Here is a 54,804-nt window from a genome sequence, read left to right as displayed (position 1 = left end):
CTCTCCGTTCCGCTCACCGCGAGCCTCGTGATCGTGCTGGCGGAAATCCGTATCACGCGTCCCTTTGCCGTGATGATGAGCGCCAACGGCAAGGTGTGACTTTCAAGGGCGCGCCGCCTGCCCTATACCGCGCCGATCATGCAGAACCCGCCCGATCTCCGCCCCGACATCGCCCATGCCCGTCTGAGGCAGGGAGATGCCCGTCCCGGCCAGCCGACCATCGGCATGGTCTCGCTCGGTTGTCCCAAGGCCCTGGTGGACAGCGAGCGCATCCTCACGCGTCTGCGCGCTGAGGGCTACGGCATCTCCCCCGACTATTCCGGCGCCGACGCGGTGATCGTGAACACCTGCGGTTTTCTCGACAGCGCCAAGGCGGAGAGCCTCGAAGCCATCGGTGAGGCGCTGGCGGAGAACGGCAGGGTGATCGTCACCGGATGTCTCGGCGCCGAGGAGGATTACATCACCGGCGCGCACCCCTCCGTCTTGGCCGTGACGGGGCCGCATCAATACGAGCAGGTGCTGGACGCCGTCCATACCGCCGTGCCGCCTGCGCCCGATCCCTTCATCGACCTTCTGCCCGCGCAGGAGGTCTCGCTCACGCCGCGGCACTATAGCTACCTCAAGATCTCCGAGGGCTGTAACCACAAGTGCAAGTTCTGCATCATCCCCGACATGCGCGGAAAGCTCGCCTCGCGCCCGGCGAACGCCGTGCTGCGGGAGGCGGAGCGGCTGGTCGAGGCCGGCGTGAAGGAACTCCTCGTGATCTCGCAGGATACGTCCGCCTACGGCGTCGACCTGCGCCACGCGGCGGCGCCCTGGAAGGACAGCGAAGTCCGCGCGCATATCACGGACCTTTCGCGCGAGCTCGGCCGGCTCGGGGCGTGGGTGCGGCTGCACTACGTCTACCCCTACCCGCATGTGCGCAACCTGATCCCGCTGATGGCGGAGGGGTTGGTCCTGCCCTACCTCGATATCCCGTTCCAGCATGCTCATCCCGACACCCTGCGACGCATGGCACGGCCCGCCGCTGCGGCGAAGACCCTGGACGAGATCGCGGCCTGGCGCGCGGCCTGTCCGGACATCACCCTGCGCTCCACCTTCATCGTCGGCTATCCCGGCGAGACCGAGGAGGAGTTCGAGACGCTTCTGGACTGGCTGGACGAGGCCCGGCTCGACCGGGTCGGCTGCTTTCAGTACGAGAACGTCGCCGGCGCCCGGTCGAACGAGCTGCCGGACCATGTGCCGGACGACGTCAAGCAGGAGCGATGGGACCGCTTCATGGAGAAGGCGCAGGCGATCAGCGCAGCCAAGCTCGACGCCAAGGTCGGGCAGCGGATGGACGTGATCGTGGACGCGGTGGACGCCGATGGCGCCACCTGCCGCACGAAAGGCGACGCGCCGGAAATCGACGGACACCTCTTCATCGACGAGAGGCACGAGGCCCTGACCCCCGGTGACATCGTCACGGTGACGGTGGACGAAGCCTCGGAATACGACCTTTGGGGCCGGCTGGACTGATCCGGCCCCACCGACGTTCTTCGGAGGCGGTCGGTCTCAGGCGCTCTCGGGCCGGAAGTTCAGCGCAACGCCGTTCAGGCAATGGCGCTTTCCGGTCGGCTCCGGGCCGTCGTCGAAGATATGCCCGAGATGGCCGCCGCAGCGGGAACAATGCACCTCGGTGCGCGGGATCAGAAGCTTGATGTCCCTCTTGGTCCCGACGGCGCCCGGGAGATTGTCCCAGAAGCTCGGCCAACCCGTGCCCGACTTGAACTTCGTCTCGGAGGAATAGACATCCTGATCGCAACCAGCGCAGGTGAAGATGCCGGCGCTGGTCTCGTCGTTGAGTGGGCTGGTGAAGGCGCGTTCTGTCGCCTCCTCGCGCAGCACGGCGAATTCCTCGTCCGTCAGGCGCTCGCGCCATTCGGCCTCGCTCAGCGAGATCTCGAAATCCTGCGCCGTGGCGGGCGTGCTGCGCCAGATGGCGGCGCCGCCGATCGCGGCTGCAATGGCCGCGGCAGAGCCGCCGAAAAGTACCTTGCGTCTACTGGTCATGGGACCTCCCTTGGCGTCATGGTCAACGTAAGGAACGCGCCTGACTTGCGCGAGGTTTCGCGCATCACTCTCGTGTGACGCCGGTTCGGACCCGCTGCAGCGAAGAGGATATGGCGATCCGGCGAGGGACGCCTCTGCCAGGGCGCATGAAAAAGGGCCGCCCTCCGGAGAGAGGCGGCCCTTCGACATTGGAGGGGCGGCGAAGACCTCGAGGGCCCTCGCCTGCACCGCTGGACGTTACGCCGAGCGGCCGCGAACCATCCGCCATACCCAGATCAGCAGGCATGCGCCGATGATGCCGATGATGAGCTGACCGATCCAGCCGCCGAGCGTCGAACCGATGATGGCGAAGAGAATCGCGTTGAGCACAACGGCACCGAGGATGCCGAGCACGATGTTCATCAGAAGCCCCATGTCGGACTTCATGATCTTTTCCGCGATCCACCCCGCGAGGGCGCCGACGATAATCGCGGCGAACCACCCAAGACCTGTCATTTGAACGACTCCTGTAAATTCAGATTCTGAACAGACCGTAGACGGCCCTTCGGCACGCAAACGTGAAGACTTGCTTAACGGTTCCCTCCATTCGGAAAATCCGCCTTAGCGATACTGCGCGGCAGTCTGGCGGACGATGGCGATGCGATCGGAGTTGGGCGGATGCGAGCCGAGGAAGCGATCGCCGGGATCGGGGATGCGGGTGAAGAACTCCGCCCCGTTCACGGGATCGTAACCGGCGCGGATGGCGATGATCGTGCCGAGCCGGTCGGCCTCGAGCTCGAAGTCCTTCGAATACCGCCGCGACCCCACCGTGGCACCGAGTCGGGCCGCGGTCTCGATGGAGTTTGCGCCGCTGCCCGCCACCTGTGCGAGCCCCCCGAGGATCAGCGCGCCGGCCTGCGCGGACGCCTGGCTTCGGGCGATGTGCCCTGAAATGTGGTGCGAGGCCTCATGACCGAGGACGAAGGCGAGCTCATCGGTGTTCTGCGCATCGGCGATCAGGGCAAGCGTGAAACCGATGACCGGCCGGCCGTCCTTGTCGAGCGTCTGGAAGGCGTTGGCCGGCAGGCCCGGACGATCGTCCACCACGATGAGGAAGTCGCAATCGAGCTGCGGCGCCCGTGCCCGGCATTCGCGTTCGGCGACAGGCTCCACCCGTTGAACCACGGAGACGAAGTTCCGGGCGGCCGTGTCGGGATTCACCTGGCGCGTCGGAACGCTCGGCGCGCTGACGCTGCCGGACCCCGTCGGCGGGGTCGTCACGGGAACGGCGCACGCCCCGAGAGGTATCATGAGAACGAGGGCGATCCAGCGCATCGGCAGGCTCCAGGCAAAGGACAAGGTCGGGAGGAATGCTAAGCTGATGGCGCCGATCTTCCAGTCCCGTCTCGCAACCGGGCGCCGGGTCATGCGCGGCCTGCGGAATTTACCGGCAGGCGGTTCGGGGCTGGAGAACCGGCGCGGAGGAGCGTAAACCCTACCCCCATGTTTTCTATCGAACACGACTTCGACGCGACCGTCATCACGCTGGTGGACGAGGGCGATGCCCCGCTCGGCGAGGATATCATCGTCACGTCCTTCGAGGATTGCGTCACCATCGAGCAACTCGATGCGCGCACCGACGAGGTGCAGAAGGTCACCTTCAGCCTCACGCAGCTGCGGGACCTTCGAGCGGCGCTGAACCTGCCGGAGGGCGTCTATCGCCTCAAACCCGCCGACGGCGGATGAGCGCGCTGCCGGACGCGGCGGGCGGCCCTCGCCTCGCCGTGCGCGCGGTGATCGTCCATCGCGGGCGGCTTCTCCTCGTCAATGCCTATCCGGGCGAACAGAGCGATCTGTGGTGCGCGCCCGGCGGCGGCGTGGAGCGCGGGACGGGACTGCCGGACAACCTCGCGCGGGAGATCGAGGAGGAGACGGGCCTTGCCATCGAGGTCGGCCGGCTCTGCCTCGTGAACGAGTTCCACGCCCCCGATCGCGATTTCCACCAGGTCGACCTGTTCTTCCGTGCCACGCTTGCGGGCGATGTCGCGGACGCGCAGCTGCCCGGATGGGCGGACCCCGAGGGCATCGTGAACCGTCACCTGTGGGCGACAAAGGACGAGACGGCGGGCTTGCGCATCAAGCCCGATGCCCTGCCCAGCATCGCCTTTTCCCCTGCAGGCGCCGATGCGCCCTACGATCCGCTCGAGATCCTCGTGGGCTAGCCCGCCTCCCTCGGATCGCGCAGGTAGGCCAGCACCATGTCCGCTGCCTCGTTCCCCCAGCGCTCGATCCATGCATCGTCGATCGGCACGGCGAAGACGGCGCGGAGGGTGTGCATGTTGGAGATCGGGAAGTAGCAGATCGAGGCCACGAAGATGTAGAACTCCGCCGGGTCCACCTTGCGGCGGAAGTGCCCCTGGCTCTCCCCGTGGCGCAGCACCTCCTCGAGGCGCGTGACGAAGACGGACTGGATGCCCGCCGCGTCGTGCAGGCTGCGGACCGTGTCCCCGCCGAGGAGGTTCTCGTTGTTCAGCATCCGGATGAACCATGGCTTGCGCCAGTAATGGTCGATGGTGAACCGCACCAGTTCCCGCACAGCGCGTTCGGGCTGGTCGGGATCGAGATCGAGATCGGCCTCGCCTCGCCGGATCTGGATGTAGGCTTCGCGCAGGGAGGCGGCGTAGATCGCGTCCTTGTCACCGAAGTAATCGTAGATCATCGGCTTGGAGATGCCGGCCCGCGCGGCGATACGGTCCACCCGGGCTCCCGAATGGCCCATGTTGGAGAACTCTTCCAGGGCGGCCTGGAGGATGTCGGCGCGGGTCTGTTCGGCGTCGCGCTTGCGGCGAGGTGCCGCTGACGTGGCCTTGGCCATACGGTCGATCCTTCGAGTGGGGCCTCGAGATTAGCGCCGGGGCCGCCGGATCGCCACCCGGATCCGCGCCGCCGGCGGCGCGGGGAACGCAACGTTGCCCCCCGCACGCGCCGTCTCGACCTACCCTGCTAGCAGACGCTCCGCCCGCGCTCGACAATCGTGGCGAGAACCTCGTCCGGGTCCCTCTTCCACCAGTCGAGTGCGGAGAATATCTCCACCTCGTTCAGCCCGTCGAAGCCCTGGGCTTCGACGAGACCGCGGATGCCGGGGATGTCGATCACGCCGTCGCCCATCATGCCGCGGTCGGTCAGCATGTCCCGCGTCGGCACGAGCCAGTCGCAGATGTGGAAGGCCATGATCCGCTCCTTGCCGGCACGGGCAAGCTGGGTCTCGAGCTCCGGATCCCACCAGACGTGGTAGACATCCACGGCGCAGCCGATGCCGTCCCCGAGCCGGTCGCAGATGTCGAGCGCGTGACCCATCGTGTTCACGCAGGCCCGATCGGCGGCGTACATCGGATGCAGCGGCTCGATGGCGATTTTGACGCCGGCCTTGCGGGCGTAATCCAGCGTCTCCGCCAGCCCCTCCTCGACGAGAGACCATGCGGCGGGCAGGTCCTTGCTGCCCTTCGGCAGACCGCCCACAACCATCACGAGGCACTCGGCTCCGAGCGCGGCCGCCTCGTCCACGGCCCGGCGATTGTCGTTCCTGACCTCGGCGTCGATGGCGCCCCGTTCGGTAAACCAGCCGCCCCGGCAGAGACCGGACACGCCGAGCCCGGCATCGCGGATCGCCTTCGCCGCCGCGTCGACGCCCATCTCGTGCAGCTTGTCCCGCCAGGGGGAGATGCCGCCGATCCCGTATCGCGCGCAGCCCTCGATGGCCTCGGCCAGACCCCATTGCTCCCGCACGGTCGCGGTGTTGAGGGAGAGGCGCCCCGGCTCGAGCCCGCTCATGCCTCCACCCCCCGCGCCGCGAAGACCGGTCGGGCGCGTGCCGCGGCCAGGTCCGGATCGGTGAAGAGGCGGGCGTCGTTCGCCATGCGAACGATATCGGCGAGGTGCCGCGTGGAGCGTGTGCTCTCCTGCCCGCCGATCATGGTGAAGTGATCCTGGTGCCCCGTGAGGTAGGCGAGAAAGACGACGCCCGTCTTGTAGAAGCGGGTCGGCGCCTTGAAGATGTGCCGCGCGAGCGGAACGGTCGGTGTGAAGGCGGCGTGGTAGGCCTCCCGGTCGCCCTTCGCGAGGTTCGACAGCGCACGGCAGGCGGCGCCGGCGATGGGGTCGAAGATGCCGAGGAGGGCGTGGGAATGCCCCTTCTCGTCCCCCTCGATCAGATCGGGATAGTTGAAATCATCCCCGGTATACATCAGCACGCCCTCGGGCAGCCGGCGGCGCATGGAGATTTCCTTCTCCGCCGACAGAAGGCTGATCTTGATGCCGTCCACCTTCGCCGCGTTGTCGGCGATGACGGAGAGCGCGGTGTCCATCGCCGCCATGTGGTCCAAGCTGCCCCAATAGCCTTCGAGCGCCGGATCGAACATCTCGCCGAGCCAATGCAGGATCGCCGGCTTCCGGAGGCCGGAAAGAACGCGGGAATAGACGCGCTGGTAATCCTCGGGGCCGGTCGCGGCGCGCGCCAGGGCGCGGCTCGCCATCAGGATCACGCGGCTGCCGGTTGCCTCCACCGCCTCGCACTGTTCCTCGTAGGCTGCGATGACATCCTCGACGGTGACGTCGGGACCCGGGGCGAGATGATCGGTCCCCGCTCCGCTTGCGATGAGGTGCCCGGCGGGGCCGGCGATCTCCATGGAGCGGCGGATCAGCTCCAGCGAGGTCGGCCAGTCGAGCCCCATGCCGCGCTGTGCGGTGTCCATGCTTTCGGCAACGCCGAGTCCGAGCGACCAGAGATGCTCCCGGAAGGCCAGCGTGCGATCCCAGTCGATCGGCGCGTCGAGCCAGGGATCGGCCTCCGCCATCGGATCGGCGACGACATGGGCGGCGGCGTAGGCGGTGCGGGACCATTCGCCGGTGGCCTCGGGGATCGGCCCCGCCACCAGAGTCACGTCCCCGCCCGGCAATCTCAGGCGCGCGCTCACAGCCCCAGATCCTCCAGATCGACCCAGCGACGCTCCTTCGAGGAGAGGTATCCCGCCTCGGCGAGCTGCACGCCCTTCGCGCCCTCGGCCAACGTGTAGGACCACGGCGCGTCTTCGGCGACATGGCGCAGGAACTGCTCCCACTGCACCTTGAAGCCGTTGTCGTAGACCGTGTTGTCCGGCACCTCTTCCCAGTCCTCGTAGAAGTCCATCGCCTGCGGCTGATCGGGGTTCCAGACCGGCTTCGGCGTGTTCACGCGGTGCTGGCTGACGCATTTGTGCAGGCCGGCGACGGCGGAGCCGTGGGTGCCGTCCACCTGGAAGGTCACGAGATCATCGCGCCGCACGCGGGTGCACCAGCTCGAGTTGATATGCGCGACGATCTCCCCGTCCGGCCCGTCGAGGAGGAAGGTCGCATAGGCGGCATCGTCCGCCGTGGCCTTGAAGCGCTCGCCTGCCTCGTCGAGGCGGCTGTCGATATGGGTGAAGCCGAGGCAGCTCACGGACTTGACCGGGGCGATGACGTTGTCGAGCACGTAGCGCCAGTGGCAGAGCATGTCGGAGATCATCCCGCCGCCATCCTCGGCGCGGTAGTTCCAGGAGGGCCGCTGGGGCGTCAGGTCATCGCCCGTGAACACCCAGTAGCCGAACTCGCCCTTCACGCTCAGCATCTTGCCGAAGAACCCGAGATCCCGCAGGCGGCGCAGCTTCAGAAGGCCGGGCAGGTCCAGCTTGTCATGCACGATGCCGTTCTTGACGCCGGCCTTCTTGGCATGCTTCGCGAGGTCGATCGCTGCCTCGAGACCCTCGCTGACCGGCTTCTCGGAATAGACGTGCTTGCCGGCGTCGATCGCCTTGCGCAGGAGCGCCGGACGCATCTGCGTCGAAGCCGCATCGAAGAAGATCGTGTCGTCCGGGTTCGCCAGGGCGGCATCGAGATCGGTCGTGAACCGCGTCACCCCGTGCGCCTTCGCGAGGGCTTCGATCTTGCTTTCGTTGCGCCCGACGATGATCGGATCGGGGACGAGACGCGTCCCGTCAGAGAGGACCACGCCCCCCTGGTCCCGGATCGCGAGCACCGACCGGATGAGATGCTGGTTCATCCCCATTCGGCCCGTGACCCCGTGCATGATGATGCCGATGCGTTCCTGTTTCACCTTGCTGGTCCTCCTGAATTCCTTGCCGAAAGCTTAACCTACCGTTCGGTAGCTTCCAACAGAAAGCTGTGCTGTTTTCTCAGATTCCGCCGAATCCGGGGCAGTCGAGCGAGCCGATCGCGACCTCTCCCGCCTCGATCCGAAGACCGGGACGGCCGCCCTTGGACACGTAGATGTCCGGGTGGGCGGCGAGCCGGGCGGCAACTTCCTCTTCGGGTGCGCCCTGCATGCCGCCGGCGAAGTGATGGCCATTGCGCTCGACGTCGCGCACGCCGCAGGCGGCCGCCATCGCGGTGTCCTGCTGCCAGGCGAGGCCGGGCTGGCAGGTCAGATCCTCGCCGGACAGAAGCGCGCCCGCCGCCTCCGCCCGCGCCTTGTTCAGGAGCGCGCGAAGCACGCCCTTGCCGCTCTTGATCGAGGTTCCGGACCAGTCGAGCGCCAGCGCGTCCGCGAACGCGTCCCGCCGATCGTCACTTTCGTCGATGACGAGAGGCACACCGATGTCTTCGGGCACCGGAGCGGACAGCGCCTCCGCCCGGTCGAAGGGCTGCTCGACGAAGCGAAGCGCGTCCCGAAGCGGGGCAAGTCCGGCGTCCTCGCGGAACCCCCGGAGGAAATCGGCGAATTCCGCGGCGCCGTATTGTTCGTTCGCATCGAGGGTGACGGCGAGGCCCGCGCAGCGGTCGACGACGGCCCGGACGGCGCCGAGGCGCGCAAGGTCAGCCTCCGGCTCCCCCTTCAGCTTGATCTTGAAGGCGGACACGCCGTGCCGTTCGATGACCTCCTCGAGGGAGACCGGCAGGCCGTCCTGCGGGGCATCCGGCCCGACTTCGTCCCGCGTCAGGGGGGAATCGTAGCCCACGGTATGGCGCAGGCGAAGACGCGCCGGAGCCTTGATCCCTCCCAGCGACCCTTCGAGGTCCGCCTTACCGAGATCGGCCGGGAGGTGCCCCGCGAGGCCGAACAGATCCGCCGTTGCCGCTTTCCAGAACGGCAGCCCGGCCGCCCGGCAGATCGCATCGATCAGGGCCATTTCGACCAGCGCCGGCCCGTATTCGGCCGCGAGGCCGGGCGTGCCCTCCAGCATCCGGGCGCGCACCTCGGAGCGCAGATCCTCGGTGATCGCCGCGGCGGGCCCCTCGAGCCCCGGCGCGGCGGCGCAGGCGGTGCGGACGCTCTCCCGAAGTTCCTCGACGGTCTCGGGACCGGTCAGCTCCTCTCGCTTGTCGAACCAGCGCGGCACCATGAGCTGCGCCGAGCGGCCCTCCGCCTCCGTTCCGTTCACCACGATCCGGAGCCGGCAGTGCGCCTCCCCGGTTTCGCGGAGCGTGATCGCGCCGAAGCGGAAGGGCAGACGTGTGACGACGGCCCGCTCGCTCCACTCCGCCTCCTCGATTCTCACCCTCATCATGCACATGCCCTTTCGCAGGCGCGCAACGTGGCGATGGCCGTGGTTGCCGTGATGCGCGCGTCAATCAGTGTCCGGAAGGGCTCGACGCCCAGAGGATGCGGCCAGCCCGTTTCGACGAGGGCGCGGACGATGTCGCAAAACGGATCGTCGCCCATTCCCGGCGCGCCCCGATTGCTGTCATTTGCATGGATATGCCCGAGCTTTCCCGTCGGCGCCCAGGCGCGGATCAGGTCCGCCACCGGCGGCTCCGTCTGACCCGCTGCGCTGCAATCGATCATGGTGAGAAAGGCGGGATGGCCCACCGCGTCCACGAGCGCCGCGCCCTCGGCAACGGTGTGGATCGTCTCGCTCTCCGCCAGGGGTTCGATGCAATAGGTGAGGCCCAGATCGCCGCAGCGCTCCGCGATGGGGGCGAAGAACGCCGCGAGCCGGGCGATCAGGGCCTCCTCCGGTATCCCGTTCGGCCGGACGCGGCTCGGCGGCGATCCATGGACCAGCACCCGCCCTCCGAGGGCGGCGCAGAGTTCGGCGAGGCCGATCAGGATCTCTTGCGCCGTCTCCTGACGCTCGGGATCGATGATCGAGACGTCCGGAACATGGGTCAGAAGCCAGTGCAGGCCCGTGACCTGCACGCCCTCCGCCTCGATCTCGGCCCTGATCTTCGCCGCGTCGTCCGACCCGATCAGGTCCGGATCGGGGCCCAGCGTGAACGGCGCCACCTCGAGCCCGGCATAGCCCAGGTCCCGCGCGAGCGCCGCCTGCTCCCGGAGGTTCAGGCCATCCTCTGAAAGAAGCTCGTTGCAGATCGCCAGATCAAGCATCCCGCTCCTCCTTCTTGCGCCGCAGGAGGCCCGAGACCTTCCGGCGCACGAAGCTGAAATTGGCGAGGATCGAAACCGCGATGAGCACCACGAAGGCAAGCGAGACAGGCCGCGTGAAGAACGGCGTCAGATCTCCGTCGCTCAGTGTCAGCCCGCGGCGGAGCGACTTGTCCAGAAGATCGCCGAGGATGATGCCGAGGACGAGCGGTGCCATCGGATACTTCATCTGCCGCAGGACGAAGCCCACCAGCCCGAAGGCGATCATCACCCAGATGTCGAAGATCCGCTGGCTGAGCGCGTAGGTGCCGATGACGCAGAGCACGAACACGACCGGCATCAGGTAGGCGTAGGGCACGCGGAGGACCTGCACGAAGGCGCGGGTCAGGGTCAGGCCGTAGAATCCCATGAACAGGGTCGCGAGGATCAGCATCGCGGCGACGGAGCTGATGAATTGCGGCTGCTCGATCATGATCAGCGGGCCCGGCCGGATGCCGTGGATGAAGAGCGCGGCGATGAGAACGGCGGAGCTGGCCGAGCCGGGCACCGCCAGCGTGATCGCCGGGATGAGCGAGCCGGGGACGACCGCGGAGTTTCCGGTCTCCGCCGCCGTCAGCCCTTCGTGGCTGCCCTTGCCGAAGCGATCCGCCTCCTTCGATGTCCGCCGCGCCGCGACGTAGCTCGCCCAGGCGCCGATATCCTCGCCGACGCCGGGAATGATCCCGACGAGGGTGCCGATGACGCCGGAGCGCACGATGGTGACCTTGTAGCGCCAGAGGTCGATCAGTTCGGGGATGATGCGGTCGCTCTTGTCCTTGGCGGTCGCGAGGATGCCCGCCCTGCCCCACATCGCGTTCAGCACCTCGGCGAAGCCGAAGGCGCCCACCATGGCGGGGATGAGGCCGATCCCGGCATTCATGTCGGAGAGGCCGAAATTGAAGCGGACATGGGCGTGGATGCCCTCGGAGCCGACCATCGCGACCATGAGCCCGAGGATGCCGGCGATATAGCCTTTCACCGGCGTCGAATCCGCGGTCAGCTGACCCGAGATGACGACGCCGAAAACCGCCAGCCAGAAGAACTCGAAACTGCCGAAGTTGAGCGCGGCTTCGGCGAGCGGCGGCGCGATCATCACCAGAAGCACGATGCCGACGAGGGTGCCGAGCATGGACCCCGCCGTCGCAAGACCCATCGCGTAGCCCGCCCGCCCCTCCTTGGCGAGAGGGTAGCCGTCGAGCGAGGTGGCGGCGCTGGCCGGAGTGCCGGGAATGTTCAGCAGGATCGCGCTGCGCGAGCCGCCGTAGATCGCGCCGACATACATGCAGATCAGGACGAGGATCGCGGCGGTGCTGTCGAGCGAGTAGGTCAGCGTCGTCATCAGCGCGACGCCCATGGTCGCGGTCAGCCCCGGCAGCGACCCGATCACGATACCGAGGAGCGTCGCCCAGGCGGCATGGAAGATCATGCCGGGGGTCATCAGTCCGACGAGGGCGGCGAAGAGATCTGTCAGGGCACTCACGGCAACCTCACCAGAAAGACGTCACGGAAGAGGAGGCTGGTGCCCCATCCGGTCGCGACGGCGAGCAGCAGAGCGCCCCCGATGGCCTTGGCCTGTGCGCCCCGACCGGCGCCCTCCGGCCAGCTGAAGATCGTGGCGAAGGAAAAGACGAAGATCCCGGTGGACCAGATGAACGGAAGCCAGCCGACGAGGACGATGGCGTAGATCAGCGTGGCCGCGGCGGTGAGACCGAGGCGCGTCCACGAGCCGTCAGTGAAGATGGCCGCGTCCCCGGCATTGGCGGCACGCGCCTCGCGCCAGAGCACGATTGCGCAGATCACGAGAAGGACTCCCAGGATCATCGGAACGAGCCCCGGAATGGAGGCCGGGTGGATGCGCCGGATCTCGAGCCGGTCCATCGTGTAGCCGCCGACGGCCATGGCGAGGCCGAGTGCGGCAAAGGCGATCGCGGTCAGACGATCGGCCAGCGTCATATTCATGGGATTGCTCCGCGAAGGACGGAAGGAGCGGGGCGGCAGCGCTTGAGGCCGCCGCCCCTGATGGGCGAAGATGAGCGGGATCAGCCCTCTTCGGGGCAGTCGATCCCGATCTCGGACGGATCGAGGACCGCTTCGCCGCGCGTCACCCGGGCGCAGGCCTCGGAGATCACAACGGGCATCGCCCTCTCCAGCGCCGCATCGCCATAGCTCGGCAGGAAGACGGCGCCGCGGTCGGTGGCATAGGTCTTGAGCGCCTCCGAGTTCATGACGTGATCTTCCCAGACCTGGTCCATGGTATCATAGACCTCCTGCGGCGCGCCGACGGGGATGAACACGCCGAAATAGTCGGCGGCGACCTCGAAGTCGGGAATGAAGTCGGTGATCGGCGGCACCGGGTCGATGCCTTCGACTTCGAGCGCCTCGTCGGACAGCACGGTCAGCGCGCGCAACCGGCCGGCACGGATCATCTCGGTCTGCTCCACGGCGAGCTGCGTCGTCGCGACCACCTCGCCCGACGCCGCGGCGATCACGGCGGGGTTGCCGCCGTCATAGGTGATCATCCGCGCGCCTTCGAGTTCGGTGCCGGACCCCTCCCGGATCGCGGCAAGGGCCATGCCGCCCGAGCTGTTCACGCCGGCAGTACCGACGGTCACGCTGCCGGTCTCCATCGCCTCCAGCAAGGCATTGAAGTCCTGGTATTCGCTGTCGGCATTGACCGAGACGAGGGGCACGTTCGCGACGTGCAGGTAGATGTGGTAATCATCGATCGTCGTGTCCTCGACGAGGCCCGTCACCGCGTAGGTCGCATTGTTGGCGATCGCGTTGGCGGTCCAGGTATAGCCGTCGCGGGGGGCGTCGAGCGCCGCGGCCGTACCGGTCGAGCCGGAGGCGCCGGGCTGGTTCACCACGACCACCTCGGTCCCGAGGGCCTCCTCGATGATCGGCGCGACGACCCGCGTGACCTGGTCGGTCGATCCGCCTGCGGACCACGGAACGATGATGTTGATCGGTCGGTCTGGCGTCCAGCTGTACTCCTGCGCCGCTGCGGGCAGCGCGGTCATGCAAGTCGCGGCCAGAAGCCCGAGAGTCGTGCGGTCGAACATGGTTTCCTCCCTTTTCTACCGATTGGTAGGTTACAGCGAGGCCATGACCTGTCAAGCGTCGTGATGGGCCGCCCACCTGGCCCGAACATTTCCGGACGGGACACGGGGAGGGAGATGAGGGGCGGCGGCCCCCCGGCCCTTTGTCAGAAGGGCGCCGCAGCCGACCTGCACACGTTTTGATGACGCCGGCGAGGTTCTGCCGGGATCGCGCGCCCGGTGCGGAGAGCCGCGGTCTCCGCCTACGGGCGTGCGCCCGGCAGGGTCGTTCCGAGCGGCAGTTCCCTCAACCGCAGCGACAGCAGGCACGCCAGGATGGCAAGCACCGCGCCCGCGAAGAAGATCGGGTGGAGCGCGTTGCTGAAGCCCTCCAGAACCGTCACGCGGTCCGCCGCGGGGAGACTGGCCACCATCTCGGCGCTGACCGACCGCACGCCGCCAGAAAGATCGCCGGAAATGTGGCCCGCGATATTCGCCGAAAGACCGCTGGCGAAGATCGCACCGAAGGCCGCCGTGCCGATGGAGCCGCCGATCAGCCGGAACATGTTGGCGCTCGCCGTCCCGACCCCCAGCATCTGCGGCGGCACCGCGTTCTGGATCGCCGCGACGCCGACGGAGAAGACCGGCCCGAGGCCGAGGCCGATCCCCAGCATGCCCGCCGCGATCACCCAGAGCGGCGTCTCGGACGACAGGACGGTCATGGTCAGGAGCGAAACCGCGAGGATCGCGGTCGAGATGATCGGCAACAGCTTGTAGCGCCCCGTCCGGGACATCAGTTGCCCCGCCGCCGTGGAGGCGGCGATGAGCCCGCCCATCATCGGCAGCAGGAACAGCCCCGAAACGGTCGGCGTCACCCCCTGAACCACCTGCAGGTAGAGCGGCATGAAGGTGATGGTGCCGAACATCGCGACGCCGACGAAGAAGCCCACGCCGTTCACCACGAGGAACGTGTTGTTTCCGAAGAGCTCCAGCGGAAGGATCGGCTGGGACGCACGCCGCTCCGCCGCCACGAAGCCGACGAGTGCGCCCACGGCAATGGCAAGGAGGAGCGCCATCGTCCCGCTCACCCACGGCACGGCGCTGCCGCCCATGTTCGCGATCAGCACGATCGCCGAGAGGAATGCCGCGAGGCTGGCCGCGCCGGCGTAATCGATCCGCGGGCGAATGCCGGGGGCCGGCGTCTCGAGCGCAGCGGCGATGACGACGAAGGCCAGCGCGCCGACCGGCATGTTGACGAAGAAGATCCAGTGCCAGCTCAGCGCTTCGACGAGAAACCCGCCGATCAGCGGTCCGAGCACGGTGGAGACGCCGAAGACGGCCCCGAGGATGCCCTGCGCCTTGCCCCTGTCCCGCGGCGGAAGGACGTCGCCCACGACGGCCATGGACACCACGATCAGGCTGCCGCCCCCGAGCCCCTGCACCGCGCGGCCGGCGATGAGGACCCCCATGCTCGGCGCAAGCCCCGCGATCACGGCGCCGACGACGAAGATGGCGATGGCGCCCTGCATCACCGCCTTGCGGCCGAAGAGGTCGCCGAGCTTGCCAGAGACCGGCGCCGCGACGGTGGAGGCGAGAAGGTAGGCCGTGATGAGCCATGTCAGGTTGTCGATCCCGCCCAGATCGGCTGCGATGATCGGCAGCGCGGTGGACACGATGGTCTGCCCGAGCGACGCGAAGAGCAGCGAGAGGGCGACGGCAGCAAGGACGATCTTGACCGACGCGCCCCCCCGGCGCCTCCTCCGCCATGGGCTGCGAGGGGGATTCGAATGCTGTCTGTGACATGGTAGAACGGCTTTCGGAGATATACGGGCAGGGCCGCCTCTCCCCCGACATGGGGCAGGACGGCGCAATCGGGGTTGCTCTGGATATGTGACGACAGCATATACATGTCAACTGCACGTATTATCTGGACCTGAAACGGAGCCCTCGCGTGGCCGACGACAGCGACGACCGACAGCCCACCGACCTTGCCGCCATGGGGATCGATCCGCGCCTGACCCGCGCGGCGCGGGATGTCGACACGGTCCTTCAGAACTGGCGCCGGCGGGTCAACCGCCGGGAACTCGGACACCATGCGCTGCGCGACCTCGGCCTTCCGCTGGAGCTTGCTCAACTCGACGCGATGGCCGTGATCTGTCCCCCCGGCGATGCGGCGGGGCAGGACGATGCGGGGGAGATCATGGTCGCCACCGTCGCCCAGCGCCTCGGCATCGATCCCTCCCGCGCGTCCCGCATTGCCGGCGAGCTGATCCGCCTCGGCCTCGCCAAACGGGCCGTGAGCCAGGAGGATGCCCGCCGCACCGTCCTTCGGGCGACGCCGGACGGCTCACGCGTGGTGGAGGCCGTGTACGCCTACAAGCTTCTCGTACTCGGTGATTTCCTGAAAAGCTGGACCGCGGAGGAGATCGCGACCTTTCTTCCCCTCCTCGACCGCTTCAGTACCTGGGCCGACAACAGTGGCAAGATGGCGGCCGAGCGGGATACCGAGGTTGCCGGCCTCCGCGCCGGCCTGCCGCGGATCGGCGGCGAGGAAGGGTGACCCCTTCCGATCACGGCGGCGCGAAAGCGGGCGCCCTGCCCTGTCGCCGGAGAAACGCGCGCCTATCTGCCCTGAGATGACGCTGTCCTCCCCCGATCACCCCGAGAACCCTGGGCTGCCACAGGTCTTCCGCGACTGGTTCGCCGCGCGCGGCTGGCAGGTTCACCCGCATCAGCGAGCCATGCTCGAGCGGACGCACGACCCCGCCACCCTTCTCATCGCGCCGACGGGCGGCGGCAAGACGCTCGCCGGCTTCCTGCCCACCCTGGCGGAGCTCGCGGACGGCACGCATCAGGGCCTCCACACGATCTACGTCTCGCCGCTGAAGGCGCTGGCCGCGGACATCCGCCGGAACCTCACCACCCCGATCACCGAGATGGACCTTCCGATCCGCGTCGAGGACCGCACCGGAGACACGAGCTATTCCGTCCGCCAGCGCCAGCGGGCCGATCCGCCGCATATCCTGCTGACGACGCCGGAAAGCCTTGCCCTGATGACCTCCTACGAGGATGCGCCGCGGATCTTCGCCGGCCTCAGGCGCATCGTGGTGGACGAGATCCACGCCCTGGCCGAGAGCAAGCGGGGGGACCAGCTCGTCCTCGCCCTCTCCCGCCTCGGCACGCTCCGCCCCGGCCTCCGCCGCGTCGGCCTCTCCGCCACCGTCGAGGACCCGGACGCCATCGGACGCCTGCTCGCCGAAGCGCCCCACACCGCATCCATCGTCCACGCCGATCCCGGACCGCCGGCGGACATCTCCATGCTGACCACCGAAGAGGCGCCGCCCTGGGCCGGCGGCGGCGCGGCCTATGCGATCCCGGCGGTGCTGGAGGAAGTGCGGCGCCATCGCACCACGCTGATCTTCCACAACACCCGCGCGCAGGCGGAGATCTTCTTCCACAACCTCTGGCTTGCGAACGAAGAGGCGCTGCCGATCGGCATCCACCACGGCTCCCTCTCCCGTGAGCAACGCGCCAGGGTGGAGGCGGCGATGGTGGCGGGGCAGCTCCGCGCGATCGTCTGTACAGGCTCCCTCGATCTCGGCATCGACTGGGGCGACGTGGACCTCGTGATCCAGGTCGGCGCGCCGAAGAACGTCAAGCGCCTCGTCCAGCGGATCGGCCGGGCCAATCACCGCTACAATGCCCCCTCGAAGGCGCTCCTCGTTCCGGCGAACCGGTTCGAGGTGGTCGAATGCGTCGCGGCCCTCAAGGCGGTGGCCGAGGGCAGGCTCGACGGCGAGGCCCGCGGGCCCGGCCCCCGCGACGTGCTCTGCCAGCACATCCTCCTCACCGCCTGTGCGGGTCCCTACGACGCGGACGCGCTCTTCGCCGAGGTCAGGACGGCCGGCCCCTATGCCGCCCTGACGCGCGCCGCCTTCGACGACTGCCTCCAGTTCTGCGCCACCGGCGGCTATGCGCTCCGGGCCTACGATCGCTGGCAGCGGATCCGGCAGCGCGCCGACGGGCTGTGGGAGCTTCGCGACCCCCGGACCTCCCGCCGCATCCGGATGAACATGGGCACGATCATGGACACCGACACGCTGAAGGTGCGGCTCCGCGGGCGCGGCGGAATGCCCCTCGGTGAGGTCGAGGAGGGGTTCGCGGCGACCCTCACCCCCGGCGACACCTTCCTCATCGGCGGCGAGGTCGTGCGCTACGAGGGTCTGCGCGAGATGACGGTGGAGGTCACGCGGCGCCCGACCCAGCCGCCTCGCATCGCCACGTTCATGGGCACGAAGTTCGCCACCTCCACTCAGCTCTCCGACCGCATCCTGCAGATGTTCCGGCAGGAGGACTGGCCGGAACTGCCGCGGCACACCGCCGACTGGCTCCGTCTCCAGCGCGAGGTCAGCCACCTGCCGGAGCGGGACCGCCTGCTCATCGAATCCTTCCCCCATGACGGTCGCAACCATGTCTGCGCCTACGGCTTCGCCGGCCGCAACGCGCAGCAGACCCTCGGCCTTCTGATGACCGCCCGCATGGAGGAGCAGGGCCTGAACCCGCTCGGCTTCGTCGCCACCGATTACGCGACCCTGGTCTGGGGGCTGGATGAGGTGACCGATCCCGCCCCCCTCTTCTCCCGCGAGAACCTCTTCGAGGGTCTCGAGACGTGGCTTGCCGGCAATGCGGTGATGAAGCGGACCTTCAAGACCTCCGCCACCATCGCCGGGCTGATCGAGCGCAACACGCCCGGCAAGCGCAAGTCCGGCAAGCAGGCGACCTTCTCCTCCGACATCCTCTACGACACGCTTCTGAAATACGACCCGGACCATCTGCTGATGCAGATCACCCGGGAGGAGGCGACCCGCGGTCTCGTCGATTTCGGCCGTATCGAGCAGATGCTGGACCGGATCGAGGGACGGATCGACCACGCGATCCTCACCCGCGTCTCCCCCCTCGCCGCGCCGATGTTCCTCGAAATGGGCCGCGTGCCGATCAAGGGCCGGGCGGAAGCGCGCCTCGTGGAGGAGGAGGCCGAGCGGCTGATGGAAGCGGCCGGCCTCGCCTGAGACGGACCCCGCCGGATAGCTTGCGCGTTACCGGGGGGACCGACCTCAAGGAGCCGCGACATGGCCGAGATGACCCTGCCCGACATCGCCGAACGCATGAAGGCGATCGACTTCACCATGCTGTCCACTCATTGCGAGAACGGCAGCATTGCCGCCCGCCCGATGAGCAACAACCGCGATGTGACCTTCGACGGCACCTCGCGCTACTTCACGTTCGACGAGAGCCAGACCGTGACCGATATCGAGCGGGACCCCAAGGTCGGCCTCTCCCTTGTCGGGAAGGACATGACGTTCCTGTCGATCGAAGGCACCGCCACGCTGCACCGCGACCGCGCCACGATGGAGCCGCACTGGGTCCCGGACCTCGAGGAGTGGTTCAAGGACGGGCTCGACACGCCAGGGCTCGTGATGATCGAGGTCGCCGCGTCGCGCGTCCACTGGTGGGCGGATTACGAGGACGGCGAGATCAAGCTCTGATCCCCTTATCGTCCTGAAGCCCCCCCGCCGGAGGCCGCCGTCCGGCGGGGTGTCGCCTGCCCGGATCCAGCCCGCGGCCCCGGTCCCGCCCTTGCCCGCCCTGCCCTTGCCGGGTAGGAACGCAGCATGAACGCGCACGGGATAGATTTCGCGGGCTCCGCCCTGACGCTGCTGTCCTCCGGCCTTCTGTGGTGGGAGGCCGAGCGGACGCTCTGCGCTTCGGATCTGCACCTCGGCAAGTCGGAACGTCATGCGCGGCGGGGCGGATCGCTTCTGCCTCCCTACGAAACCGGCGACACGCTGCAGCGCCTCGACGCCGCGATCACCGCCCTCGGCCCAGCCCGCGTGATCTGCCTCGGCGACAGTTTCGACGATGCCGCCGCCCTGGGCGGCCTGGCGGAGGAGGAGCGGCTCTGGCTCCTGCGCCTCATGGCCGGGCGGGATTGGGTCTGGATCGAGGGCAACCACGATCCGGGGCCCCTGGACGTCGACGGGCGCCACCTCGCCGAACTCACCCTTGGGCCCCTCACCTTCCGCCATATCGCCGAAGATGGCGCGTCGCCCGGGGAGATCTCGGGGCACTGGCACCCAAAGATTGCGGTCAATGCGCGCGGCAGCCGCGTTGCGCGGCCCTGCTTCGTCACCGACGGATCGCGCCTGATCATGCCGGCGTTCGGCACCTATACAGGCGGCCTCTTCGCCGATGCGCCGCCCGTGGGGCGCCTCATGGAGCGCTCCCGCACGCTGGCGATCCTGACGGGCGAGCCGATGGCCCGCCTGCCGGTCTTTTCCATGCCGAAGGGAAAGAGGCCGGGCGCCATGCGCGCGCCACCCCGGCTGCGCCGCAGGGCCTGACGCCTCAGACGGTCAGCTCGTCCGGCTCCGGAAGTCCGTTGATGCGCGCCGCGGCGACGACGGTATTGGCCAGAAGGCAAGCAATCGTCATCGGTCCGACGCCGCCCGGCACCGGCGTGATCGCACCGGCGACCTCCTTGGCCGCGGCAAAGTCCACATCTCCGACAAGGCGGTCCTTGCCGCCCTCGGTCTCGGACGGAAGGCGGTTGATGCCGACGTCGATCACCGTCGCGCCGGGCTTGATCCAGTCGCCCTCGATCATCCCCGGCCGGCCGACCGCCGCCACGAGGATGTCCGCCTGACGGCAGAGCCCGGCCAGATCGGCCGTCCGCGAATGGGCGATGCTCACCGTCGCATTCGCACCCAGAAGAAGGCTCGCCATCGGCTTGCCGACGATGTTGGACCGGCCGACCACGACGGCATGCTTGCCCGAGAGATCGCCGATCCGATCCTTCAGGAGCAGAAGGCATCCAAGCGGCGTGCAGGGCACCATCGAGGTCTGCCCCGTCGCGAGGCGCCCCGCATTCGAGATGTGGAACCCGTCCACGTCCTTGTTGGGATCGATGGCGTTGATCACCAAAGCCGAATCGAGATGCGGCGGCAGGGGAAGCTGCACGAGGATGCCGTGCACCTCGGGATCGGCGTTCAGATTGTCGATCAGTCCCAGGAGCTCGCGCTCCGTCGTCTCCTCGGCAAGGCGATGCTCGAAGGAAGCCATCCCGGCCGCCGTCGCCATCCTCTCCTTAGACCGGGTGTAGACCTGGCTTGCCGGATCCTCGCCCACGAGCACCACGGCGAGGCCGGGCGTCAGGCCGAATTCCTCTTTCAGGTTGCCCGTGGCCGCGGCCACGCGGTCGCGAATGGAGGCCGCGAAGGCCTTTCCGTCGATGATGTCTGCGCTCATTCGTCCGCTCCCTTGATCCCGCTGTGCTGCATGGCCATCTCCTCGCGCGCGATCGACCATCCGATGAGCCGCCGCCAGACATCCTCGGCGAGATCCGCGTCGAGCCCCGCCCCGTTTGCGGCGGCACGTACGTTGTTCACGACCTCCTCGACCCGGCTGTCGATATGCGCCGGCAGTCCCGCGGCGGGTTTCAGCTCGGCGGCACGGTCGATATGGGCGGCGCGCTCGACGAGAAGCGCGATCAACTCGCGGTCTATCTCGTCGATCTGGAGGCGCAGCGCGCCCATGTCGCCGCACGCGGAAGCCGGGGGCCGGGTCATGTCTCTACCTCGCGAAGGTCCGTTTTCGTGGCGCGGCTTATCCCGCGCCTGCCGGACCGGCAAGCCGGGCGCCGGCATGGCAGGGTCCTCCAGCGTCATCGCGGCGCACCGAGGTCCCGCGCCCGGGAACACGGAAACGATCCGCTGCGTTGCCATGCCGATGAATCCCGAATCCATTCACGCACGGATGCCAATTTTAGCATGACGTACCCTTCCCTCGCCGCCACGGCCTTGTGCCTTTTCGCTCTTGCGCCGGTTCAATCCCTCGCCCAGTCGGCCGCGCCGCAAGGGGCCACGCCGCCCGTTCCGACCAGCGTCGAGCTCCCGGATGTCTGCCGCATGGGATACGTGGCCATCGAGAGCGTCGAGGACGCCGTCTCGGCCGACGCCGTCCGCGAGGCGGCCCGCGCCCATTTCGCGGCGATGGACCAAGACGACAGCGGCACCGTCGGCCGCGAGGAAGCCGTGGCGTGCCTGACCGCGACGGCCGCGGCCCGCCCCGCCCCCGCCGACCGCAGCGACATGAACGTGTCGAACGCCGATCTGGACGGCGATGGCGCCATCACCCGCGCCGAGTACTTCGAGGCGGCCCGCACGGCCTTCGAGGCCGCACGGGGCTCCGATCTGGCCTCGCAGGAAGTCGTGGTGCTCCGCAGGTTCATCTTCGATCCCACCGGCCGCTCCATCGCCAATCCCGCCGAACTTGCCCCTGATGACGCGATGGCCTCCGCCGCGCGGATGTTCGACGCTCTGGATGCGGATGGCGACGGGGTCGTCTCCACCGGTGAGTGGGCCGGACAGGCCCCGCAGCGGGACGTCGAGGCCGTCGTCACCGCCCATTTCGATGAGCTGGACGCGGATGGCTCCGGTGATCTGAGCGAAGGCGAGATCGAGGACGCCGCCGTCGCCGCGCTCGAGCGCGCCCGCCGCATGGCCGCCGAAGACGGCGTCGGCAGCCAGACCGAAGATCCGCCGATCGTCTATTACCGCTACGCCAGCGGGTTCTGAGGACGCACCCTCATCGCCGGGTAACATGCCCCGGTGCGGGCGTGCCGGTGGGCGCATGACGTCGCGCCTGCCTCGGTCCCGTGAAACGACGTCGGCGCAGCGTCTCAGATCCCGGCGCCCTGCCACTTGCGCTGGCCCGGAATGTGCAGGCGGACCTCGTCCCCCACGCGCAGGACGCCTTCCCGCTCGACCCATGCGGTCACGCCCCGCCGCCCCTCGGCCGCCCGCTTGAAGGCGCGGCCGGCGCCGGGGCGATCCTCGTCGATGACCTTCGCCGGCAGGTGGCAGGGCTGGTTCTCCATATCCACCGTCAGCGTCGCGCCGGAGATGGACTGAAGCCGCGAGGAGGGTGGCAGGTGGGTGAAATCGGGGATCCCGCCGATCACCATGCTCGCGCCGAGCCAGGCCGGATCGACCCGTTCCAGCCCCATCTCCGCCCCGATCTCCGCCAGCTCCTCGGCCGAGACGATGCTGAGCTGGCGAACGTTCCGGATCTCGGTCCCCTTGGGATACTGGGTCGACACGCGGGAGCAGGAGGGACGCGTCAGCCCCCCATGGCTCTCGCCTTCGATGCCGGAAAAGGACGCGCGCACCTCCTCCAGCGCCTCGGCGCGCAGCGTGGCCTCCCGGTCCGGCACGCGGCCGAGCCAGACGATCGTGCCGGTGATCCTGGTGGCGAGAAGTGCGGGCATGGGTGTCGGTTCCTCAAAGCGGTCGGGTGGGATGTGGTGCGTCCCGATTGCCCCCTTCCGCCGCGCAAGGCAAGCGAAGCGGCGGGGGCCGGGTTGACCTTCCCCGCCCGCGCGGCGCATTCAGGCTCGGCAATTTACCCGCAACCGGGCGTTTTCGTAGGCGCCGAACCGACGAGGAGCCGTTCATGGCCGATATCACCCTCACCCTTCCCGATGGCGCAAGCCGCTCCTACCCGGCCGGCATCACCGCCGGCGAGGTCGCCGCGGACATATCCACCTCGCTTGCCAAAAAGGCGGTCAGCGCGAGCTATGACGGCGCGCACTGGGACCTCGCATGGCCCATCGAGGCGGATGGCGCGCTCGCCATCAACACGATGAAGGATGACGGCCCGGCCCTCGAGCTGATCCGCCACGACCTCGCGCACATCATGGCCCGCGCCGTGCAGTCGATCTGGCCCGACGTGAAGGTCACCATCGGCCCCGTCATCGAAAACGGCTGGTACTACGATTTCGACCGCGCGGAGCCTTTCACGCCGGACGATCTGGGCGCCATCGAGGCGAAGATGAAGGAGATCATCAACGCCCGCGACCCCGTGCGCACCGAGGTCTGGGACCGCCCCCGCGCCATCGCGCATTACGAGGAGCTGGGCGAGCCGTACAAGGTCGAGCTGATCGAGGCCATTCCGGGGGACGAGCCCTTGCGGATGTACTGGCACGGCGACTGGCAGGACCTTTGCCGCGGGCCGCACCTACAGCATACCGGGCAGGTCCCGGCGGATGCCTTCAAGCTGATGCGCGTTTCGGGCGCGTACTGGCGCGGCGACAGCTCCCGCCAGATGCTCCAGCGGATCTACGGCGTCGCCTTCCGCAACCGCGACGATCTGAAGAAGCACCTGACCTTCCTCGAGGAGGCCGAGAAGCGCGATCACCGCCGCCTGGGGCGCGAGATGGACCTCTTCCACATGCAGGAAGAGGCACCGGGCCAGGTGTTCTGGCACCCGAACGGCTGGACGATCTACACCGCGCTCCAGGACTACATGCGCCGCAAGCAGCGCGCCGGCGGCTATCGCGAGATCAACACCCCGCAGGTGGTGGACCGCAAGCTCTGGGAGGCCTCCGGTCACTGGGAGAAGTACCAGCACCACATGTTCATCGTGGAGGTGGACGAGAGCCGCGACGGCGAGAACGACGATGCGAGCGCGAAGAACCGCGCCGAGACCCGCATCAATGCGCTCAAGCCGATGAACTGCCCCTGCCACGTGCAGGTCTACAACCAGGGCCTGAAGTCCTACCGGGATCTGCCGCTTCGGCTGGCCGAGTTCGGCTCCTGCGCGCGCTACGAGCCGTCGGGCGCGCTTCACGGCATCATGCGGGTCCGCGGCTTCACCCAGGACGACGCCCACATCTTCTGCACCGAGGAGCAGATCGAGGAGGAATGCGCCCGCTTCATCGAGTTCCTCGCGGCTGTCTACGAGGACCTCGGCTTCCCGACCTTCGAGATCAAGTTCGCCACGCGGCCCGAGAAGCGCGTGGGGACGGAGGAATCGTGGGACTACGTCGAGAACGCGCTGGAGGAGGCGATCCGCAAGACCGGCCGCACCTACACGCTGGAGCCCGGCGACGGGGCGTTCTACGGCCCGAAGCTGGATTTCTACCTGACCGATGCCATCGGCCGGGTCTGGCAATGCGGCACGTTCCAGGTCGATCCGAACCTGCCCGAGCGTCTGGATGCGAACTATATCGGCGCCGACGGCGAGAAGCACCGGCCCTTCATGCTGCACCGCGCCTGCGTCGGCTCCTTCGAGCGATTCATCGGGATCCTGATCGAGGAGCATGCCGGCCGCATGCCGCTCTGGCTGGCGCCCACCCAGGTCTCGGTCTGCTCCATCGTCTCCGACGCGGACGGCTTCGTCCACGAGGCGGTGGCCAGCCTCCAGGCGGCCGGCCTGCGTGCCGAGGCCGACATCCGCAACGAAAAGATCAACTACAAGGTCCGCGAGCATTCCATGGCCAAGGTGCCGGTCATCCTCGCGATCGGTCAGCGCGAGGTGGAGAACCGCACCGTCACGGTCCGCCGTCTCGGCGAGAAGCAGACGCAGACGGTGCCCCTGGACGAGCTCGTCGCGTCGCTCACCGAGGAGGCGCTTCCGCCCGATCTGAAGGCACGGGCGGCGATCGGGACGGCCTGAGCGCGGCGCTCCTTCCCGGGCGTCATTTCATCTTGCCAGACCGCGTCCTTTTCGCATTTCTTGAAGGGGCGGCGCCGCGATTCTGCGGCTCCGCCGGGCTGCAAGCGCCCGAACTGCGACTGACTTGAGGAGACACGGGTCATGCCGACTGGCACCGTGAAATGGTTCAACACCACCAAGGGCTACGGGTTCATCGCCCCGGATGACGGCGGACAGGACATCTTCGTCCATATCTCCGCCGTGGAGCAGGCCGGGATGACGGGCCTCGCCGACAACATGAAGATCGCCTACGAGTTGCGCGAAGGCCGGGACGGCCGGTCCTCCGCCACGGATCTGCAAGCGCTCTGACCTTCTGGACAAGGGGTCGCGCAGCTCGGCTGGGCGGCCCCGACCACCCTGCCGCCCCCGATCACCTTGGCCGCCCGGTATCGAGCGAGGGGGCGTGCGGCTAGCCGCCGGCCTCGCGATCCGCCGCAGGTAGACTGGCCCACCATTCGGCGTAAGCGCTGTTCCTGGGGTGCCGTCCCCCCTCGTCCGGCGCGCCATCCGTCCACCAGACCTCCCCCCGCTCGCCGAGACGACGCTTGGCCGCATCGACGCGCGCGCGGGCGGTCTTCAGTGCCTCCCCCTGGGCCCCCTTGATCGCCCGCCGTGCGGACATCAGCTCAAGGACCGCCGCCTTGCGCTCCGCCTCGGGCAGGCCCGGATCGGTCGAACGCCAAAGCCGGTTTTTCGCGACGAAATAGCGGCCGTCGGGGGTGGTGGGATAGCTGGGCATCCGGCTGACTTAGGTCCGGCCTGCCGAGGCTCCAGCCCTGACGCGGCGGGTGGATGCGCCGGGGCAAGGATCAAGAGCTCTCCTCGGGTAACGACGGCCGGCAAGGCCGACAGATGCGGAAGCCCCTACCCTTCCATCACGGCCATGAACTCCCGCCATTCGCCCTTGCTCATGCCGCTCGTCTCCTGCGTGACCTCTTCGCCGCGGCCCATGCGCCGGACGCAGTCGAGGGCCTTGGCGGAGAGAGACGCTCCGCCGAGGCGGTAATCCTCGAAGGCGCGGTAGGCGGCGGGAACCCAGTCGGCCACGATCCTGCAGATCGCCTCGGCATAGACGCGGATCTCGTATTGTGCGTGGGGGTCGGCGCGCAGACGCAGGAAGTGGAAGAGGTTCTGCAGGTCCGTCTTCCAGTACCACTGGGTATAGATGTTCGCCGGCAGGTTCATCCGCGCAAGTTCCCGCGCGAGGCCCTGCTGGCCGTCCTGCGACAGCATCGCCTCGTAATGGTCGTAGGCCCGCCCGGCATCCTCGCGCAGCCAGTCCAGAACCCGCGCGGCCTCTTCGCCCTCGAGCGTCTCGCCCCGCCCCTGGTTGTTCTGCACGGATTGGGCCGCGAGGTGCTCGGGCGCGGGGATGTAGAACTCCCGGTCGAGGATCGAGTAACGGGCGGAATACTCGTTCACGTTCGCCGTGCGATGGCGGATCCATTGCCGCGCGACGAAGACCGGCAGCTTCACATGCAGCTTGATCTCGCACATCTCGAACGGCGTCGAATGCCAGTGCCGCATGAGGTAGCGGATCAAACCCTCGTCGTTCTGAACCGCCTTCGTGCCCCGCCCGTAGGAGACGCGCGCCGCCTGAACGATGGCGGAATCGTCGCCCATGTAGTCGATGACGCGAACGAGCCCGTGATCGAGGACCTCGTGGGCGCGGTAGAGATGCGACTCCATCCCGTCCGACGTGGCACGCAGGGTCTGGCGCGTTTCGGCGCGGGCATCTTCGATCTCGGCACGCTGCTCCGGGGTGAGGGGCATGGGGCGGTGTCCTTGGGGCTTCGGGCGACTCGGAGGCGACCATATCCTGAGGACGGGGGCGGGTTAACCCGCGCGGCCCCGTGCTGAGCGAAATTTGCCGCTGCGGCATCAGGGCCGCACCCGGCCCGAGACTGCATCCCGCCCGCCCCGGAGCGTTGACTTGGAGCGAACTCACCCGAAAACTCCCCGGCAAAACAGGCAAAAACGATCTCGGGGCAGTTCCAATGGTCAAGCAGGCGATACCCATCGCGCTGATGCTTCTTCTTGCCGCATGCGGCGGCGGAGACGGCAGCAATCCGGTCAACGGCGACCGGGTCTCGGACGACGGCGAAGACAACGGCGAGGATCCGGGCCCTGATGATCCCGGTCCCGATGATCCCGGCGAGACGCCCGATCTGGACGAGAACACCATTCCCGATGCGCTGGCGCAGGACCTGCGCTCCATCGCCTACGATCCCGGCGATCCCGGTGATCCGGACGACGACACCCTGACGGTGGAGATGAACGCGCTCGATGCGGACCGCATCCTTGCCACCTACGACCGCAATGCCGCCCTCGACGTGGACGGCTACCGTGCCTTCTCGGCCCAGGACGATGCACTCGACCGGATCTTCGTCGCCCTCGCCGCGCGCAGTCCGGACGGCTCGGTGCAGGCCGTCGTCGCCGGCGATGCGGGACAGTTCACGGATTTCTACCAGGGCGGCTACTACGAACGGGTGGGCAACTATGTCAAGCCGACCGAAGGCCAGGTCAGCTATGCCGGCAATTATGCCGGCGTGACGAACCTGTCCGACGCCGATCAGGACCAGCGGATGCCGGTCCCCCCCGGCACCGATCCCGCGCTCATCCCCCAGCAGGCCGCCCAGACCACCGGTAGCGTCTTCATCAACGTCGATTTCGGGGACAATGCCGTCAACGGCGCGATCTACGACCGCGGCTTCGTGGACGGGCCCTATGCCGATCAGGAGCTGGAAACGGTCTTCCTCGCCGATGGCGATCTGGATGATACCGGCGTCTTCCTCGGCACCGCACGCATGCGCGACGAAGACGGTGTGCCGTTCGGGGCCGGCACGTTCGGCGGCACGATCGGAGGCGAGAATTCCGATGGGCTCGCGGGCGTCGTGGCGCTCGACACGATCTTCATCCCCGCAGATCCGCGCGAGGAGGTTAGCGGCACATTCGACAAGGAGACCGGCATCTTCGTCCTGCCTCGCTGCGGAACGACCGATGCGCCCGCGATCTGCACCGACGTGGACAGCCTCGAAGACATTGACTGAGCGCGGCACCCTCGGCCGCGCTCTCGCGGCGGTGGCGGCGGTGGCGGCGTTCGCCCTGTGCCTCGCGGTCCCGGAGGCGCCGCGGGCGGAGGAGATCAGCCTCAGCATTCCCGAAGCCCGGGAGCTGGCGCGTCGCGCCTTTCGCTCGGGCGACGACGCGCTTGCCAATGCCCTCGGCCGGAAGCTTCGCCTCGCCGACCCGGAGGACCCCACGGCCCTCATCCTCATCGCCGCCACCTCCCCGTCCCTCGGAGACGCGAAGGCCGGCCGCGAGGCTGGCGCAGACGCGTGGCGCGTGGCCGGCAGCGATGGTCTGAGGCACGAGGCGGCGTGGTACACCTCCCGCGCCGCGGCCGCGGATGACAGCTGGATCGCGGCTCAATTCTGGATGCGGCGCGCCTACGGCACGGCCCCCGACGATGCGACGCGGGACCGGGTGGGCGAGGCGTTCGGCCGGATGCGCGCCGTCTCTCCCCTCTCGGTCCGCCTCTCCTTCAGCCACGGCCGGACGGACAACATCAACGGTGGCTCCAGCTCCGAATGGCTGGTCCTCGATGACAGCCTGCCGGTGGGCCGCCTCTCCGGGTCCGCAAGGGCGCTGTCCGGCACTCGCACCAGCGCCACCCTCACCGCCGCCCGCACCCTGTCCCGCGGGACGGACCATCGAACCGCCCTGACCTTCAACGGTTACCGGACCTGGAACGAACTCTCGAAGGAAGCGCGGGAGCAGGCGCCCGGCATCGAGGGCAGCGCCTTCGACTACGGCGCCGCCGAGATCGGCCTGACCCATTCCATTGCGCCAGGCGATCTGCCGGTCCCCGATACCTATGCTCTCGCGCTCGGAAAGTCCTGGTACGGATACGAGCCGCTCGACCGCTCCGCGCGCGTCTCCCTCGGGCGCAGCGTGGACCTTCCGGGCGAGGTGGACCTGCGCCTTGGCGCCGGTCTCGAGCGGCGCCTGTCCCTCACCGGCGGCGAGGCGCGCACCGGCCGGAGCGCCTCCGCAGCCCTCTCCCGCGAGATCGTCGGTGTGCACACGCGCTTTTCCTTCGCGGCCAGGAATGTCGCGTCGGACGACGCCAATCTCGACTGGTCCGGCGCCTCGGCCGCCCTCGATCTGTCGATGGGCGAGCCACTGGCGGGGATGCACCTGTCAGGCGGGCTGACCTGGGAACGGCGGGACTTCGACGCCTACCGCATCGGCTTCATCGACGTGCCGGGCGGACGGCAGGACGAGACCCTGTCGGCGCGACTGTCGCTCAGGATCGACGCCGTGGGGCGTATGGGCTTCTCTCCGGTCATCGGCCTCGAGGCGCGCACCACGGACAGCACCATCAGCCGCTTCGACGGCGAGGCCACGAACCTGACCCTGGGCGTCGCATCGGCGTTCTGAGGTGATCGAAGGGCAGTCCAGTCCCTCAGGTTCGATCGCCGGGCCCGAGGGATTGCGCTCGCCCGGCGGCGCCCTACCCTCCCCGTCATCCTGACCCAGAACAAGATTGAGGCGACATGACGATCCGCTATCTGCATACCATGGTCCGCGTGAAGGACCTCGACGCCACGATGGACTTCTTCCGCCTGCTCGGCCTCGAGGAAAAGCGCCGGATCGACAACGAAAAGGGGCGATTCTCCCTGATCTTCATGGCGCCTCCGGGACAGCACGAAACGCCCGTCGAGCTGACCTACAACTGGGACGGCGACGAGGGCCTCCCCTCCGACAGCCGCCATTTCGGCCATCTCGCCTACCGCGTGGACAACATCTACGAGATGTGCGCCAAACTTCGGGATGCCGGTGTGACCATCAACCGCCCGCCGCGGGACGGTCACATGGCGTTCGTCCGGTCGCCGGACAACATCTCCATCGAACTGCTCCAGGACGGCGACGCCCTCGCGCCCGAGGAGCCGTGGGCCAGCATGGAGAACACGGGCCACTGGTGATCCGGACCTTTCTTCCGGCGGCATCCCTTGCCGCTCTTCCCGGGGCGGCAGATGCCTGCCGCCTCGCCCTGCTACTCGCGATCGATGTGTCCTCCTCGGTGGATGCGAGCGAGGATGCACTCCAGCGGCAGGGGCTCGCCGCGGCGCTCGTGAGCGAGGAGGTCCGGGCGGGTTTTCTCGCCACGCTTCCGGACGCGCCAGTCGCGCTTTCGGTGTTCGAATGGTCCGGCCGCTGGACGCAGACCGAGATCATCGGCTGGACGCTGATCGACGGCGCGGACGCGCTCGAAAGCGCCGCCGCCCGCATTTCGACCAGCCCCCGCAGCGAGACCCAATCTCCGACGGCCCTCGGCTACGCGCTCGGCTACGCCTCGAGCGCTTTCGCGGGTGCGCCGCCTTGCGCGGCGCACACCCTCGACGTCAGCGGCGACGGGCCGAACAACGAAGGGTTCGGGCCCGGCCTCGCCTACGCCAATTTCGATTTCGCCGGAGTGACGGTGAACGGCCTGCCCATCGTCTCGGAGCCGGACGATCCGGAGGGGCTTGAGCGCTACTACGAGGAGAACGTCCTCCACGGCCCCGGCGCTTTTTCAGTCGTGGCGCGCGGCTATGACGATGTCGCGCGCGCCATGCGCGAGAAACTGGTCCGCGAACTTGCCGGCCGGGTTTATGGCACCCTTCGCTGAGGCCGGAGTGAGCGACTTGCGGACGCTCGACCTCCTGCTCGCTCAGGCACGGATCGAGCGGACGACCATCCCCGCCCGCCCCACAAGCGGGGCACATCGTGGCTCACCCGAAGCGCCCGCGTGCGGGTCGCCCCGGGGGAGCGGTTTTCAGTAGATGTACCGGATCTGATCCCGCCAGTATCGCTCGACCCGGCGCAACGTGCTCGTCGCGGTATCGAGCGCGTCGGCCTCGATCACGCCCCGGTCGAGCATTTCCTCGGAATGCCGCTCGAACAGCGCGCAGATCACGTCCCGGATTTCACGGCCCTCGGCGGTCAGGCGAACGCGGACGGAGCGGCGGTCGATATCGCTGCGCTGGTGGTGCATGTAGCCCATCTCGACCAGCTTCTTCAGGTTATAGCTGACATTGGAGCCCTGGTAGTACCCGCGGGACTTGAGCTCCCCGGCGGTCACCTCGTTATCGCCGATATTGTAGAGGAGGAGCGCCTGAACCGGGTTCACGTCGATGAGACCGAGCCGCTCGAACTCGTCCTTCACCACGTCGAGCATGAGCCGGTGAAGCCGTTCCAGGAGGCTCAGCCCGTCGAGATAGGTCGCATGAACAGAGCTGCGCTCTCCCGGCAGCAATGCGATTTCGATGCTCATGCCATATACCTTCGGACTGTTACTGTTCCGAAGCCTTGTGAGGCAAAAGAGCAAATATGCCGTTAAGATCGAACGGAAGCCCCCGCGCGATCAGACGCCGGCCTGCTCCGCGATCCGGCGGATCATCGGCGCGTGTTCCTCGGGGGGCGCAGCCTGCCCGCTGACCCAGCGATAGAGGTCCTGATCGTTCTCGCTGAGGAGGGCTTCGTAGCGGTCCAGCTCTTCCTCGCCGAGCGTATCGATCGTCGTGCGGGCGAAGGGGCCGAGGATCAGGTCCATCTCCTTCATTCCGCGCCGTCCCGAGCGCATGGTGAGGCGGCGTTCGCGGGTCTCGCGGTCTTCCGTGCGGCCGGCCTTGGCGGATGTCTCCATCACGACGTTCCTTCCTCGCTGTCACCGTGGACGTCGTCGGGCAGGACCGGCGCCGAGAGCGCCGAGCGGAGCCGCCGCTCGAGCACGAGAAGCTTGTTCGTGGACCGGTCGATCGAGATGCGCAGCTGTGTCATTTCGTCGAGCAGAGCGGACAGCTCGGGACGGGGCGCATCGGTCGCGTCCGGCGGGGTCTGCAGACCGTCGCCCGTGCCGTTGATCAGCCATGTGAGCGACACGCCGAGCAGACCGGACAGCATCTGGAGCTTGTTGGCGCGCGGCTCGCTCGCGTCGTTCTCCCAGGCCTGTACCGTGGCGATCTTGACGCCGAGGCGGTGCGCCAGCTCTTCCTGCCCGATGCCGATGGCCTCTCGAGCGCCGATCAGGCGGTCTCCGAAGGTCGCCGTATCTTCGCCGAACCAGTTCTGGTCTTCGCTCATGTCACGCCACTCCCTTGCATTACGGATATCGCTTGAAGCCTTGTCGGGGCAAGCCTAAGACGCCTCGAACCTGTTCCCGATCCGGAAAGAAGCCCATGTCGTTTTTGTCCGATTCCATTGCCCGCGTTAAGCCCTCCGCCACCATCGCGGTGACAACGATGGCCAAGGAGCTCAAGGAAGCGGGCCGCGATGTCATCGGCCTCGGCGCCGGCGAGCCTGATTTCGACACGCCCCAGAACATCAAGGACGCCGCGGTTCAAGCGATCTCCGACGGCAAGACGAAGTACACCCCTGCCGACGGCATCCCCGAGCTCAAGGCCGCGATCTGCGCCAAGTTCAAGCGCGACAACGGCCTCGACTACAAGCCGGAGCAGGTCTCCGTCGGCACCGGCGGCAAGCAGATTCTCTATAACGCCCTTCAGGCGACGCTCAATCCGGGCGACGAGGTCGTGATCCCGGCGCCCTACTGGGTCAGCTATCCGGACATGGCCCTCCTTGCCGGCGGCGAGCCCGTCTTCGTCGAGACGACCAGCGCGACCGGCTTCAAGCTGACGGCCGAGGCGCTCGAGGCCGCGATCACCGACAAGACGAAGTGGTTCATCTTCAACTCCCCGTCGAACCCCACGGGCGCGGCCTATACCCGCGACGAGCTGAAGGCGCTGACGGACGTGCTTCTTCGCCATCCCCATGTCTGGGTGATGTCGGACGACATGTACGAGCACCTGACCTACGACGACTTCGAGTTCGCGACCCCGGCGCAGGTGGAGCCTGCGCTCTACGATCGCACGCTCACCGTGAACGGCGTCTCCAAGGCCTATGCCATGACGGGCTGGCGCATCGGCTATGCCGCGGGGCCGAAGATGCTGATCGACGCGATGCGCAAGATCCAGTCGCAATCGACGTCGAACCCCTGCTCCATCTCGCAATGGGCGGCGGTCGAGGCGCTGAACGGCACGCAGGACTTCATCCCCGAGAACAACGCGATCTTCAAGCGGCGCAGGGACATGGTCGTCGAGATGCTGAACGCCGCGGAGGGCATCTCCTGCCCGCTGCCCGAAGGCGCCTTCTACGTCTATCCCGTGATCGATGACTGCATCGGCAAGACCACCGAGGCGGGTACGAAGATCGAGAACGACGAGACCTTCGCGAAGGCGCTCCTCGAAGAGAAGGGCGTCGCGGTCGTCTTCGGCGCGGCCTTCGGTCTCTCCCCCGCCTTCCGCATCAGCTATGCGACATCGGACGAGAATCTGAAGGAAGCCTGCTCGCGCATTCAGGACTTCTGCGCCGCGCTGAGCTAAGGAGAGTCAGGGCGCCCTTTCATCCCCGCGAGGGGCGGGCGCCCCACTCTTGAGCGGAGCGGACCATGATCGATCTTCCTGACTACTACTTCCGCATCCGCGAGAACGGCGCGATGGTCTTCCGCGTCGATACCGAGAACCGCCAGCGCCGGATCGAGATGGACCAGATCGCGGTCGTCAACATCCGCAACGGCGAGGTGAAGCCCCACGGGGACCGCACGCTCTCCGAGACCGACATCGCGACCATTCGGAACTGGATGGAAGAGCGCAGGAAGGTCCTGTCCTTTCGGGACCTCGACGACATCCATCGCGCCATCGATCACCTGAACCTGACCGCGCAATGGGCGCAGTCCAGGGCGACCGACGAACAGCTCGAGAATGTCACCGACGCGCTTCTCCTCGCGATGCACGATCTGCGCTGCGTCCTCGTTCGCAAGAAGGCCGATCGCCTGACGAAGTCCCGGCAGGAGGCCGGCGAAGCCGAGTGACGCGGGTCCGGGCCGTCCGATTGTCCGCGACCCTCATGGCGGCGCGGCACGTCCGGAAATAACGGCCACGGGGACACCCTCCGGTCGTCGATCCCGTGCTCCGTCCTGCTACGAAGCGCCCCGTGGAGATGCCCTGCAACATCGGCGGTGCCCACGCCCGGACCCCGTGCCCTCCTCGCTTCAGAAGGTGCGCGTGCCGGAGATCTCCTGCCGGTCCTCGCCGCGGACCTGCTGGGCCAGCATCTCGGCGCGCCAGAGGCGCATGGCGGAGGGCATGTCGGTCCGGGTCAGTTCGGCGAGCACGCCCTCCCGGCCGGCAGCGGTCTCGAACCGGGCTCCGTAGCGCATGTCCATCGTGATGAAGTCCCAGATCTCCGACTTGGTGGAGAGCCGGTACCGCTCGGCGCGCTCGACGGCGTCCTGGATCCGCCTCCGTCCCGTCGCACCGGGCCCGGCAAGGGAGGCGAACTCGATCTCCGCCCGGCGCCCGAGGGCGCGCCTGTAGGAGACGGTCAGACACGCGTATTGATCGGGCGACAGGGAGAGGCGGCCGCCCGGATCCTGCGCCTCCGGCCGCTCGAACAGGGCAAGGCCGGGCGCGGCCGGTGTTTCGGCGAGGATCGCCAGCGCCTCCCCGAAAAGCTGCGCCGTCTGTTCGGGCTCGAGCACATCCACGAGCGCGGCCACCACGTCGGCATCGGCATGGCGCAGGAAGACGGGCTCTTCGGGCCCCGAGCCGGTCACGGCGCCGTGGCGCGGCGGGCCGATCATCTCCTCGTCGCGGCCGACCGGCACGTCCACCACGGACAGGCGGCGCATGTGGCGCCAGACGGCGACCTCCGTCTCGCTCCCCTCGTCGGGCCAGGCCCACCAGACCACCGTCGGCGTTCCGGCGGAGACGTCCCGCACCTGCTCCACCGCGAAGGCGCTCGGGCAGACGACGAGATGGGGGCCGTAGCGTATGTCCGGCGCGTCGGTCTCCTCACCGTAGAGGGCGAAGTAGTCGAGGCCGACCTCGCGGAGGCGGCCGGGCAGATCGGGATAGTTCGCCCCGTCGAGCACCGCGAAGAGGCGCCCCGGCAGACGGCGGAGAGCGTCGCCCAGGCGATCCTCCTCGCCCGGCAACTTCATGGCGTCGGCCTCGGCGATGGTCATGGCGTCGCGTCCTTCGTCCCGGTCTGTCTCGAGCGGGAGACTACCCATCCCGTCGCCGGTCGCACAGGGCTTTATTACCGGGGGTCCCGCCTCAGCCGGGCTGCGGGCCCGGGACCCGCCCGGACCGCCAGAAGCGCAGCATCAGCAGGATCGCCGCGACCGCGAGGCCGATCACCAGCCCGCCCCAGACCCCGGGCGCGCCGAGGCCGAGCGGAAAGCCGAGGATGTAGCTCGCCGGCAGACCGACGAGCCAGTAGGCGATGGTGGCGTAGATCATCGGCACCCGGGTGTCCTGCATCCCGCGCAGGAACCCCAGCGCCATGACCTGGGCCGCATCCGCCATCTGAAAGAGGGCCGCGACGGCGATAAGAGACGTCCCGAGGGCGACGATGCGCGGCCGCTGCGGATCCTCGGGATCGAGGAAGGGCACCATCAGCGGCTCGGGCGCCAGGAGGAAGACGGCGACCGTCAGCAGCACCATCAGGCCCGACAGCCCGAGCGCGGCCACGGCGCCGCGCCGCAGATGGGCCATATCTCCGAGGCCGAAGGCCCGACCGGCCCGGATCGTGGCCGCGCTCGACAGGCCCAAGTGGACCACGAAGGTCGCGGTGGCGATCTGGAGCGCGATCCCGTGGGCGGCCAGCGGGACGGCGCCCAGCCAGCCGATCATGACGGCCGTCGCCGAGAACAGGCCGACCTCGGCGAGTTGGGTCAGTCCGATCGGCCAGCCGAGCCGGAACACCTGCCAGAAGACCGCCCCGTCGGGCACCCAGAGCCGCGCGAAGAGCGCCTGCCCCGGAAAGACGTGCTGCGCATAGAGCGCAAGGCCGAGAAGCGAGACGAGATGCACGGAGACGGAGGCCAGCGCTGCCCCCCGGACGCCCAGCTCCGGCGCTCCGAGATTGCCGAAGATCAGCACCCAGTTGACGGCGATGTTCACGACCACCGCTCCGACCGTGACCCAGAGCGATATCTGCGTGCGTTCGAGGGCGGAGAGGTAGCTTTTCAGCACCATCACCGCGAGCGCCGGCACGAGACCGGGCCCGACGATTCGCAGGTAGTCCGCCGTCAGCGCCGCGACCCGCGGCTCCTGCCCGAGCGCGAGAAGGAGCGAGCCCGAGAACCAGAAGAGCGGCAGAAGGACGAGCGAGAAGATGACGGAGAGCCAGAGCCCCATCCTCATCACACGGCGCACCTGTAGCCGCCCTTCCGCAGTTTCGGGCTGCGCCGCGACCATCGGCAGGACCGCCTGAGCGAACCCCGCTCCGAAGAGAAAGAACATGATGAAGAAGGACTGCCCGAGCACCCCGGCCGCCAGCGCCTCGACGCTGTAGCGTCCGAGCATGGCCGTGTCCGTCATGCCGATCACGAACATGCCCAGATTGGCCCCGACAAGCGGCAGCCCGAGGCCAAGGAGGGCCCGCGCGTGTCCGGCTATGGAGAGGCGATCCGTCATGGCGCCGGCTCCTAATCCCGCGCGGAGTGCCCGGCAAGGACCGTTCGCGTGAGCGGGCACATCACCAGCCGCCCTTCTAGAGGTTCGACCCTCCGCGCTCCGCGGCCCCGTGAGGCCGCGCGCCGGCCTCTACGAGCGTCCCAGTTCCTCGCGCCAGTCGTATTTGGGCTCGAAGCCCAGCTCCTCCCGCGCTCGGGTGATGTCGTAGAACGTCTCCCGCTCGCCCATCTCGCGGCGCATCGGAACGCCGCCGTACCAGCGCTCCGCGATTTCGGCCGAGGTCAGATCGACGGAGGGGTCGGCGTTGGCGATGTTGAAGACCCGGTAGCCCAGCCCGTCCGTCTGCAGGCATCGCTCCACCGCATGGCCGAGGTCCCGCGCGTCGATATAGGCGAAGATGTTGCGCCGCCGCAGGTCCGGATCCTCGACATAGGCGGGGAAATCCCGTTCGTATTCGTGCGGTTCGATGACGTTGTTGATCCGCAGACCGTAGATGTCCGTCCCGCTTCGGGCCTGGAAGGAGCGGCCGATGACCTCCCCCGTCACCTTGGACATCCCGTAGCTGTCATGGGGAACGGTGGGGTGATCCTCGTCCACCGGCACGTAGTCCGGCTTCATCTCGCCGCGGGCGAAGCAGATGCCGTAGGTCGTTTCGGAGGACGCGAAGATGACCTTCGGGATCCCGAGCTTCACCGCCGCCTCGATGACATTGTAGGTGGACAGCACGTTGTTGCGATAAGTGGCGTCGTCCGGCTCGATCAAGATGCGCGGGGTCGCGGCGAAATGCACCACCGCGTCGAAGCGGGGCGGCGCCTCGCCATCGAGCTCGCCGAGATTGCCGATCATCGTCAGCGCATTCCACACCTGCCCGCCATCGGTCAGATCGACGTTCAGATCGTCCACCCCGTCCAGACCTAAGGGGGCGCGGTCCGCGTTGACGATGGTATGGCCGGCGGCCTTCAGCACCGGGATCGCATGACGCCCCGCCTTGCCGCTGCCGCCCGTGAAGAAAATGCGCATCTCTCGCTCCCCGATGGTTCGCCCCAAGGATAGGCGCCGGGCGGCGCACGTCATCCCCCTGGCGTCATCTTGACCCCGCGCCCCGCCGGAAGCCTTTGCGGCGGGACGCGCGTCGGGATACCATGGGGGCAAATCCAGAACGAAAAGAGCAGCATCAATGGCCGACGATCTTCTTTCCGCGCAGGATGTGCCCGCCTACGACGCCTCCTCGATCGAGGTGCTCGAAGGGCTCGAGCCGGTGCGCAAACGGCCCGGCATGTATATCGGCGGCACGGACGAGCGCGCGCTGCATCATCTCGTCGCCGAAGTGCTCGACAACTCGATGGACGAGGCCGTGGCAGGCCACGCCACGCGCATCGAAGTTGAGGTGAACGCCGACCATTCCATCACCGTGCGGGACAATGGCCGCGGCATCCCGGTGGATCCGCACCCGAAATTCCCGGACAAGTCCGCCCTCGAGGTGATCCTCTGCACACTCCATGCCGGCGGCAAGTTCGACGGCAAGGCCTACCAGACGTCGGGCGGCCTCCACGGCGTCGGCATCTCGGTGGTGAACGCGCTGTCCGACCATGTCCGCATCGAGGTGGCGCGGAACCGCGAACTCTACGTTCAGGAGTTTTCCCGCGGCAAGCCGCTCGGGCCGGTGGCGCATGTCGGGGCCGCCCCCAACCGGCGCGGCACCACCGTGACCTTCCACGCCGATGAGGAGATCTTCGGCGCTCACCGCTTCCGGCCTTCGCGGCTGATGAATATGGTGAAGTCCAAGGCCTACCTCTTCTCCGGCGTGGAGATTCGGTGGAAATCCGCGATCCCCGACGGTGACACGCCGCAGGAGGCCACGTTCCACTTCCCGGGCGGCCTGTCCGACTACCTCGGCGAGCAACTCGAAGGCTCGACGACCTACGCCGACGCGCCGTTCGCCGGGAAGGTCTCGTTCCAGGAGAAGTACGGCCAGCCCGGCTCCGTCGAATGGGCGGTGAACTGGACGCCGGCGAAGGACGGGTTCATCCAGTCCTATTGCAACACGGTCCCGACCCCAGAGGGTGGCACCCACGAGGCGGGTTTCTGGGCCGCGCTTCTCAAGGGGCTGAAGGCCTACGGCGAGCTCGCCGGAAACCGCAAGGCCGCGCAGATCACGCGGGACGACCTGACCACCGGCGGCTGCGCCCTCGTCTCCTGTTTCATCCGCGAGCCTGAATTCGTCGGCCAGACCAAGGACCGGCTTGCCACCACCGAGGCGCAGCGCATGGTCGAAGGCGCCGTGCGGGACCATTTCGACCACTGGCTCGCGACGGATACCAAGAGTGCCGGGGCGATTCTCGACTTCCTCGTCCTGCGCGCCGAGGAGCGGATCCGCCGCCGGCAGGAAAAGGAAACCGCGCGCAAGACCGCGACGAAGAAACTTCGCCTGCCGGGCAAGCTCGTGGACTGCTCCGCGACGAACCGCGCCGGCACCGAACTCTTCATCGTCGAGGGCGACAGCGCCGGCGGATCCGCCAAGATGGCGCGGGACCGCAAGACGCAGGCACTCCTGCCGCTCCGGGGCAAGATCCTGAACGTCCTCGGCGCCGCCTCCTCGAAGATGGGCGCGAACCAGGAAATCTCGGACCTCTGCCAGGCGATGGGCGTCGGCCTCGGGTCCCGCTTCCGGCTGGATGACCTTCGCTACGACAAGATCATCATCATGACCGATGCGGACGTGGACGGCGCGCATATCGCCTCCCTGCTGATGACTTTCTTCTTCTCGCAGATGCGCCCGATGATCGATGCCGGGCACCTCTACCTTGCCTGCCCCCCGCTCTTCCGCCTCACGCAAGGGGCGAAGCGCGTCTATTGCCTCGATCAGGCGGAGCGCGACGCCGCGGTGGAAAAGGGGCTCGGCGGGCGCGGCAAGATCGACGTCTCCCGCTTCAAGGGGCTCGGCGAAATGGATGCCAAGGACCTTAAGGAGACCACGATGGACCCCGTGAGCCGCCGGCTCATCCGCATCTCCATCGATGAGGACGTGGCCGGAGAAACGGGGGATCTCGTCGAGCGCCTGATGGGCAAGAAGCCCGAGATGCGCTTCGACTACATCCAGCAGAACGCCAAGTTCGTGGAAGAGCTCGATGTCTGAGGGCGTCTCCTTCTCGGTCCAGCGGACCCCGGCTCAATGCGCGCGCTCCTCCTTCTGATCCTGCTGGCCGCCTGCGCGCGGCCGATGACGCAGAACGAGCGGGCCTTCATCGATACGGTGCACGGAGCGGCGGTGGACACATCCCGCGTCCGCTTCCATGACGGCGCACTGATCGGCGGGATCGTGTTCGAGCGCCCGCCCAGACCGCAGCTTGCCTGCCGGGAGCGGATCTGGCCGCCGGAGGAAGGCCCCTCGGTGGAGGTCTCCACCGCCGCCTTCGTCTTGGGCAGCCGAATGTTCGTGGCGGAGAGCTACCAGCGGGACGACTGGGTCGCGAGCTATCCAGAGACGCTTCCCCTGCCCCAGGCCATGCTCCTCGCCCATGAGCTGACCCATGTCTGGCAATGGCAGGCCCGCGAGGTGACGGGCTACAATCCGCTCCGCGCCGTTGGGGAGCAGGTCGAGGCCGAGGATCCCTACCTGTTCGACGTGGCCGGCGAGCGGCCCTTTCTCGATTACCCCTACGAGCAGCAGGCCAGCATCGTCGAGGAATATGTCTGCTGCCGCGCGCTCGATCCCGAGGGCGCCCGCACGGCGCGTCTGAGGGCACTCCTGACCCCCCAGTTCCCCGGCCTCGCCGACCGCGAGCGGGCGGGCCGGATCATGATTCCCTATGCGGATGCCGAGATCCGCGGTATCTGTTCCTGACCCCCCCCCGGAGGCCCGCGCTTGGCGAAATTGTCCTTTCTCGACAAGCTGGAGATGATGGCCCGAGGGCAGGCGCGCCTTGCCGCCCTCTCCCGGACGATTCCAGAGCTTTCCGGCCTCGTGATCGGCGACAGCCTGCAGGCCAAGCCCGGCCGCGTTGTGATCTCAGCCCGGCTGAACGGCGCCCCCGTGATCGCCAAGTTCGTGGATGGCCCCGGCGGCGCGGACGAAGTGAAGCGGATGGAGGCTGCCCTCGCGCGCCGGCTGCCGCGGATGCAGAGCGGTCCCTTCCGTGTTCCCCGCCCCGTCCACTTCGCCCCGGACGAGGGGCTTGCCGTGATCGAGCGGGTGCCGGGGCGCCGTCTTCAGGACCTGCTGGCCGAGGCGGATGAAAGCGCGCGGCGCGTGCTCCTGTCGCGGGCCGCCGGCTGGCTCGGCGCTTATGCCGCGGGCAGCGAGAAGGAGGTGACGTTCGGCGTGCGCTTCTGGGCAAAGAACCGCGCCGAGGCCGCCGCCACCGGGCGCGATGCCGCGACGCGCGCCGTCACGGGGGCCATTGCTGATCGCCTCGCCGAACAGGTTCCCGTCCTCAGCGACCGGATCATCCGGCAGGCGCTGATCCACGGCGACTTCACACCCTTGAACATGCTGATGGACGAGACGGCTGTCTGGGGCGTCGACCTCTCCCTCGTCACGCACTGGCCGGTCGTGCGGGACGTCGCCACCATGCTCGTCTTCACCTCGACCGCCCATCCCGTGCCGCGGCCGCTCTGGGGCGTGGATCCGGTGGCGCTGGACGCGCTTCTCTCCACGGGTCTTCTGGACGAGCACCCGCCCGGCCTCCTGCGCTTCTGGACCGGCGTGAAGCTCTCGATGGATCTCCTCTCCCTCTCCAACAGCGCCCGCCGCAGGGGCGCCGCGCTGGACATGGCGGAGCATTGGCTCGCCGATCGGAGCGATTTCCGGGAGGGGCCCTAGGCCGGACCGCAGGTCCCGGCGCGACTCGTTGCGGGGTGGATCCGGGCCGTCATCCGGGGTGACCCTTGCGACGAATCAGGACGCCCCCGACCGCCCTCGTTCCGTCAGACGGCCGCCGTCGAGGTGCAGAACGCGGTCCATGCGGCTCGCAAGCTCGAGGTTATGGGTCGCGATCAGGGCGGCAAGGCCGGTCTCCCGCACGAGGCTCATCAGGGCGGCGAATACCGTGTCGGACGTGGTCGGGTCGAGGTTGCCGGTCGGCTCGTCGGCCAGGAGGAGCGCGGGCGCATTCGCTAGCGCGCGGCAGAAGGCGACGCGCTGCTGCTCGCCCCCCGACAGCGCCGAGGGCCGATGATCGGCGCGGTGATCCATGCCAACCGTCCCCAGAAGCTCTTTCGCGCGGGCCTCCGCCTCCGCCCAGGCAGCGCCGTTGGCGAGCTGCGGCAGCACGATGTTCTCTGCCGCGGTGAACTCCGGGAGCAGGTGGTGGAACTGGTAGACGAAGCCGATCTCGGCCCTTCGCGCCGCGGTACGACGCGCATCCCCCGTCCCGGTCAGCTCCTGCCCCGCCACGCTGACATGGCCTTCGTCCGGCGTGTCGAGAAGGCCGGCGATATGCAGGAGCGTCGACTTGCCGGCCCCCGAGGGTGCGACGAGAGCGACGACCTCGCCCCGCTTCAGCGTGAGATCCACCCCCGAGAGGACATGGACGGCGCCGGTCTTGCCGCGATTGTAGGTCTTCTCGATGCCGGAGAGGCTCAGCGCGGTCTCACTCATAGCGAAGCGCCTCCACCGGGTTCATCCGCGCGGCGCGGCGGGCGGGAAAGATCGTGATGACGTAGGACAGACCGAGCGACAGCGCGATCGCGGAGATCACGTCCCCGAGCTCCAGCTTGGCGGGCACCGCATAGATGCCGCGGATCGAGGCATCCCAGACGCCGCCGCCGGCGATGTAGTTCACCACGTTGAAGATCTGGTCGATGTAGATCGCGAAGAGACAGCCGAAGATCACCCCGGCGAGCGTTCCGATCGTTCCAACCGACGCGCCGCAGATGAAGAACACCCTGAGCACGGAGCCTTCGGTCAGGCCCATGGTGCGCAGGATCCCGATGTCCCGCCCCTTGTTCTTGACCAGCATGATGAGGCCGGAGACGATGTTCATCGCCGCGATCAGCACGAGGATCGACATTATGATGAACATCACGTTGTCCTCCATCTTCAGGGCCTGAAGGAAGGACCCGGAGGCGTCCCGCCACGTCCAGAGCAGCGTGCGCTCGCCGCCGGCCCTGAGGAGGTCCGTCGTCAGGTCGTCCACGCGGTCGGGATCCTCGACCATGACCTCGAGCTCGTCGGCGAAGCCCTCGCGGTTGAAGTAGGACTGCGCCTCGGCAAACGGCATGTACAGGCGCGTCCGGTCGATATCGTAGCGGCCTGCGCGGAAGACGTAGACCACCTCGTAGGCGTTGACGCGGGGCGAGGTGCCGAAGGCCGTCCGCACGCCATCGGGGGAGATCAGGCGGATCATGTCTCCCGGCCCGACCCCGAGCGACGCGGCAACTTCCCAGCCGATGGCGACGCCCTCGTCGAAGCGGGAGAGATCGCCGAGCGATTCCTCGGGGCTTTCGATCCGCGGCACGCCCCGGAGATCCTCCAGCGTGATCCCGTAGACCTCGACGCCCGCCGTCCGTCCGTTGGCGGAGGACATGACCTGCCCCTTGATCAGCGGCGCGGCGCGGGTGACCCCGGGAACCGCGGCGACCCGTTCGGCGAGGGCCACGTAATCCTCGATCTGGCGGGAACCCTGCCCCGCCTCGTTGACCGCCGAGGACTGGTAGAGCGTGACATGGGCATTGGCGCCGAGGATCGTGTCCACGAACTCCGCCCGGAACCCCGTGCGCACGGCGAGGACCGCGATCAGGGCGAAGACGGCAAGCGCGATGCCGATCAGGCTGATCCATGTCATGACGGAGACGCCACCCTCTGCGCGCGTCGCCCGCAGGTAGCGCCACGCGATCATCCACTCGAACCGGGAAAAGGGGGGAGGGCTGGAAGCCAAGGCTCGGATCCTTGCATCAAAGTCGCGCGGACCATGGTGGGGGCGGCTTCGAGGGTCAAGCCGCAGGGCGTCCCGACGCGCATGTCGGCGCAGGAAGTTGATGAGGCTCTACGGGGAGAAAAGGCCGAGGGGGCGCCGGAAGCGATCCGCCCGGGGGCCGGGCATGCGTGCGATCCGGGGGCAGCGGGTCCGGATCGCGGGACGGATGCCTTTCCAGACCCGGTCCGCCGGAGCCGGGGATCCCATGCTTACCCCAGCGGCGCGTCCCTGCAGCAGCGGCGGCGCCGTCGGGATGACGGTCGCGGCCGGCATGTCCCCTGCGGGTCGGCTACCCCCCCGGGGCCGCCTCCCGAGCCCCGCCGCGCGGGGTCCGTGGCTGGGCGCGACGCCGGGACGCGGTCCCCTGCGGCATATTCGGACATTGCCTGCCACGGGTCATCGCCTTAGAAGCAGGCATTGACGACGGGACGCGCCCTGCTCCCGCACCCAAGGCTGATCTCTCAGGGAGGCTTGCATGGCCGACGCCGCCATCCACGGGCACGACCATCACGACGAGCGTGGGTTCTTCACGCGGTGGTTCATGTCCACGAACCACAAGGACATCGGGATCCTGTATCTCTTCGTATCGGCCTTTGTCGGGCTGATATCGGTGGCCTTCACAGTTTACATGCGTCTCGAACTCATGACGCCGGACGTGCAGTACATGTGCATGGAAGGCGCGCGCGTCTTCACCCAGGCGCCCGCAGGCGAATGTACCCCCAACGGGCACCTGTGGAACGTGCTGATCACGGCGCACGGCATCCTGATGATGTTCTTCGTGGTGATTCCGGCCCTCTTCGGCGGCTTCGGCAACTACCTGATGCCGCTCCAGATCGGCGCGCCGGACATGGCGTTCCCGCGGATGAACAACCTCTCCTTCTGGCTCTACGTCGCGGGCACGTCGCTCGCCGTCGCCTCGGTCCTCGCGCCGGGCGGCAACGGTCAGGCCGGGTCGGGCATCGGCTGGGTCCTCTACCCGCCGCTCTCCACCACCGAGGGCGGATATTCGACCGACCTCGCGATCTTCGCCGTCCACCTGTCGGGCGCGTCGTCGATCCTCGGCGCGATCAACATGATCACGACGTTCCTGAACATGCGCGCCCCCGGCATGACCATGCACAAGGTGCCGCTCTTCGCCTGGTCGATCTTCGTCACCGCTTGGCTGATCCTCCTCGCCCTGCCCGTCCTTGCCGGCGCCATCACCATGCTGCTGACGGACCGGAACTTCGGCACCGCCTTCTTCGATCCCGCCGGCGGCGGCGACCCGGTGCTCTACCAGCACATCCTGTGGTTCTTCGGGCACCCCGAGGTGTACATCGTGATCGTGCCGGGCTTCGGCATCATCTCCCACGTCATCGCCACCTTCAGCCGCAAGCCGATCTTCGGCTACCTGCCGATGGTCTACGCGATGGTGGCGATTGGGGTCCTCGGCTTCGTCGTCTGGGCGCACCACATGTACACGGTGGGCATGTCCCTCACCCAGCAGAGCTACTTCATGCTGGCGACCATGGTCATCGCCGTGCCGACGGGCATCAAGATCTTCTCCTGGATCGCGACGATGTGGGGCGGCTCGGTCGAACTCAAGACGCCGATGCTCTGGGCGTTCGGGTTCCTCTTCCTGTTCACCGTGGGCGGCGTCACCGGCATCGTCCTGAGCCAGGCCGGCATCGACCGCGCCTATCACGACACCTACTACGTCGTGGCGCACTTCCACTACGTGATGAGCCTCGGGGCCGTGTTCGCGATCTTCGCCGGGGTGTACTTCTACATCGGCAAGTTCTCGGGCCGTCAGTACCCCGAATGGGCCGGCAAGGTGCACTTCTGGGTCTTCTTCATCGGTGCCAACCTGACCTTCTTCCCGCAGCACTTCCTCGGGCGTCAGGGCATGCCGCGCCGCTACATCGACTACCCCGAGGCCTTCGCGACCTGGAACTACGTCTCCTCGATCGGCGCGTTCCTCTCCTTCGCCTCGTTCCTGTTCTTCATCGGCGTGGTCTTCTACACCCTCTTCCGGGGCAAGCGGATCACCCAGAACAACTACTGGAACGAGTACGCGGATACCCTCGAATGGACTCTGCCGTGCCCCCCGCCGGAGCACACCTTCGAGACGCTCCCGAAGCGCGAGGACTGGGACAAGGTCCACGCCCACTAGGGGCACCTCAGGACCGCGACGAACGCAAGAAGGGCCCCGGGAGACGATCCCGGGGCCCTTTTTTGTGTCCGGAAGGGACCGGCGAGCGACGACGGGCCGCTCGGCCCGCCGGGGATCGCCCCGGCAGGAGGCGTCCCTAGCCGCCGGTCGCTTCGAAGACCTGCCCGGTCGAGTAGCTCGCCTCGGAACTTGCCGCGAGGACGTAGAGCGGTGCAATCTCGACCGGCTGGCCGGGACGGCCGATGACCGTGGACGCGCCGAACTCCGGGATCGCGTCCGCCGGCTGACCGCCGACGACCTGCAGCGGCGTCCAGAACGGCCCCGGTGCAACGGCGTTCACGCGAATTCCGCGCGGCCCGAGCTGCTTGGCCAGCGCCTTCGCGAAGATGATGTTGGCCGCCTTGGTCTGGGCATAGTCGAACAGGATCTCCGGCGGATCCTCGGCCACGACGGACGTCGTGATGACGATCGCGCTGCCGGCTTCCATGTGCGGCAGGGCCGCCTTGGTGATCCGGAACGGCGCATAGATGTTCGTCTTCATCGTCGTGTCGAAGTCCTCCTCGGAGATATCCTCGATGCTCTCGGCAAACTGCTGGTAGCCCGCGTTGTTCACGAGGATATCCAGCCCCCCCAGTCCCTCGACCGCGCGCTCGACGAGGTCGCGGCAGAAGGCGGCGTCGGTGATGTCTCCCGGGATCGCGACCGCCGTTCGCCCCTCCGCCTCGATCAGGGCGATGACCTGCTGCGCGTCCTGCTCCTCGGCGGGGAGGTAATTGATCGCGACATCGGCCCCCTCGCGGGCATAGGCGATCGCGGCGGCCCGGCCGATCCCGCTGTCACCGCCGGTGATCAGGGCGCGTCGCCCCGTCAGGCGGCCGGAGCCGACATAGCTTTCCTCGCCGTGATCGGGAACCGGGGTCATCTCGCTGGCAAGGCCGGGCCAGTCCTGCTGCTGTCTCTCGAAGGGCGGTTGGGGATAGGCGTCCTGCGGATCCCGCATCTCGGTGAGCGGGCTGGCAGCCGGCGTCTCGCCGGAGGTCTGCGCCGCCGCAGGTCCGGCCAGCCCGGCTGCGGCCGCGCCGCCAGCCAACCCGCCGAGAACCAGGCGTCGTTGCGGATCGTGCGATGTATCGTCGGCCATGAGGTATCCTTTCAGAGAAGTCGGGCCGGGGCGAGACATGCCCCGTCGTACCGTCCCCTACGACCGCCGGCCTCGAATGTTCCGGCGCGCAGACTGCACCATCCCGCGAGAGCGGCTTTGCAGCGCCGCTTTCATCTCGTAGATGGGAGCGGATACCGCAGACGCCGCGCCAGGAGCGAGAGAGACCGGGTCATGCCCTATGAATGGATCGAGACGGGGCCGGGCCCTGCCCGCCTGCATCTCTGGCCCTACCGCTCCCTACCCCGGACCGGCTTCGTGATCTTCATCGGCGCGACGGCCACGCTCCTCTTGCTGCCGCTCCTCGCGGTGCTCGGCACGCCGGTCCTCTGGGGCCTGCTGCCCTTCATCGTGGCCGCCATCTGGCTGCTCTATTACTTCCTTCAGCGCAGCTACCGGGACGGTGAGCTTCTGGAGGAACTGACCTTGAGCGAGGACCGCGTGGACCTCGTGCGGACGGAGCGCCGGGGCACCCGGCAGGAATGGTCCGCCCATCCCTACTGGGTCGAGGCGCGGCTGCACGAGAAGAAGGGCCCGGTCCCGAACTACGTGACATTGTCGGGCGGCGGACGCGAGGTCGAGATCGGCGCCTTTTTGTCCGCCGATGAGCGCCTCAGCCTCTACGGCGATCTCTCCCGCCGCCTGCCGGTTCGCAACTGATGGCGCAGGCCCGGGCCACGCCGAAGCGCCGCCGCGCCGCGCTCCTCCTCGCCGCGCGCCTGCCGGGCGCGGAGCGCATGGCCGGGGACCTCTCGCCCTCCGAAGCCGCAGCCCTCCGCCTCCGCCGGGCCGGACCGCCGCCGGGGCCCGCGCCCCGCCACGTCACCTACCTCATCCCCCTCGTCGGGAAGCACCATGTCGGGAACTGGGACGCCGTCTCCGCCCGCCTTCACACCACGCTGGAAAGTCTCGCCCGCGGTGGCGGAACCTGGCAGGCCCTGATCTGCGGCCAGGACCGCCCCACGGGCGATCTTCCGAAGGCCGCGACCTTCCTGCCCTTCGCGAAAGGCGTGGAAGGCAACGACAAGTGGGACAAGCTCCGCAGCCTCGTCGCGTCCCTGCCCGAATACGCCCCGGCGAGCGGCCTGGCCATGCCGTTCGACGCCGACGACATCCTCGCCCGCGGCACAGGCGAGCGCCTGAGCTCCGGGAAAAGCGAAACCGGCTGGCTCGTCGAACGGGGCCACGTGCGGGACGAAGGCACGGGCGCCCTCGCCCTCGCCCGACCGCAGAGCCTGTCCCGGCCGGGACAGAAGGCGTTCTGGAAACTCTGCGGCTCCTGCGCGGCCTTCCGGTATGACACGGCACAGCCCGAGAGCCTCGACTTCCTCTCCGCGGCCGTGTCCCACGAACACCGCATGTTCCCCTTCCTCGCCGCCCTTGCCGGCCGCCCCCTGGCGCCGCTGCCTGCCCCCGCTGTGCTGTACCGGCTGAACCACGGCGAGAATTTCGGCGCACGGCGGGGGCGGGTGTCGTTCAAGGCGCGCTTCGTCCGGCGCTTTGCCGTGACGAACGAGGACCTCCAGGCCGCCGAGGCGCTCTACCGCTAGGGGGATCGCAGGCCTTGCCGGCTCGTGCCCCGAACTCGCGGATCCACGAAAGAAGGGGCGAGGTCAGCCCCCGCCCCGTTCATCTTTCAGGCAAATACCCCCGCCGGAGGCACCCTTACTTCAAGGAATGCGCCGCAGGCGCTCCTTCAGGACAGGCGCGCGCGGACGCGGGCGCCGACAGCGCCGAAATCCATCCGGCCGGCATGGCGGGATTTGAGCTCGCCCATCACCTTGCCCATGTCCCGGATCCCGGTGGCGCCGGTCTTCTCGATGGCGGCGTCGATGGCGGCGCTCGTTTCGGCCTCCGTCAGCGGTTTGGGGAGAAACTCCTCGACCACGGCGATCTCCGACTGTTCGCGCTCGGCGAGTTCCAGGCGGCCGCCCTCCTCGTAGGCGCGGACGCTTTCCTGGCGCTGCTTCACCATCTTCGCCAGGATCTGCGTCACCTCGGCGTCGCTGATCTCGGCAGGCCCCTCGCCTCCGCCTCCCCTGGCCGCGATCTCGCGATCCTTGATGGCGGCATTGATCAGGCGCAGCGTTCCGAGCCGCGTCTGGTCCTTCTGGCGCATGGCGTCCTTGAGGGCGCTGCTGACCCTGGTCTTGAGCTGCGACATCGGTTCCCCTGAGCAACGGTCATCTCGGTCTGGCCGCGTCCTGTACGCTCAACTGTGCGACGAGACAACACGCTGATCGGCCCATTGACCCCACCGGGGACGCTGCGTAGATGCAGGGCGTTTGCCAGACGCCCTCGCGACATGCCCCCAAGGAGGCTCCTTCCCATGACCGCCGCACCTCGTCCCACCGCCTGCCTCGCCCTCGCTGACGGCACGGTGTTCTACGGGCGCGGCTTCGGCGCGACCGGCACCTGCGAGGCGGAGCTGTGCTTCAACACCGCGATGACCGGCTACCAGGAGATCATGACGGACCCCTCCTATGCCGGACAGGTGGTGACCTTCACCTTCCCGCATGTCGGCAATACCGGCGTCACGCCCGAGGACGACGAGGCGCAGGATCCGATTGCCTTCGGCATGGTCGTCAAATGGGATCCGACCCTGCCCTCCAACTGGCGCGCCGCAGAGACCCTCGGCGAGTGGCTGGCCCGGCGCGGCCGCATCGCGATCGGCGGCGTGGACACCCGCCGCCTGACCCGCGCGATCCGCCAGCAGGGCGCGCCCCATGTCGCGCTCTCGCACGATCCCGAGGGCAATTTCGACATCGAGGCGCTCGTCGCGCAGGCGCGTGCGTTCCCCGGCCTCGTCGGCCGTGATCTGGCGAAGGATGTGACCTGCGTTCAGTCCTACCGCTGGGACGAGATGCGGTGGGCCTGGCCCGCCGGCTACCTGCGGCGGGAGGGCGACGCGCCCCGTGTCGTCGCCGTCGACTACGGTGCCAAGCGCAACATCCTTCGCTCCCTGGCCTCCGCCGGCTGCGACGTGACGGTCCTGCCCGCCTCGGCCACCGCGGACGACATCCTGGCGCACGATCCCGAGGGTCTCTTCCTGACGAACGGCCCCGGCGATCCGGCGGCGACCGGCGAATATGCCGTGCCGATGCTCCAGGATGTCATGCGCCGCAAGCCTGACCTGCCGCTCTTCGGCATTTGCCTTGGCCACCAGATGCTGGCCCTCGCCCTCGGCGCCAGGACCATCAAGATGAACCACGGCCATCACGGCGCGAACCACCCGGTGAAGGATCTGACCACCGGCAAGGTCGAGATCACCTCCATGAATCACGGCTTCACGGTGGACAGCCAGACCCTGCCGAAGGGAGTCGAGGAGACCCATGTCTCGCTCTTCGACGGCAGCAATTGCGGAATCCGCGTGGCGGACAAGCCGGTCTTCTCGGTTCAGTATCACCCCGAGGCCAGCCCCGGCCCGATGGACAGCTATTACCTGTTCGAACGGTTCGCGGACGCGATTCGCGAGCGCTCCGGCGCGGCCTGATCCAGATTGATCCGCGCCGGTTAACCCGGCTTTTACTGTAACTGTCGTCTATCCCCGGAACCGAAATGTTCCGCCGTGGGTGATGCGATAGATGACTGCCAGTCCGGACCCGCACCAGGAAACCCGTCCCTCCGCCGCCGCCCCGACGCAGCATCCGCGGCCCTTCCCTTCGTATCTCAGAGCCGTCGAGAGCGCCCCAAAGGCGCCTCGGAGAACGCCGCTCGGGCGGCTCCTCGTCGAATCGGGTGCGATCGGCCCGGGAGATCTGGTGCAGGCGCTGAGCGATCAGGCCCGGTCCGAAGCGCGACTTGGGGAGATCCTGCTGGCCCGCGGCCTGATCTCAGAGGCAAACCTCACCGCGGCGCTGGCGCGGCAGTGGGACGCCGATATCGCCGATCTGTCAGCCGAGCCCCCGGATGCGACGCTCATGGCCGGGCTGGGCGCGGCGGACTGCCTCGCGCGCGGTCTCGTTCCGTGGCAACGCGCGGGAGGGCTGACCCTGGTCGCGACCAGCCGGCCGGAACGATTCGAGATCGACAGGCGATCGCTGGAACCGGTCCTCGGCCCGGTCGCGATGGTCGTCGCCCGGGCGAGCGACGTGCAGGCGGCCGTGGCACGGGCCGGCGCCGCCGAACTGGCAACGCTGGCGGAGACTTCCGTACCGGCGGCATTCTCCTGCCGCCGACGCGGACGGATCGCCAGCCGCCGTCCCCTTGGCCTCGCCGCACTCGCCTCTGCCACGGGGGTCGTGATGCTCGCCCCCGCCTCGGTCTTCTGGATGCTCACCGGTATCGCGGCCATCTTCCTGACCGCGACGCTGGCACTCCGCGCCGCGATCCTCTGGGCGGCATTCCGCGATGCGCGGCACCGCGGCGAGTTCGCGTCTGCCCGCTCGAAGCCGGCGCCGGTGATGGCGCGGCTGCCGGTGATCTCGATCCTCGTGCCGCTCTTCCGGGAGGGGGACATCGCCGGCCGGTTGGTCCGGAGGCTTGAAGCGCTCGACTACCCGCGCGAGCTGACGGACATCCTGCTTGTCACCGAAGCGGACGATGCGACCACCGCCGCTGTCCTTGCCCGGACGGAGCTGCCCCCCTGGATCCGTGTCTGCACCGTTCCGCCGGGGGCCGTGCGCACCAAGCCGCGGGCGCTGAACTACGCCCTGTCCTTCTGCCGGGGCGGCATCGTCGGGATCTACGACGCCGAGGATGCGCCGGCCGAAGGGCAGCTCCGCCAGATCGCGACAGCCTTCGCGCAGCGCGGGCCGGACGTCGCCTGCCTGCAGGGGATGCTGGACTACTACAATCCCGGCACGAACTGGATGAGCCGCTGCTTCACGGTGGAATACGCCGCGTGGTTTCGCGTCATGCTGCCGGGCCTTCAGCGCCTCGGCCTGCCGATCCCGCTCGGCGGTACGACGCTGTTCTTCCGCCGTGCCGCCCTCGAAGCGCTAGGAGGGTGGGATGCGTGGAACGTCACGGAGGATGCCGATCTCGGCCTTCGGCTCGCACGCGCGGGCTACCGCACGGAGATCGTCGCCACCGTCACGCAGGAGGAGGCCTGTTGCAGGCCGCTCCCCTGGGTCCGACAGAGGTCCCGCTGGATCAAGGGATACATGATGACCTGGGCCACCCACATGCGTCGGCCGCGCAGCCTCTGGAGGCAGCTCGGGGCAAGGGGGTTCCTCGGAATGCAGGTGCTCGTTCTGGGATCCATCGTGCAGGTGCTTCTGGCGCCGCTGTTCTGGATGTTCTGGCTGGCGCCCCTCGGGCTCGTGCCACCCGCTCCGGGCCTCGGAGAGGCAGTGACCTGGCCTCTGGCTGCGCTCTTCGTCGCGTCAGAGGCCTCGGGCGTCGCCGTCGCGGCCCTCGGTCTCAGGCGCCGCGGAGAGAGCGGCTGGCTGATGAAGTGGGTGCCGACGCTGTACGTTTACCATCCGCTTGCCGTTCTCGCGGCGTGGAAGGCCGCCTGGGAGGTCGTCATGCGGCCGTTCTACTGGGACAAGACGACGCACGGTATTTTCGACAAGCGTCACCGACCGGGCGTCACGGCCGCGCGGCGGGCCCGACCCGAGGCGCTTCCCCTGCGAGCCGCAGCCGCTCCTTGAAGGCTTCGGAGATGTGGTGCCGGAGCGCCGCCCGCGCGCCGTCCTCGTCCCGCGCGGCAATGGCGTCCACGATGCCGCGATGTTCGGCGACGGCGGCATCCCCCCGGCCGGGACCGGCCAGCGACGTCTCGGCCATCAGGGCCATCGTGCGGTGGACGAATTCAAGCTGCTGGACGAGGTACCGGTTGTGGGAGGCGAGGTGGATCTGGCGGTGGAACCGCTTGTTCGCGCGCGCCAGCGCCTGCGGCTGGTCCACCATCGTACCGTGTTCCTCCGCCATGGCGCGCAGGACCGCGATCTCCTCTTCCGCCGCATGGCGGGCCGCAAGCTGCGCGGCCAGCGCCTCCAGTTCGGAGCGGACGGCGTAAAGCTCGGCCAGCTGGTTGTGATCGAGGGCGGCGACGATCAGGGACCGCCCGTCGCGCGCGAGAAGCGACTGCGTCTCCAGCTTCTGGAGGGCTTCCCTGACGGGCGTGCGGGACACACCGAACCGCTCGGCCAGCTCGCTTTCGACGAGCCGGTCGCCCGGACGGTAGAGGCCGGTGTCGATCGCTTCGAGGATGAGCGAATAGGCGTCGATCTGGCTCGGCCGGTCGCTGGCCATGGGCGGTCTCCGAAAGCGGGAGGCACAAGGCTGGCCGACCCCTCTTCCGGGGTCAAGCCGCCGTGCTCTGGCAAAGCCTGCCGCATCGGCCTAGGTCGGATGCGGAATACGCGACGGGAGCACAGACGATGCGGGCAGATATCGAGACGGACATCCTCATCGTCGGCGCCGGCCTTGCCGGCCTGATCGCCGCGGCGACGCTCAAGGGCGCCGGCCACGACGTCGTCGTCGCGAGCGCCTCCGCCCCGCCCCGCGATCCGCAGAGCGAGGGGGCCGACCGGCGCTCCACCGCGTTTCTGCTGCCCTCGCGGAGCGTCCTGCGCCGCGCCGGGATCGAGGTGGACGGCGGAACGGCGACACCGCTCGCCGCCTTGCGGATCGTCGAAACCGGCGGACGGCCGCGTCACGTCATCTCCGAGCGGACCTTTCACCCGGACGATCTGGGCTCCGAGGTGTTCGGCTGGAACATACCCAATGCACGCCTCGGCGCGGAGCTTCTGGACCGGCTCGAGGCGCTGTCCGTTCCCCTGCGGATCGGCGCGGGGCTGAAGGACCTGCACGCGCGGGAGGATCGGGCCCTTGCGGTGCTGGCGGACGGCACACGCATCTCGGCGCGCCTCATCGTCGGAGCGGACGGGCGGGACAGCGCCGTGCGGCGCGCGGCCGGGATCGGCACGTCCGAGACGCGCTATGGCCAGAAGGCGCTGGCCTTCCCGGTGCGCCATACCCATCCCCATGCCAATGTCTCGGCCGAGATCTACGAGCAGGGCGGAGCGTTCACGACGGTGCCCCTGCCCGATGCGGACGGCCAGCCCGCCTCCGCCATCGTCTGGATGGCCGACGGTCCCGAGGCGATGCGCCTTGCCGCCCTGTCCGAGGCAGAGCTCGCCGCCGAGGCGACGGAGCGATCCTGCGGGCTCCTGGGGCCGATGACGCCCCTTGCGCGGCCCGGCCTCTTCCCCGTGGTCACGCGGATCGCGGAACGGCTGGCCTCCCGGCGCGTGGCGCTCGTCGCCGAGGCGGCGCATGTGCTGCCGCCCATCGGCGCGCAGGGGCTCAACACCTCGATTGCCGACATCGCCGCGCTCGAGACGGCTGCCCGCACCGATCCCGGCGCGCCGGAGGGCCTCGCCGCCTATGCCGCCGCGCGGGAACGTGACATCGCGCTGAGGGCCGGCGCCATCGATGCCTTCAACCGCGTCGCCCGCTCCGGGAGCCTGCTTGCGCATACGATACGCCCTGCCGGGCTTGCGGCGCTCCACGATCTGCCGCCCGTCCGGCGCGCCCTGATGCGGGCGGGGCTAGGATCGGCCGCGGACTAAACGGAGGTTTCGCCGCGTCAGCCCAAGGGGCCGGGCAACCGCTCTTCCGAGAGCAGAACGTTGGATTCCACCTGCCCCACGCCCGGCAGCGTCATGATGCGGCGGCGAAGAACCCGTTCGAAATCGGGAAGGTCGCGCGCCGTGACGCGGAGGCGGTAATCGTAGAGACCGAGGACGTGCTCGACGATCTGCACCTCCGGAATGGCGCAGACCGCCCGCTCGAAGACCTCCAGTTCGGGGCGCCCGCGCGCCGCAAGCTTGATGCCCAGAAAGACGGTCACGCCGAAGCCGAGCGCCTCGCGGTCGAGGACGAGGCGGCGGCCCTTCAGGATGCCCGCATCGGTCAGGCGGCGGATGCGGCGCCACGTCGCCGGCTGCGACAGTCCGAGGCGCCGGCCAAGTTCGGAGGCGCTGAGGGTAGCGTCCCCGACGAGGGCGCGGAGGATCGCGCGGTCCGCCGCGTCCAGGTTGAGAGGCTCCGTCATAGCGGAAGCTCGTCCACCGACTT

The 54,804-nt window shown here is 68.3% G+C and carries 57 protein-coding genes (2 of these 57 cut by a window edge); 26 read left to right on the top strand and 31 right to left on the bottom strand.

Annotation, left to right across the window (positions count from 1 at the left end; genetic code table 11):
- On the top strand, positions 1-99 hold the final stretch of the coding sequence (locus RM543_RS08275) for an AI-2E family transporter (protein WP_311690463.1). The gene continues 939 nt to the left of window position 1, outside the view; 99 of the gene's 1,038 nt are visible here — the last part of the coding sequence; the start codon falls outside the window, past its left edge; the stop codon is at positions 97-99.
- A gap of 36 nt (positions 100-135) precedes the next feature.
- Positions 136-1,518, top strand: coding sequence for a 30S ribosomal protein S12 methylthiotransferase RimO (rimO, locus tag RM543_RS08270; RefSeq protein WP_311691350.1), 1,383 nt, complete (start codon positions 136-138; stop codon positions 1,516-1,518).
- Positions 1,519-1,554: 36 nt separating this feature from the next.
- On the opposite strand, the gene msrB is transcribed toward rimO, so the two are convergent.
- The 3 genes from msrB to RM543_RS08255 all read right to left on the bottom strand — a co-directional run bounded on the left by msrB (position 1,555) and on the right by RM543_RS08255 (position 3,366).
- The gene (gene msrB / locus RM543_RS08265) at positions 1,555-2,052 is read right to left on the bottom strand and encodes a peptide-methionine (R)-S-oxide reductase MsrB (RefSeq protein ID WP_311690461.1); all 498 of its coding nucleotides are present in this window, start codon (positions 2,050-2,052) and stop codon (positions 1,555-1,557) included.
- A gap of 237 nt (positions 2,053-2,289) precedes the next feature.
- Positions 2,290-2,547 (bottom strand): GlsB/YeaQ/YmgE family stress response membrane protein, encoded by a 258-nt coding sequence (locus tag RM543_RS08260; RefSeq protein WP_311690459.1) that lies wholly within the window; start codon positions 2,545-2,547, stop codon positions 2,290-2,292.
- A 105-nt stretch (positions 2,548-2,652) separates the two neighbouring features.
- The gene (locus RM543_RS08255) at positions 2,653-3,366 is read right to left on the bottom strand and encodes a M48 family metallopeptidase (RefSeq protein ID WP_311691348.1); all 714 of its coding nucleotides are present in this window, start codon (positions 3,364-3,366) and stop codon (positions 2,653-2,655) included.
- Between the two features lie 168 nt (positions 3,367-3,534).
- Here RM543_RS08255 and RM543_RS08250 point away from each other — a divergent pair, with 168 nt between their 5' ends.
- Complete coding sequence (locus RM543_RS08250) at positions 3,535-3,777, top strand: DUF8831 family protein (protein ID WP_311690457.1); 243 nt, start codon at positions 3,535-3,537, stop codon at positions 3,775-3,777.
- Positions 3,774-4,253, top strand: a complete 480-nt coding sequence (locus RM543_RS08245) for an NUDIX domain-containing protein (RefSeq protein WP_311690455.1) — start codon at positions 3,774-3,776, stop codon at positions 4,251-4,253. The genes RM543_RS08250 and RM543_RS08245 overlap by 4 nt, the downstream gene beginning before the upstream one ends.
- Here the strand turns inward: RM543_RS08245 and RM543_RS08240 are convergent.
- The 10 genes from RM543_RS08240 to RM543_RS08195 all read right to left on the bottom strand — a co-directional run bounded on the left by RM543_RS08240 (position 4,250) and on the right by RM543_RS08195 (position 15,197).
- Positions 4,250-4,906: a TetR/AcrR family transcriptional regulator gene (locus RM543_RS08240; RefSeq protein WP_311690453.1), complete on the bottom strand. Its 657-nt coding sequence runs from the start codon at positions 4,904-4,906 to the stop codon at positions 4,250-4,252. The genes RM543_RS08245 and RM543_RS08240 overlap by 4 nt on opposite strands.
- 128 nt (positions 4,907-5,034) lie before the next feature.
- Positions 5,035-5,862, bottom strand: coding sequence for a sugar phosphate isomerase/epimerase family protein (locus RM543_RS08235; protein WP_311690451.1), 828 nt, complete (start codon positions 5,860-5,862; stop codon positions 5,035-5,037).
- Positions 5,859-7,004: a dihydrodipicolinate synthase family protein gene (locus RM543_RS08230; protein WP_311690449.1), complete on the bottom strand. Its 1,146-nt coding sequence runs from the start codon at positions 7,002-7,004 to the stop codon at positions 5,859-5,861. Before RM543_RS08230 ends, RM543_RS08235 begins: the two co-directional genes overlap by 4 nt.
- A complete protein-coding gene (locus tag RM543_RS08225) occupies positions 7,001-8,161 on the bottom strand; it encodes a Gfo/Idh/MocA family protein (RefSeq protein WP_311690447.1) in 1,161 nt (386 codons plus the stop codon). Before RM543_RS08225 ends, RM543_RS08230 begins: the two co-directional genes overlap by 4 nt.
- 79 nt (positions 8,162-8,240) lie before the next feature.
- Entirely contained in the window at positions 8,241-9,572 is a 1,332-nt protein-coding gene (locus tag RM543_RS08220) for an enolase C-terminal domain-like protein (RefSeq protein ID WP_311690445.1), read from the bottom strand.
- Positions 9,569-10,393: a sugar phosphate isomerase/epimerase family protein gene (locus RM543_RS08215; RefSeq protein ID WP_311690443.1), complete on the bottom strand. Its 825-nt coding sequence runs from the start codon at positions 10,391-10,393 to the stop codon at positions 9,569-9,571. Before RM543_RS08215 ends, RM543_RS08220 begins: the two co-directional genes overlap by 4 nt.
- Positions 10,386-11,909, bottom strand: coding sequence for a tripartite tricarboxylate transporter permease (locus RM543_RS08210; protein ID WP_311690441.1), 1,524 nt, complete (start codon positions 11,907-11,909; stop codon positions 10,386-10,388). The genes RM543_RS08215 and RM543_RS08210 overlap by 8 nt, the downstream gene beginning before the upstream one ends.
- Entirely contained in the window at positions 11,906-12,388 is a 483-nt protein-coding gene (locus tag RM543_RS08205; protein ID WP_311690439.1) for a tripartite tricarboxylate transporter TctB family protein, read from the bottom strand. Before RM543_RS08205 ends, RM543_RS08210 begins: the two co-directional genes overlap by 4 nt.
- A gap of 80 nt (positions 12,389-12,468) precedes the next feature.
- Positions 12,469-13,491, bottom strand: a complete 1,023-nt coding sequence (locus tag RM543_RS08200; RefSeq protein WP_311690437.1) for a Bug family tripartite tricarboxylate transporter substrate binding protein — start codon at positions 13,489-13,491, stop codon at positions 12,469-12,471.
- A 239-nt stretch (positions 13,492-13,730) separates the two neighbouring features.
- The gene (locus RM543_RS08195) at positions 13,731-15,197 is read right to left on the bottom strand and encodes an MDR family MFS transporter (RefSeq protein WP_311691346.1); all 1,467 of its coding nucleotides are present in this window, start codon (positions 15,195-15,197) and stop codon (positions 13,731-13,733) included.
- 221 nt (positions 15,198-15,418) lie between these two features.
- On the opposite strand from RM543_RS08195, the gene RM543_RS08190 reads away from it, so the two are divergent.
- The 4 genes from RM543_RS08190 to pdeM all read left to right on the top strand — a co-directional run bounded on the left by RM543_RS08190 (position 15,419) and on the right by pdeM (position 19,868).
- Positions 15,419-16,027 carry a MarR family winged helix-turn-helix transcriptional regulator gene (locus RM543_RS08190; protein ID WP_311690435.1) on the top strand — a complete coding sequence of 203 codons (609 nt, stop codon included), beginning with the start codon at positions 15,419-15,421 and terminating at the stop codon, positions 16,025-16,027.
- A gap of 76 nt (positions 16,028-16,103) precedes the next feature.
- Positions 16,104-18,536, top strand: coding sequence for a ligase-associated DNA damage response DEXH box helicase (locus RM543_RS08185; protein ID WP_311690433.1), 2,433 nt, complete (start codon positions 16,104-16,106; stop codon positions 18,534-18,536).
- A 60-nt stretch (positions 18,537-18,596) separates the two neighbouring features.
- Positions 18,597-19,013, top strand: coding sequence for a pyridoxamine 5'-phosphate oxidase family protein (locus RM543_RS08180; RefSeq protein ID WP_311690431.1), 417 nt, complete (start codon positions 18,597-18,599; stop codon positions 19,011-19,013).
- A gap of 126 nt (positions 19,014-19,139) precedes the next feature.
- Positions 19,140-19,868, top strand: coding sequence for a ligase-associated DNA damage response endonuclease PdeM (pdeM, locus tag RM543_RS08175; RefSeq protein WP_311690429.1), 729 nt, complete (start codon positions 19,140-19,142; stop codon positions 19,866-19,868).
- A gap of 4 nt (positions 19,869-19,872) precedes the next feature.
- Here pdeM and folD read toward each other — a convergent pair whose 3' ends face one another.
- Together folD and RM543_RS08165 are read right to left on the bottom strand one after the other, a co-directional pair.
- Positions 19,873-20,772: a bifunctional methylenetetrahydrofolate dehydrogenase/methenyltetrahydrofolate cyclohydrolase FolD gene (gene folD / locus RM543_RS08170; protein ID WP_311690427.1), complete on the bottom strand. Its 900-nt coding sequence runs from the start codon at positions 20,770-20,772 to the stop codon at positions 19,873-19,875.
- Complete coding sequence (locus RM543_RS08165; RefSeq protein WP_311690425.1) at positions 20,769-21,059, bottom strand: chorismate mutase; 291 nt, start codon at positions 21,057-21,059, stop codon at positions 20,769-20,771. Before RM543_RS08165 ends, folD begins: the two co-directional genes overlap by 4 nt.
- A gap of 234 nt (positions 21,060-21,293) precedes the next feature.
- Between RM543_RS08165 and RM543_RS08160 the strand changes: the two genes are divergently transcribed.
- The gene (locus RM543_RS08160) at positions 21,294-22,100 is read left to right on the top strand and encodes an EF-hand domain-containing protein (protein ID WP_311690423.1); all 807 of its coding nucleotides are present in this window, start codon (positions 21,294-21,296) and stop codon (positions 22,098-22,100) included.
- Between the two features lie 104 nt (positions 22,101-22,204).
- Here RM543_RS08160 and RM543_RS08155 read toward each other — a convergent pair whose 3' ends face one another.
- Positions 22,205-22,792, bottom strand: coding sequence for an MOSC domain-containing protein (locus tag RM543_RS08155; RefSeq protein ID WP_311690421.1), 588 nt, complete (start codon positions 22,790-22,792; stop codon positions 22,205-22,207).
- A 185-nt stretch (positions 22,793-22,977) separates the two neighbouring features.
- On the opposite strand from RM543_RS08155, the gene thrS reads away from it, so the two are divergent.
- Both thrS and RM543_RS08145 read left to right on the top strand, forming a co-directional pair.
- Complete coding sequence (gene thrS / locus RM543_RS08150) at positions 22,978-24,981, top strand: threonine--tRNA ligase (protein WP_311690419.1); 2,004 nt, start codon at positions 22,978-22,980, stop codon at positions 24,979-24,981.
- Between the two features lie 141 nt (positions 24,982-25,122).
- Positions 25,123-25,329 carry a cold-shock protein gene (locus RM543_RS08145; RefSeq protein ID WP_311690417.1) on the top strand — a complete coding sequence of 69 codons (207 nt, stop codon included), beginning with the start codon at positions 25,123-25,125 and terminating at the stop codon, positions 25,327-25,329.
- 100 nt (positions 25,330-25,429) lie between these two features.
- Here RM543_RS08145 and RM543_RS08140 read toward each other — a convergent pair whose 3' ends face one another.
- Together RM543_RS08140 and thyX are read right to left on the bottom strand one after the other, a co-directional pair.
- Positions 25,430-25,759, bottom strand: coding sequence for a hypothetical protein (locus RM543_RS08140; protein WP_311690415.1), 330 nt, complete (start codon positions 25,757-25,759; stop codon positions 25,430-25,432).
- A 125-nt stretch (positions 25,760-25,884) separates the two neighbouring features.
- On the bottom strand, positions 25,885-26,793 hold the full coding sequence (gene thyX, locus RM543_RS08135; protein ID WP_311690413.1) for an FAD-dependent thymidylate synthase: 909 nt from the start codon (positions 26,791-26,793) through the stop codon (positions 25,885-25,887).
- Positions 26,794-27,017: 224 nt separating this feature from the next.
- On the opposite strand from thyX, the gene RM543_RS08130 reads away from it, so the two are divergent.
- The 4 genes from RM543_RS08130 (at position 27,018) to RM543_RS08115 (ending at position 30,694) form a co-directional block, all read left to right on the top strand.
- Positions 27,018-28,070 (top strand): hypothetical protein, encoded by a 1,053-nt coding sequence (locus tag RM543_RS08130; protein ID WP_311690411.1) that lies wholly within the window; start codon positions 27,018-27,020, stop codon positions 28,068-28,070.
- Positions 28,063-29,463 (top strand): hypothetical protein, encoded by a 1,401-nt coding sequence (locus tag RM543_RS08125; RefSeq protein WP_311690409.1) that lies wholly within the window; start codon positions 28,063-28,065, stop codon positions 29,461-29,463. The genes RM543_RS08130 and RM543_RS08125 overlap by 8 nt, the downstream gene beginning before the upstream one ends.
- Before the next feature lie 116 nt (positions 29,464-29,579).
- On the top strand, positions 29,580-30,008 hold the full coding sequence (locus RM543_RS08120; protein WP_311690407.1) for a VOC family protein: 429 nt from the start codon (positions 29,580-29,582) through the stop codon (positions 30,006-30,008).
- Positions 30,005-30,694, top strand: coding sequence for a DUF1194 domain-containing protein (locus RM543_RS08115; RefSeq protein WP_311690405.1), 690 nt, complete (start codon positions 30,005-30,007; stop codon positions 30,692-30,694). The genes RM543_RS08120 and RM543_RS08115 overlap by 4 nt, the downstream gene beginning before the upstream one ends.
- A 147-nt stretch (positions 30,695-30,841) precedes the next feature.
- On the opposite strand, the gene RM543_RS08110 is transcribed toward RM543_RS08115, so the two are convergent.
- The 3 genes from RM543_RS08110 to RM543_RS08100 form a co-directional block, all read right to left on the bottom strand.
- The gene (locus tag RM543_RS08110) at positions 30,842-31,339 is read right to left on the bottom strand and encodes a MarR family winged helix-turn-helix transcriptional regulator (protein ID WP_311690403.1); all 498 of its coding nucleotides are present in this window, start codon (positions 31,337-31,339) and stop codon (positions 30,842-30,844) included.
- 90 nt (positions 31,340-31,429) lie between these two features.
- Entirely contained in the window at positions 31,430-31,711 is a 282-nt protein-coding gene (locus RM543_RS08105; RefSeq protein ID WP_311690401.1) for a succinate dehydrogenase assembly factor 2, read from the bottom strand.
- Positions 31,711-32,148, bottom strand: coding sequence for a helix-turn-helix domain-containing protein (locus tag RM543_RS08100; RefSeq protein ID WP_311690399.1), 438 nt, complete (start codon positions 32,146-32,148; stop codon positions 31,711-31,713). Before RM543_RS08100 ends, RM543_RS08105 begins: the two co-directional genes overlap by 1 nt.
- A 95-nt stretch (positions 32,149-32,243) precedes the next feature.
- Here RM543_RS08100 and RM543_RS08095 point away from each other — a divergent pair, with 95 nt between their 5' ends.
- Complete coding sequence (locus RM543_RS08095) at positions 32,244-33,446, top strand: pyridoxal phosphate-dependent aminotransferase (RefSeq protein ID WP_311690397.1); 1,203 nt, start codon at positions 32,244-32,246, stop codon at positions 33,444-33,446.
- A 65-nt stretch (positions 33,447-33,511) separates the two neighbouring features.
- Positions 33,512-33,934: a hypothetical protein gene (locus RM543_RS08090; protein WP_311690396.1), complete on the top strand. Its 423-nt coding sequence runs from the start codon at positions 33,512-33,514 to the stop codon at positions 33,932-33,934.
- 180 nt (positions 33,935-34,114) lie between these two features.
- Here RM543_RS08090 and RM543_RS08085 read toward each other — a convergent pair whose 3' ends face one another.
- The 3 genes from RM543_RS08085 to RM543_RS08075 all read right to left on the bottom strand — a co-directional run bounded on the left by RM543_RS08085 (position 34,115) and on the right by RM543_RS08075 (position 37,565).
- Entirely contained in the window at positions 34,115-35,089 is a 975-nt protein-coding gene (locus RM543_RS08085; protein ID WP_311690394.1) for a DUF4123 domain-containing protein, read from the bottom strand.
- 91 nt (positions 35,090-35,180) lie between these two features.
- Entirely contained in the window at positions 35,181-36,545 is a 1,365-nt protein-coding gene (locus RM543_RS08080; RefSeq protein ID WP_311690392.1) for an MATE family efflux transporter, read from the bottom strand.
- A 129-nt stretch (positions 36,546-36,674) separates the two neighbouring features.
- On the bottom strand, positions 36,675-37,565 hold the full coding sequence (locus RM543_RS08075; RefSeq protein ID WP_311690390.1) for an NAD-dependent epimerase/dehydratase family protein: 891 nt from the start codon (positions 37,563-37,565) through the stop codon (positions 36,675-36,677).
- A 157-nt stretch (positions 37,566-37,722) separates the two neighbouring features.
- Between RM543_RS08075 and parE the strand changes: the two genes are divergently transcribed.
- The 3 genes from parE to RM543_RS08060 are packed head-to-tail and all read left to right on the top strand — an operon-like array spanning position 37,723 to position 41,367.
- Positions 37,723-39,681: a DNA topoisomerase IV subunit B gene (parE, locus tag RM543_RS08070; RefSeq protein WP_311690388.1), complete on the top strand. Its 1,959-nt coding sequence runs from the start codon at positions 37,723-37,725 to the stop codon at positions 39,679-39,681.
- 36 nt (positions 39,682-39,717) lie between these two features.
- Complete coding sequence (locus RM543_RS08065) at positions 39,718-40,389, top strand: hypothetical protein (RefSeq protein ID WP_311690386.1); 672 nt, start codon at positions 39,718-39,720, stop codon at positions 40,387-40,389.
- 21 nt (positions 40,390-40,410) lie between these two features.
- Positions 40,411-41,367, top strand: a complete 957-nt coding sequence (locus RM543_RS08060; protein ID WP_311690384.1) for a phosphotransferase family protein — start codon at positions 40,411-40,413, stop codon at positions 41,365-41,367.
- Positions 41,368-41,442: 75 nt separating this feature from the next.
- Here RM543_RS08060 and RM543_RS08055 read toward each other — a convergent pair whose 3' ends face one another.
- Both RM543_RS08055 and RM543_RS08050 read right to left on the bottom strand, forming a co-directional pair.
- On the bottom strand, positions 41,443-42,144 hold the full coding sequence (locus RM543_RS08055) for an ABC transporter ATP-binding protein (RefSeq protein ID WP_311690383.1): 702 nt from the start codon (positions 42,142-42,144) through the stop codon (positions 41,443-41,445).
- The gene (locus RM543_RS08050; RefSeq protein ID WP_311690381.1) at positions 42,137-43,423 is read right to left on the bottom strand and encodes a lipoprotein-releasing ABC transporter permease subunit; all 1,287 of its coding nucleotides are present in this window, start codon (positions 43,421-43,423) and stop codon (positions 42,137-42,139) included. Before RM543_RS08050 ends, RM543_RS08055 begins: the two co-directional genes overlap by 8 nt.
- Before the next feature lie 514 nt (positions 43,424-43,937).
- Between RM543_RS08050 and ctaD the strand changes: the two genes are divergently transcribed.
- Positions 43,938-45,614 (top strand): cytochrome c oxidase subunit I, encoded by a 1,677-nt coding sequence (ctaD, locus tag RM543_RS08045; RefSeq protein WP_311690379.1) that lies wholly within the window; start codon positions 43,938-43,940, stop codon positions 45,612-45,614.
- A 136-nt stretch (positions 45,615-45,750) separates the two neighbouring features.
- Here the strand turns inward: ctaD and RM543_RS08040 are convergent, their stop codons facing one another.
- Positions 45,751-46,755, bottom strand: a complete 1,005-nt coding sequence (locus tag RM543_RS08040) for an SDR family oxidoreductase (protein WP_311690377.1) — start codon at positions 46,753-46,755, stop codon at positions 45,751-45,753.
- 192 nt (positions 46,756-46,947) lie between these two features.
- Here RM543_RS08040 and RM543_RS08035 point away from each other — a divergent pair, with 192 nt between their 5' ends.
- Together RM543_RS08035 and RM543_RS08030 are read left to right on the top strand one after the other, a co-directional pair.
- Entirely contained in the window at positions 46,948-47,433 is a 486-nt protein-coding gene (locus RM543_RS08035; RefSeq protein ID WP_311690375.1) for a DUF2244 domain-containing protein, read from the top strand.
- Positions 47,433-48,323 carry a hypothetical protein gene (locus tag RM543_RS08030; RefSeq protein WP_311690373.1) on the top strand — a complete coding sequence of 297 codons (891 nt, stop codon included), beginning with the start codon at positions 47,433-47,435 and terminating at the stop codon, positions 48,321-48,323. Before RM543_RS08035 ends, RM543_RS08030 begins: the two co-directional genes overlap by 1 nt.
- Before the next feature lie 146 nt (positions 48,324-48,469).
- On the opposite strand, the gene RM543_RS08025 is transcribed toward RM543_RS08030, so the two are convergent.
- A complete protein-coding gene (locus RM543_RS08025; protein WP_311690371.1) occupies positions 48,470-48,937 on the bottom strand; it encodes a GatB/YqeY domain-containing protein in 468 nt (155 codons plus the stop codon).
- A gap of 165 nt (positions 48,938-49,102) precedes the next feature.
- Between RM543_RS08025 and carA the strand changes: the two genes are divergently transcribed.
- Together carA and RM543_RS08015 are read left to right on the top strand one after the other, a co-directional pair.
- Entirely contained in the window at positions 49,103-50,266 is a 1,164-nt protein-coding gene (gene carA, locus RM543_RS08020; RefSeq protein WP_311690369.1) for a glutamine-hydrolyzing carbamoyl-phosphate synthase small subunit, read from the top strand.
- A gap of 91 nt (positions 50,267-50,357) precedes the next feature.
- Entirely contained in the window at positions 50,358-52,370 is a 2,013-nt protein-coding gene (locus tag RM543_RS08015; RefSeq protein ID WP_489753990.1) for a glycosyltransferase family 2 protein, read from the top strand.
- Here the strand turns inward: RM543_RS08015 and RM543_RS08010 are convergent.
- Positions 52,309-52,974, bottom strand: a complete 666-nt coding sequence (locus tag RM543_RS08010) for a GntR family transcriptional regulator (RefSeq protein ID WP_311690367.1) — start codon at positions 52,972-52,974, stop codon at positions 52,309-52,311. The genes RM543_RS08015 and RM543_RS08010 overlap by 62 nt on opposite strands.
- A 128-nt stretch (positions 52,975-53,102) precedes the next feature.
- Here RM543_RS08010 and RM543_RS08005 point away from each other — a divergent pair, with 128 nt between their 5' ends.
- Entirely contained in the window at positions 53,103-54,296 is a 1,194-nt protein-coding gene (locus RM543_RS08005; RefSeq protein ID WP_311690366.1) for an FAD-dependent monooxygenase, read from the top strand.
- Positions 54,297-54,313: 17 nt separating this feature from the next.
- Here RM543_RS08005 and RM543_RS08000 read toward each other — a convergent pair whose 3' ends face one another.
- Positions 54,314-54,781 (bottom strand): Lrp/AsnC family transcriptional regulator, encoded by a 468-nt coding sequence (locus RM543_RS08000; RefSeq protein ID WP_311690365.1) that lies wholly within the window; start codon positions 54,779-54,781, stop codon positions 54,314-54,316.
- Positions 54,778-54,804, bottom strand: partial view of an Lrp/AsnC family transcriptional regulator gene (locus RM543_RS07995; protein ID WP_311690364.1) — the 3' end only. 429 nt of this gene lie beyond the right edge of the window; only the last 27 of its 456 coding nucleotides appear in the window; its start codon lies off the right edge, out of view; it ends in the stop codon at positions 54,778-54,780. The genes RM543_RS08000 and RM543_RS07995 overlap by 4 nt, the downstream gene beginning before the upstream one ends.

The organism is Tropicimonas omnivorans (assembly GCF_031846565.1).
GTDB lineage: Bacteria > Pseudomonadota > Alphaproteobacteria > Rhodobacterales > Rhodobacteraceae > Tropicimonas_B > Tropicimonas_B omnivorans.
The sequence above is the reverse complement of the archived record's forward strand: the minus strand, read 5'-3'. Positions and strand labels throughout refer to the sequence as shown.

Coding starts and splice junctions, on each gene's coding strand:
- msrB (WP_311690461.1), bottom strand. CDS start 2,052: ATGACCAGTAGACGCAAGGTACTTTTCGGCGGCTCTGCCGCGGCCATT.
- RM543_RS08260 (WP_311690459.1), bottom strand. CDS start 2,547: ATGACAGGTCTTGGGTGGTTCGCCGCGATTATCGTCGGCGCCCTCGCG.
- RM543_RS08255 (WP_311691348.1), bottom strand. CDS start 3,366: ATGCGCTGGATCGCCCTCGTTCTCATGATACCTCTCGGGGCGTGCGCC.
- RM543_RS08250 (WP_311690457.1), top strand. CDS start 3,535: ATGTTTTCTATCGAACACGACTTCGACGCGACCGTCATCACGCTGGTG.
- RM543_RS08245 (WP_311690455.1), top strand. CDS start 3,774: ATGAGCGCGCTGCCGGACGCGGCGGGCGGCCCTCGCCTCGCCGTGCGC.
- RM543_RS08240 (WP_311690453.1), bottom strand. CDS start 4,906: ATGGCCAAGGCCACGTCAGCGGCACCTCGCCGCAAGCGCGACGCCGAA.
- RM543_RS08235 (WP_311690451.1), bottom strand. CDS start 5,862: ATGAGCGGGCTCGAGCCGGGGCGCCTCTCCCTCAACACCGCGACCGTG.
- RM543_RS08220 (WP_311690445.1), bottom strand. CDS start 9,572: ATGATGAGGGTGAGAATCGAGGAGGCGGAGTGGAGCGAGCGGGCCGTC.
- RM543_RS08215 (WP_311690443.1), bottom strand. CDS start 10,393: ATGCTTGATCTGGCGATCTGCAACGAGCTTCTTTCAGAGGATGGCCTG.
- RM543_RS08205 (WP_311690439.1), bottom strand. CDS start 12,388: ATGAATATGACGCTGGCCGATCGTCTGACCGCGATCGCCTTTGCCGCA.
- RM543_RS08200 (WP_311690437.1), bottom strand. CDS start 13,491: ATGTTCGACCGCACGACTCTCGGGCTTCTGGCCGCGACTTGCATGACC.
- RM543_RS08185 (WP_311690433.1), top strand. CDS start 16,104: ATGACGCTGTCCTCCCCCGATCACCCCGAGAACCCTGGGCTGCCACAG.
- RM543_RS08180 (WP_311690431.1), top strand. CDS start 18,597: ATGGCCGAGATGACCCTGCCCGACATCGCCGAACGCATGAAGGCGATC.
- pdeM (WP_311690429.1), top strand. CDS start 19,140: ATGAACGCGCACGGGATAGATTTCGCGGGCTCCGCCCTGACGCTGCTG.
- folD (WP_311690427.1), bottom strand. CDS start 20,772: ATGAGCGCAGACATCATCGACGGAAAGGCCTTCGCGGCCTCCATTCGC.
- RM543_RS08165 (WP_311690425.1), bottom strand. CDS start 21,059: ATGGGCGCGCTGCGCCTCCAGATCGACGAGATAGACCGCGAGTTGATC.
- RM543_RS08160 (WP_311690423.1), top strand. CDS start 21,294: ATGACGTACCCTTCCCTCGCCGCCACGGCCTTGTGCCTTTTCGCTCTT.
- RM543_RS08155 (WP_311690421.1), bottom strand. CDS start 22,792: ATGCCCGCACTTCTCGCCACCAGGATCACCGGCACGATCGTCTGGCTC.
- thrS (WP_311690419.1), top strand. CDS start 22,978: ATGGCCGATATCACCCTCACCCTTCCCGATGGCGCAAGCCGCTCCTAC.
- RM543_RS08145 (WP_311690417.1), top strand. CDS start 25,123: ATGCCGACTGGCACCGTGAAATGGTTCAACACCACCAAGGGCTACGGG.
- RM543_RS08140 (WP_311690415.1), bottom strand. CDS start 25,759: ATGCCCAGCTATCCCACCACCCCCGACGGCCGCTATTTCGTCGCGAAA.
- thyX (WP_311690413.1), bottom strand. CDS start 26,793: ATGCCCCTCACCCCGGAGCAGCGTGCCGAGATCGAAGATGCCCGCGCC.
- RM543_RS08130 (WP_311690411.1), top strand. CDS start 27,018: ATGGTCAAGCAGGCGATACCCATCGCGCTGATGCTTCTTCTTGCCGCA.
- RM543_RS08120 (WP_311690407.1), top strand. CDS start 29,580: ATGACGATCCGCTATCTGCATACCATGGTCCGCGTGAAGGACCTCGAC.
- RM543_RS08110 (WP_311690403.1), bottom strand. CDS start 31,339: ATGAGCATCGAAATCGCATTGCTGCCGGGAGAGCGCAGCTCTGTTCAT.
- RM543_RS08105 (WP_311690401.1), bottom strand. CDS start 31,711: ATGGAGACATCCGCCAAGGCCGGCCGCACGGAAGACCGCGAGACCCGC.
- RM543_RS08100 (WP_311690399.1), bottom strand. CDS start 32,148: ATGAGCGAAGACCAGAACTGGTTCGGCGAAGATACGGCGACCTTCGGA.
- RM543_RS08095 (WP_311690397.1), top strand. CDS start 32,244: ATGTCGTTTTTGTCCGATTCCATTGCCCGCGTTAAGCCCTCCGCCACC.
- RM543_RS08090 (WP_311690396.1), top strand. CDS start 33,512: ATGATCGATCTTCCTGACTACTACTTCCGCATCCGCGAGAACGGCGCG.
- RM543_RS08085 (WP_311690394.1), bottom strand. CDS start 35,089: ATGACCATCGCCGAGGCCGACGCCATGAAGTTGCCGGGCGAGGAGGAT.
- RM543_RS08080 (WP_311690392.1), bottom strand. CDS start 36,545: ATGACGGATCGCCTCTCCATAGCCGGACACGCGCGGGCCCTCCTTGGC.
- RM543_RS08075 (WP_311690390.1), bottom strand. CDS start 37,565: ATGCGCATTTTCTTCACGGGCGGCAGCGGCAAGGCGGGGCGTCATGCG.
- parE (WP_311690388.1), top strand. CDS start 37,723: ATGGCCGACGATCTTCTTTCCGCGCAGGATGTGCCCGCCTACGACGCC.
- RM543_RS08065 (WP_311690386.1), top strand. CDS start 39,718: ATGCGCGCGCTCCTCCTTCTGATCCTGCTGGCCGCCTGCGCGCGGCCG.
- RM543_RS08055 (WP_311690383.1), bottom strand. CDS start 42,144: ATGAGTGAGACCGCGCTGAGCCTCTCCGGCATCGAGAAGACCTACAAT.
- ctaD (WP_311690379.1), top strand. CDS start 43,938: ATGGCCGACGCCGCCATCCACGGGCACGACCATCACGACGAGCGTGGG.
- RM543_RS08040 (WP_311690377.1), bottom strand. CDS start 46,755: ATGGCCGACGATACATCGCACGATCCGCAACGACGCCTGGTTCTCGGC.
- RM543_RS08035 (WP_311690375.1), top strand. CDS start 46,948: ATGCCCTATGAATGGATCGAGACGGGGCCGGGCCCTGCCCGCCTGCAT.
- RM543_RS08030 (WP_311690373.1), top strand. CDS start 47,433: ATGGCGCAGGCCCGGGCCACGCCGAAGCGCCGCCGCGCCGCGCTCCTC.
- RM543_RS08025 (WP_311690371.1), bottom strand. CDS start 48,937: ATGTCGCAGCTCAAGACCAGGGTCAGCAGCGCCCTCAAGGACGCCATG.
- carA (WP_311690369.1), top strand. CDS start 49,103: ATGACCGCCGCACCTCGTCCCACCGCCTGCCTCGCCCTCGCTGACGGC.
- RM543_RS08015 (WP_489753990.1), top strand. CDS start 50,358: ATGACTGCCAGTCCGGACCCGCACCAGGAAACCCGTCCCTCCGCCGCC.
- RM543_RS08010 (WP_311690367.1), bottom strand. CDS start 52,974: ATGGCCAGCGACCGGCCGAGCCAGATCGACGCCTATTCGCTCATCCTC.
- RM543_RS08005 (WP_311690366.1), top strand. CDS start 53,103: ATGCGGGCAGATATCGAGACGGACATCCTCATCGTCGGCGCCGGCCTT.
- RM543_RS08000 (WP_311690365.1), bottom strand. CDS start 54,781: ATGACGGAGCCTCTCAACCTGGACGCGGCGGACCGCGCGATCCTCCGC.